Source organism: Acidovorax sp. 59 (genome assembly GCF_002754175.1).
Classification (GTDB): domain Bacteria; phylum Pseudomonadota; class Gammaproteobacteria; order Burkholderiales; family Burkholderiaceae_C; genus Acidovorax; species Acidovorax delafieldii.
In genome coordinates, this window is the sequence record NZ_PEET01000001.1 from 4,708,954 (window position 1) to 4,764,652 (window position 55,699).

At 64.4% G+C, this 55,699-nt stretch carries 56 protein-coding genes (2 of these 56 running past the window's edge); 31 read left to right on the forward strand and 25 right to left on the reverse strand.

From position 1 onward, the window contains the following. From CLU87_RS21535 to CLU87_RS21555, 5 genes are all read right to left on the reverse strand, one after another. Positions 1-222: the beginning of a tyrosine-protein phosphatase gene (locus CLU87_RS21535; protein WP_099731752.1), read on the reverse strand. 531 nt of this gene lie to the left of the window's left edge; 222 of the gene's 753 nt are visible here — the first part of the coding sequence; the start codon lies at positions 220-222; the stop codon falls past the left edge of the window. 128 nt (positions 223-350) lie between these two features. Next, positions 351-1,334: a glycerophosphodiester phosphodiesterase family protein gene (locus CLU87_RS21540; RefSeq protein ID WP_099731753.1), complete on the reverse strand. Its 984-nt coding sequence runs from the start codon at positions 1,332-1,334 to the stop codon at positions 351-353. A 201-nt stretch (positions 1,335-1,535) separates the two neighbouring features. Then, positions 1,536-1,874: a DUF4124 domain-containing protein gene (locus CLU87_RS21545; RefSeq protein WP_099731754.1), complete on the reverse strand. Its 339-nt coding sequence runs from the start codon at positions 1,872-1,874 to the stop codon at positions 1,536-1,538. Positions 1,875-1,906: 32 nt separating this feature from the next. Next, the gene (locus CLU87_RS21550; RefSeq protein ID WP_056057588.1) at positions 1,907-2,125 is read right to left on the reverse strand and encodes a hypothetical protein; all 219 of its coding nucleotides are present in this window, start codon (positions 2,123-2,125) and stop codon (positions 1,907-1,909) included. Continuing rightward, entirely contained in the window at positions 2,125-5,034 is a 2,910-nt protein-coding gene (locus CLU87_RS21555; RefSeq protein WP_099731755.1) for a DNA topoisomerase III, read from the reverse strand. The genes CLU87_RS21550 and CLU87_RS21555 overlap by 1 nt, the downstream gene beginning before the upstream one ends. A 119-nt stretch (positions 5,035-5,153) precedes the next feature. On the opposite strand from CLU87_RS21555, the gene CLU87_RS21560 reads away from it, so the two are divergent. Genes CLU87_RS21560 through CLU87_RS21575 form a run of 4 tightly spaced genes read left to right on the forward strand, consistent with a single transcriptional unit; the run spans position 5,154 to position 8,092 of the window. Continuing rightward, complete coding sequence (locus CLU87_RS21560; protein ID WP_056056636.1) at positions 5,154-5,708, forward strand: SET domain-containing protein; 555 nt, start codon at positions 5,154-5,156, stop codon at positions 5,706-5,708. Then, on the forward strand, positions 5,705-6,559 hold the full coding sequence (locus CLU87_RS21565) for a biotin--[acetyl-CoA-carboxylase] ligase (protein WP_056056634.1): 855 nt from the start codon (positions 5,705-5,707) through the stop codon (positions 6,557-6,559). The genes CLU87_RS21560 and CLU87_RS21565 overlap by 4 nt, the downstream gene beginning before the upstream one ends. 46 nt (positions 6,560-6,605) lie before the next feature. Next, a complete protein-coding gene (locus tag CLU87_RS21570; protein WP_099731756.1) occupies positions 6,606-7,337 on the forward strand; it encodes an SPOR domain-containing protein in 732 nt (243 codons plus the stop codon). 11 nt (positions 7,338-7,348) lie between these two features. Then, positions 7,349-8,092, forward strand: coding sequence for a DUF6882 domain-containing protein (locus CLU87_RS21575; protein WP_099731757.1), 744 nt, complete (start codon positions 7,349-7,351; stop codon positions 8,090-8,092). A gap of 31 nt (positions 8,093-8,123) precedes the next feature. Here CLU87_RS21575 and CLU87_RS21580 read toward each other — a convergent pair whose 3' ends face one another. From CLU87_RS21580 to CLU87_RS21590, 3 genes are all read right to left on the reverse strand, one after another. Next, on the reverse strand, positions 8,124-9,128 hold the full coding sequence (locus CLU87_RS21580; RefSeq protein ID WP_099731758.1) for an MBL fold metallo-hydrolase: 1,005 nt from the start codon (positions 9,126-9,128) through the stop codon (positions 8,124-8,126). A 151-nt stretch (positions 9,129-9,279) separates the two neighbouring features. Further along, the gene (locus tag CLU87_RS21585; protein ID WP_015016304.1) at positions 9,280-10,731 is read right to left on the reverse strand and encodes a sensor histidine kinase; all 1,452 of its coding nucleotides are present in this window, start codon (positions 10,729-10,731) and stop codon (positions 9,280-9,282) included. A gap of 80 nt (positions 10,732-10,811) precedes the next feature. Further along, positions 10,812-11,486 carry a response regulator transcription factor gene (locus tag CLU87_RS21590; RefSeq protein ID WP_056056624.1) on the reverse strand — a complete coding sequence of 225 codons (675 nt, stop codon included), beginning with the start codon at positions 11,484-11,486 and terminating at the stop codon, positions 10,812-10,814. Positions 11,487-11,624: 138 nt separating this feature from the next. Between CLU87_RS21590 and CLU87_RS21595 the strand changes: the two genes are divergently transcribed. The 3 genes from CLU87_RS21595 (at position 11,625) to CLU87_RS21605 (ending at position 15,003) form a co-directional block, all read left to right on the forward strand. After that, positions 11,625-12,281, forward strand: a complete 657-nt coding sequence (locus CLU87_RS21595) for a response regulator (protein ID WP_056057585.1) — start codon at positions 11,625-11,627, stop codon at positions 12,279-12,281. Next, positions 12,278-13,690, forward strand: a complete 1,413-nt coding sequence (locus CLU87_RS21600; protein ID WP_056056622.1) for a HAMP domain-containing sensor histidine kinase — start codon at positions 12,278-12,280, stop codon at positions 13,688-13,690. The genes CLU87_RS21595 and CLU87_RS21600 overlap by 4 nt, the downstream gene beginning before the upstream one ends. A gap of 101 nt (positions 13,691-13,791) precedes the next feature. Further along, positions 13,792-15,003, forward strand: coding sequence for a serine hydrolase (locus CLU87_RS21605; protein ID WP_099731759.1), 1,212 nt, complete (start codon positions 13,792-13,794; stop codon positions 15,001-15,003). 24 nt (positions 15,004-15,027) lie between these two features. On the opposite strand, the gene CLU87_RS21610 is transcribed toward CLU87_RS21605, so the two are convergent. Next, positions 15,028-15,963 (reverse strand): N-formylglutamate amidohydrolase, encoded by a 936-nt coding sequence (locus tag CLU87_RS21610; RefSeq protein ID WP_099731760.1) that lies wholly within the window; start codon positions 15,961-15,963, stop codon positions 15,028-15,030. A 164-nt stretch (positions 15,964-16,127) separates the two neighbouring features. Then, positions 16,128-17,093, reverse strand: a complete 966-nt coding sequence (locus CLU87_RS21615) for a tripartite tricarboxylate transporter substrate binding protein BugE (RefSeq protein ID WP_099731761.1) — start codon at positions 17,091-17,093, stop codon at positions 16,128-16,130. A 107-nt stretch (positions 17,094-17,200) separates the two neighbouring features. Here CLU87_RS21615 and CLU87_RS21620 point away from each other — a divergent pair, with 107 nt between their 5' ends. Next, on the forward strand, positions 17,201-18,148 hold the full coding sequence (locus tag CLU87_RS21620; protein ID WP_099731762.1) for a LysR substrate-binding domain-containing protein: 948 nt from the start codon (positions 17,201-17,203) through the stop codon (positions 18,146-18,148). Here CLU87_RS21620 and CLU87_RS21625 read toward each other — a convergent pair. Continuing rightward, entirely contained in the window at positions 18,121-18,642 is a 522-nt protein-coding gene (locus tag CLU87_RS21625) for a MarR family winged helix-turn-helix transcriptional regulator (protein WP_099731763.1), read from the reverse strand. The genes CLU87_RS21620 and CLU87_RS21625 overlap by 28 nt on opposite strands. Before the next feature lie 140 nt (positions 18,643-18,782). Between CLU87_RS21625 and recA the strand changes: the two genes are divergently transcribed. Next, positions 18,783-19,859, forward strand: coding sequence for a recombinase RecA (recA, locus tag CLU87_RS21630; protein ID WP_056057577.1), 1,077 nt, complete (start codon positions 18,783-18,785; stop codon positions 19,857-19,859). An 83-nt stretch (positions 19,860-19,942) separates the two neighbouring features. Continuing rightward, positions 19,943-20,401: a recombination regulator RecX gene (recX, locus tag CLU87_RS21635; protein ID WP_099731764.1), complete on the forward strand. Its 459-nt coding sequence runs from the start codon at positions 19,943-19,945 to the stop codon at positions 20,399-20,401. A 55-nt stretch (positions 20,402-20,456) separates the two neighbouring features. Here the strand turns inward: recX and argC are convergent, their stop codons facing one another. Next, positions 20,457-21,389, reverse strand: coding sequence for an N-acetyl-gamma-glutamyl-phosphate reductase (gene argC / locus CLU87_RS21640; RefSeq protein WP_099732300.1), 933 nt, complete (start codon positions 21,387-21,389; stop codon positions 20,457-20,459). Positions 21,390-21,594: 205 nt separating this feature from the next. On the opposite strand from argC, the gene sucC reads away from it, so the two are divergent. The 10 genes from sucC to CLU87_RS21690 all read left to right on the forward strand — a co-directional run bounded on the left by sucC (position 21,595) and on the right by CLU87_RS21690 (position 34,641). Then, positions 21,595-22,755, forward strand: a complete 1,161-nt coding sequence (gene sucC, locus CLU87_RS21645; protein ID WP_099731765.1) for an ADP-forming succinate--CoA ligase subunit beta — start codon at positions 21,595-21,597, stop codon at positions 22,753-22,755. Positions 22,756-22,770: 15 nt separating this feature from the next. Continuing rightward, the gene (gene sucD / locus CLU87_RS21650; protein ID WP_056056609.1) at positions 22,771-23,667 is read left to right on the forward strand and encodes a succinate--CoA ligase subunit alpha; all 897 of its coding nucleotides are present in this window, start codon (positions 22,771-22,773) and stop codon (positions 23,665-23,667) included. A gap of 144 nt (positions 23,668-23,811) precedes the next feature. Next, complete coding sequence (locus CLU87_RS21655; protein WP_056056608.1) at positions 23,812-24,498, forward strand: TerC family protein; 687 nt, start codon at positions 23,812-23,814, stop codon at positions 24,496-24,498. Positions 24,499-24,762: 264 nt separating this feature from the next. Then, entirely contained in the window at positions 24,763-27,396 is a 2,634-nt protein-coding gene (locus CLU87_RS21660; RefSeq protein ID WP_233193836.1) for a CHASE2 domain-containing serine/threonine-protein kinase, read from the forward strand. 17 nt (positions 27,397-27,413) lie between these two features. Next, positions 27,414-28,202 (forward strand): Stp1/IreP family PP2C-type Ser/Thr phosphatase, encoded by a 789-nt coding sequence (locus CLU87_RS21665; RefSeq protein ID WP_099732301.1) that lies wholly within the window; start codon positions 27,414-27,416, stop codon positions 28,200-28,202. Positions 28,203-28,243: 41 nt separating this feature from the next. Next, a complete protein-coding gene (locus CLU87_RS21670; protein WP_056056604.1) occupies positions 28,244-28,894 on the forward strand; it encodes an FHA domain-containing protein in 651 nt (216 codons plus the stop codon). A 73-nt stretch (positions 28,895-28,967) separates the two neighbouring features. Further along, on the forward strand, positions 28,968-31,232 hold the full coding sequence (locus CLU87_RS21675) for a CHASE2 domain-containing protein (RefSeq protein ID WP_099731767.1): 2,265 nt from the start codon (positions 28,968-28,970) through the stop codon (positions 31,230-31,232). Positions 31,233-31,242: 10 nt separating this feature from the next. Beyond that, positions 31,243-32,031, forward strand: coding sequence for an MBL fold metallo-hydrolase (locus CLU87_RS21680; protein WP_099731768.1), 789 nt, complete (start codon positions 31,243-31,245; stop codon positions 32,029-32,031). 324 nt (positions 32,032-32,355) lie between these two features. After that, complete coding sequence (locus tag CLU87_RS21685; RefSeq protein WP_099731769.1) at positions 32,356-32,847, forward strand: pilin; 492 nt, start codon at positions 32,356-32,358, stop codon at positions 32,845-32,847. Positions 32,848-32,928: 81 nt separating this feature from the next. Then, complete coding sequence (locus tag CLU87_RS21690) at positions 32,929-34,641, forward strand: PglL family O-oligosaccharyltransferase (RefSeq protein ID WP_099731770.1); 1,713 nt, start codon at positions 32,929-32,931, stop codon at positions 34,639-34,641. A 72-nt stretch (positions 34,642-34,713) separates the two neighbouring features. Here CLU87_RS21690 and moaC read toward each other — a convergent pair whose 3' ends face one another. After that, positions 34,714-35,199: a cyclic pyranopterin monophosphate synthase MoaC gene (gene moaC, locus CLU87_RS21695; protein ID WP_099732302.1), complete on the reverse strand. Its 486-nt coding sequence runs from the start codon at positions 35,197-35,199 to the stop codon at positions 34,714-34,716. 222 nt (positions 35,200-35,421) lie between these two features. On the opposite strand from moaC, the gene CLU87_RS21700 reads away from it, so the two are divergent. Then, positions 35,422-36,885 (forward strand): M48 family metalloprotease, encoded by a 1,464-nt coding sequence (locus tag CLU87_RS21700; protein WP_099731771.1) that lies wholly within the window; start codon positions 35,422-35,424, stop codon positions 36,883-36,885. On the opposite strand, the gene CLU87_RS21705 is transcribed toward CLU87_RS21700, so the two are convergent. The 3 genes from CLU87_RS21705 to CLU87_RS21715 all read right to left on the reverse strand — a co-directional run bounded on the left by CLU87_RS21705 (position 36,853) and on the right by CLU87_RS21715 (position 38,581). Further along, positions 36,853-37,206 carry a phage holin family protein gene (locus CLU87_RS21705; RefSeq protein WP_056056593.1) on the reverse strand — a complete coding sequence of 118 codons (354 nt, stop codon included), beginning with the start codon at positions 37,204-37,206 and terminating at the stop codon, positions 36,853-36,855. The genes CLU87_RS21700 and CLU87_RS21705 overlap by 33 nt on opposite strands. Positions 37,207-37,280: 74 nt before the next feature. Then, positions 37,281-37,739, reverse strand: a complete 459-nt coding sequence (locus CLU87_RS21710; RefSeq protein ID WP_056056591.1) for a hypothetical protein — start codon at positions 37,737-37,739, stop codon at positions 37,281-37,283. An 86-nt stretch (positions 37,740-37,825) separates the two neighbouring features. After that, entirely contained in the window at positions 37,826-38,581 is a 756-nt protein-coding gene (locus tag CLU87_RS21715) for a TerC family protein (protein ID WP_099731772.1), read from the reverse strand. A gap of 524 nt (positions 38,582-39,105) precedes the next feature. Here CLU87_RS21715 and CLU87_RS21720 point away from each other — a divergent pair. Both CLU87_RS21720 and CLU87_RS21725 read left to right on the forward strand, forming a co-directional pair. After that, positions 39,106-39,546 carry a DUF3717 domain-containing protein gene (locus tag CLU87_RS21720; RefSeq protein WP_099731773.1) on the forward strand — a complete coding sequence of 147 codons (441 nt, stop codon included), beginning with the start codon at positions 39,106-39,108 and terminating at the stop codon, positions 39,544-39,546. A gap of 52 nt (positions 39,547-39,598) precedes the next feature. Further along, the gene (locus tag CLU87_RS21725; RefSeq protein ID WP_056056585.1) at positions 39,599-39,904 is read left to right on the forward strand and encodes a hypothetical protein; all 306 of its coding nucleotides are present in this window, start codon (positions 39,599-39,601) and stop codon (positions 39,902-39,904) included. An 84-nt stretch (positions 39,905-39,988) separates the two neighbouring features. On the opposite strand, the gene CLU87_RS21730 is transcribed toward CLU87_RS21725, so the two are convergent. The 3 genes from CLU87_RS21730 to purB form a co-directional block, all read right to left on the reverse strand. Beyond that, positions 39,989-40,549 (reverse strand): YaeQ family protein, encoded by a 561-nt coding sequence (locus CLU87_RS21730; RefSeq protein ID WP_099731774.1) that lies wholly within the window; start codon positions 40,547-40,549, stop codon positions 39,989-39,991. A gap of 88 nt (positions 40,550-40,637) precedes the next feature. Next, positions 40,638-41,753 (reverse strand): acyltransferase, encoded by a 1,116-nt coding sequence (locus CLU87_RS21735; protein ID WP_099731775.1) that lies wholly within the window; start codon positions 41,751-41,753, stop codon positions 40,638-40,640. After that, on the reverse strand, positions 41,716-43,095 hold the full coding sequence (purB, locus tag CLU87_RS21740) for an adenylosuccinate lyase (RefSeq protein WP_056056582.1): 1,380 nt from the start codon (positions 43,093-43,095) through the stop codon (positions 41,716-41,718). Before purB ends, CLU87_RS21735 begins: the two co-directional genes overlap by 38 nt. 132 nt (positions 43,096-43,227) lie before the next feature. Between purB and CLU87_RS21745 the strand changes: the two genes are divergently transcribed. From CLU87_RS21745 to CLU87_RS21780, 8 genes are all read left to right on the forward strand, one after another. Beyond that, on the forward strand, positions 43,228-43,842 hold the full coding sequence (locus tag CLU87_RS21745) for a glutathione S-transferase N-terminal domain-containing protein (protein ID WP_056742845.1): 615 nt from the start codon (positions 43,228-43,230) through the stop codon (positions 43,840-43,842). Positions 43,843-43,947: 105 nt separating this feature from the next. Beyond that, on the forward strand, positions 43,948-44,664 hold the full coding sequence (locus tag CLU87_RS21750; RefSeq protein WP_099731776.1) for a TetR/AcrR family transcriptional regulator: 717 nt from the start codon (positions 43,948-43,950) through the stop codon (positions 44,662-44,664). A gap of 224 nt (positions 44,665-44,888) precedes the next feature. Continuing rightward, the gene (locus tag CLU87_RS21755; RefSeq protein WP_099731777.1) at positions 44,889-45,473 is read left to right on the forward strand and encodes a TRAP transporter small permease; all 585 of its coding nucleotides are present in this window, start codon (positions 44,889-44,891) and stop codon (positions 45,471-45,473) included. Between the two features lie 27 nt (positions 45,474-45,500). Further along, positions 45,501-46,781, forward strand: coding sequence for a TRAP transporter large permease (locus CLU87_RS21760; RefSeq protein WP_099731778.1), 1,281 nt, complete (start codon positions 45,501-45,503; stop codon positions 46,779-46,781). 55 nt (positions 46,782-46,836) lie between these two features. Continuing rightward, complete coding sequence (locus CLU87_RS21765; protein ID WP_099731779.1) at positions 46,837-47,841, forward strand: TRAP transporter substrate-binding protein; 1,005 nt, start codon at positions 46,837-46,839, stop codon at positions 47,839-47,841. Positions 47,842-47,922: 81 nt separating this feature from the next. Further along, on the forward strand, positions 47,923-48,831 hold the full coding sequence (locus CLU87_RS21770) for a shikimate dehydrogenase (RefSeq protein WP_233193837.1): 909 nt from the start codon (positions 47,923-47,925) through the stop codon (positions 48,829-48,831). A 37-nt stretch (positions 48,832-48,868) separates the two neighbouring features. Then, complete coding sequence (locus CLU87_RS21775; protein WP_099731780.1) at positions 48,869-49,768, forward strand: VOC family protein; 900 nt, start codon at positions 48,869-48,871, stop codon at positions 49,766-49,768. Positions 49,769-49,784: 16 nt separating this feature from the next. Further along, the gene (locus CLU87_RS21780; protein ID WP_056742851.1) at positions 49,785-50,690 is read left to right on the forward strand and encodes a sugar phosphate isomerase/epimerase; all 906 of its coding nucleotides are present in this window, start codon (positions 49,785-49,787) and stop codon (positions 50,688-50,690) included. Between the two features lie 181 nt (positions 50,691-50,871). Here the strand turns inward: CLU87_RS21780 and CLU87_RS21785 are convergent, their stop codons facing one another. The 6 genes from CLU87_RS21785 to CLU87_RS21810 form a co-directional block, all read right to left on the reverse strand. Next, positions 50,872-51,327 (reverse strand): nuclear transport factor 2 family protein, encoded by a 456-nt coding sequence (locus CLU87_RS21785; RefSeq protein ID WP_099731781.1) that lies wholly within the window; start codon positions 51,325-51,327, stop codon positions 50,872-50,874. 8 nt (positions 51,328-51,335) lie between these two features. Beyond that, positions 51,336-52,118, reverse strand: coding sequence for an SDR family oxidoreductase (locus CLU87_RS21790; protein WP_099731782.1), 783 nt, complete (start codon positions 52,116-52,118; stop codon positions 51,336-51,338). Further along, positions 52,115-52,657, reverse strand: coding sequence for a DUF3833 domain-containing protein (locus CLU87_RS21795; RefSeq protein WP_099731783.1), 543 nt, complete (start codon positions 52,655-52,657; stop codon positions 52,115-52,117). The genes CLU87_RS21790 and CLU87_RS21795 overlap by 4 nt, the downstream gene beginning before the upstream one ends. 25 nt (positions 52,658-52,682) lie before the next feature. After that, positions 52,683-53,981, reverse strand: coding sequence for an MFS transporter (locus tag CLU87_RS21800; protein WP_099731784.1), 1,299 nt, complete (start codon positions 53,979-53,981; stop codon positions 52,683-52,685). Beyond that, positions 53,978-54,511, reverse strand: a complete 534-nt coding sequence (locus tag CLU87_RS21805) for a chalcone isomerase family protein (RefSeq protein ID WP_099732304.1) — start codon at positions 54,509-54,511, stop codon at positions 53,978-53,980. Before CLU87_RS21805 ends, CLU87_RS21800 begins: the two co-directional genes overlap by 4 nt. Positions 54,512-54,572: 61 nt before the next feature. After that, positions 54,573-55,699, reverse strand: the 3' portion of a protein-coding gene (locus CLU87_RS21810; protein ID WP_099732305.1) for a cyclopropane-fatty-acyl-phospholipid synthase family protein. It continues 97 nt past the right edge of the window; only the last 1,127 of its 1,224 coding nucleotides appear in the window; its start codon lies beyond the right edge, outside the window; it ends in the stop codon at positions 54,573-54,575.

The window sequence follows — 55,699 nt, forward strand, 5'->3', positions numbered from 1 at the left end:
ATACGCGGCGCTTTCGGCCTGGCCGCGAAAGTCCACCGCGCGGGCCACGCCCAGGTCTGCCAGCAGGGCCTGGTCCTCGGGCGTCAGGCCCGCCAGGTGGTCAGAGCGGAAGATGCGGCGCCATTTCACCGGGCGGCCGCCGTGGCCGGTGTAGCCGCCGAGGTCGCGGAAGTTGGTGGCGCCGCGCAGGGGCAGGGATCGGGAAGGGGCAGAAGAGGACATGGTCGAAAGGCTCAAGCACAGGACGTTGCCGCAAGACTAGCCCAGTTGCGCCTGCCCGGTTGTCGCATGGGGGCTATTCAGCGCACTGGCACCCCGTGTGTGGTGCTGCCCCCTTCGCTCCGCCGGGCTTACTTGCCCTGCACGTAGGCGTTGCGGGCGGTCACGGCCAGGTCGGGGTAGTTGGCAAACATGCCGTCCATGCCCATGTCCAGGTACTTGCGGAACTCTACGGCGGCGGGGGCGGCATCGGCCTGCGCAAAGGTCCAGCCGTGCACCTTCAGGCCTGCGGCGTGGGCCTGGTCGATGAAGGACTTTGTGACCGGGTAGGTGGTGTTGTTGATGAGCACGCCCACCCCCTCGGTGAAGGTAGCGACATCCTTGAGCGTGAGCGCCTGCACGCCGGTGGCGCCCGTGACCCCCATGCGTGCGGTGCCGTCCGCTGCGGTGGTGGCCACCCCCAGCAGGATCAGCGGCATCTTGTTGTTCTGCGCGACTTGCTTGGTGCGCAGGCTGCGCAGCGTGGCATCGCTGAACGACTGGATGAAGACCTTGCTGTTGGCGTTGTAGCCGTTGGCGGCCAGGGTCTTCAAGATGCCGTCTTCCATGGCGGGATCGGCCTGCTTGGCCTCTGGGTAGATGCCCACTTCGCGGCCTGCGGTGCTGCTTTGTTTTTTGGCCAGGTCCACCACTTCCTGGAAGGTGGGCACGGCGAACGCGTTGGCCGAGCTGGGCGTGAAGCCTGGATAGCTTGCCTTGCCCGTGCCGGTGGGCATCACGGTCAGCGTCTTGATTTCGGCGAGGGTGAAGTCCGACACCTTGTAGCCGCCGTTGCGCTGCGCGAACAGCGTGGCCACGTTGGTGGTGCGGTTCAGGGTGTCGTCGTGGATGGCGACCAGCGCGCCGTCTTTGGTGATCTGCAGGTCGGGCTCGATGAAGTCAGCCCCCATGCGGATGGCCAGCTCGTAGCCGCCCAGCGTGTGCTCCGGCAGATAGCCGCTGGCGCCACGGTGCGCGATGACCTGGGGTTGTGCAGGCGCATCGTCACTACCGCCACACCCGGCAAGCACCAGGGCAGACAGGCAGACAGCGGCGAAGGAGGACAAGGCTTTCATGGCAACAGTTCCGTTTCTGAAAAGAGGCCGACTCTAGGGCGGCGCCATTGCAGCGGCGTGACATGGTGGCGCGGATGTGCGCGGGGCAGAAACGCAGGAGACACTGGGGCGACGGCGAACCCTGCGATGCAAGAACCCATGCCGGATGCAAGCGTGGGTTCAGGCGCCTGGTGATGCCTTTGTCCGATGGGCAGCGAACCGTCAGGGCGGGAGCGAAGTCACCGCGCCATCCACCGGCAGCTCTTGCGTGCCCTTGGGACAGGGCTGGTCGGTGTAGGTAGTGCGGCCGTCTTTCACACACTTGCGCGGTTGCGGCGCGGCGGGCGTGGAGGCGCCGCTGCGTGCGGGCTGCGCCTGGGCGGGCCGCTTGTCAGGCGGCAGGGTGTCGGGGCCCGGGCGGGTGATCTTTTTCCACATCTGCTCGGACCACGGCCCTGCCTGCGGCAGCCAGGCATCGCGCGTCCACCACGCAGCGGCGGCGGCAGCAACCACCACGACCGCGATGGCGGTGAGGACGGTGCGTTCAGTGCGGCTGCGCATAAGGATGCGGTGAGAGCGCCTGCGAAGGCTTGTCAGCGAGTGCGCTCCCGCGTCACGTTCACGTCGATATCGCCAAACACGGTCACGCCGCTCGCGCCCTGGGGCTGCTGCTGGCTGGCCGGGTCGCTGGAGCGTGCGGAGCCTGTGGTGGTGCAACCCCCCAGCGCAGCGGCAACCGCGAGTGCCACCAGCGCGGTGCGGCAGACGCTGCCCGCCATCGACGCGATAGGCACCATGTTCAGCGGCTTCATCATTCGCCGCCCAGGTGGTTGCCCAGAATGCCCGCCAGCTCAAACATGCCCGCGCTGTCCTTGCCGAACACGGCGCGCAGCTTGTCGTCAGCGACGATGGTGCGCTTGTCCTTGGGGTCTTGCAGTTTGTGGGCCTTGATGTATTCCCACATCTTCTTCACGGCCTCGGGGCGCGCCACCGGCTCGTTGCCAATCACGGCGGCCAGGGCGGCGCTGGGGGCCTTGCCTGCAGCGGCCTTGCGCGGGGCTTTGGCAGCCGTCGTTTTGGCTGCGGCCTTCTTTGCAGGGGCTTTTTTGGCGGCAGCGCTAGTGGGTTTCGCCTTGGTTGCTATTGTTTTTGAAGCGGCGCCCGGACGGGGTGGGAACTTGCTGGGCGCGAATTCAAAGTTGACCTTGCCCGCCTCCTTGTCCCACGCCAGGTGGGCCTTGAAGTTGCGGCGCGTGCGCATGCTCACGAACTTGTCGAGCAGGTCGGTCTTGCCGGTCTCCAGAAGCTTGTGCATCTGCTCGCGCTCCACGGGCTGCTGCAGGATGATCTTGCCGCTCTTGAAGGTGCAGCTGGGCGTCGGCTGCGCCGCGGTAGGCACGGCCTTGCTGCACACATAGTTGCTGCCGTGTTCGTGCACTTCCGATCCGCAGATGGGGCAGGGGCCCAGGGCGGCGTCTTCAAACTCCACGATCTCGCCGGACTCTTCGCCCTTCTTGTCGTCACCAAAGTCGAATTCGAGCTTGTAGTTGTGCGCCTCGTCGTCGTACTTGATGACGATCTCGGACGTGAAGGGCCAGCCCGCCTTGGAGCGGAAGCCCTCCAGCGGGCCGATCTTCTTGTCCCGCAGCAGGGCGTTGGCCTCTGCGGTTTCAAAGGTGCGCCCTGCGGGCGATTTGCCAAAGCTGAAGCCGCAGCCCTCAGCGCCTGCCTTGCCCACGCAGGCAAAGCGGCGGTAGTTTTCCTTCACCACGCCGCCGCAGTTGGGGCAGGGCGATTCAAGCGTGGCGTAGTCGCCGGGGATGGTGTCGCGGTCGTATTCCTTGGCCTTCTTGACCATGCGCTCGGTCATGGCGGCGATCTCGGCCATGAAGGCTTCACGGCTCAGTTGGCCCTTTTCCATTTGCGAGAGCTTGTACTCCCACTCGCCGGTCAGGTCGGCACGGCAGAGTTCTTCCACTTCCAGACCGCGCAGCAGCGTCATGAGCTGGAAGGCCTTGGCCGTGGGGATGATTTCACGGCCTTCGCGCAGCATGTACTTTTCGGTCAGCAGGCCTTCGATGATGGCCGCGCGCGTGGCAGGCGTGCCCAGGCCTTTTTCCTGCATGGCTTCGCGCAGTTCGTCGTCGTCGATCTGCTTGCCCGCGCTTTCCATGGCGCCCAGCAGCGTGGCTTCAGAGTAGCGGGCGGGGGGCTTGGTCTTGAGGCCCTTGGGGTCGGCAGCCAGGGTGTTGACGCTTTCGCCGGGCTTCACCGGCACCAGGTTCTGGCCCTTGTCGCCGTCCTTGCCACCTTCCACTTCGTCGGCCGCTTCCTTGCCATAGATGGCCAGCCAGCCCGGCTTGACCAGCACCTTGCCTTCGGTCTTGAAGCTGTGCGGGGCCACGGTGCTGATGCGCGTGGTCACCGTGTATTCAGCGCTGGGGAAGAACACCGCCATGAAGCGGCGCACGACCAGGTCGTACAGCTTTTGCTCGGCTTCGCTCAGGCCGCTCGGTGCCTGCAGCGTGGGGATGATGGCAAAGTGATCGCTGACCTTGCTGTTGTCGAAGATGCGCTTGGACGGGCGCACGTAGTTGTTGTTCAGCGCCGTGAGCGCGTGGGGCGCCAGATGCCGCATGCCGCTGTCGGCCAGCATTTCAAAGGTCTGCTTGGCCACCGGCAAATAGTCTTCCGGCAGCGCGCGCGAGTCGGTACGTGGGTAGGTCAGGGCCTTGTGGCGCTCGTAAAGGCTCTGCGCCAGCGCCAGCGTGGTCTTTGCCGAGAAGCCGAACTTGCCGTTGGCCTCGCGCTGCAGGCTGGTCAAGTCAAACAGCAGGGGTGAGGCTTGCGTGGTGGGCTTGCTCTCTTCGGTGACGGTGGCCTGCTTGCCGCGCACGGCGTTGGCAATGGCCGTGGCCTCGGCGGCGGACCACACACGGTCCGCGCGCATTTCCACATCCTCGCCCTTCTTCCACTTGGGGTCGAACCACTTTGCGGGGTACTCGCCGGCCTCCGCGCCAAAGGTGGCGTGGATTTCCCAATAGTCGCGGCTGATGAACTTGCGGATCTTTTCCTCGCGCTCCACCACCAGCGACAGCGTGGGCGTCTGCACCCGGCCCACGGTGGTCAGGAAGAACCCACCATCGCGCGAGTTGAACGCCGTCATGGCCCGCGTGCCATTGATGCCCACCAGCCAGTCGGCCTCGGAGCGGCTGCGGGCCGCGCTGGCCAGGCCCGCCATCTGCTGCTCGGTGCGCAGCGCATCAAAGCCGTCGCGGATGGCCTGGGGCGTCATGGACTGCAGCCACAGGCGCTTGACCGGTTTGCCCAGGGGCTTGGCGCCACCGGCGTACTGTTCGATCAGGCGGAAGATCAGCTCCCCCTCGCGGCCCGCGTCGCAGGCGTTGATGAGCTGTGTCACGTCCTTGCGCTTGGCCTGCTTGACCACCGCGTTCAGGCGGCTCTTGGTCTTGTCCACGGGCTTCAGGTCAAAGTACGGCGGGATCACAGGCAGGTGCGCAAAGCTCCACTTGCCGCGCTTCACGTCGAACTGCTCGGGGGCCTGGATCTCCACCAGGTGGCCCACGGCGCTGGTGACTACATAGCGGTCGTTCTCGAAGTGGTCTTCGTGCTTCTCGAACTTGCCCGCCACGGGGGTCAGCGCGCGCACGATGTCTTGCGCCACCGAGGGTTTCTCTGCAATTACCAGGGTCTTGGTCATTTTTTGGTTTCTCGCCAGTCTGGCTGTCCGGCATCCGGCCGGTCGCTTCTACAATTCGTTGCCTCACGCGTACACGCGCACGCGCATGTGTGCATATTCAAGTTAACAGAGTTTTTGCCATGCCCCGCACCGCACCGCCCGCAACCCCGACCCCCGCGCAGGGCCGTCGCATCCAGACCCGGCGTTCGGGCGTGCACGGCAAGGGCGTTTTTGCCGTGCAGGATATTGCAGAGGGCGAAGTCCTTGTCGAATACACGGGTGAAGTGATCGGCTGGCAGGAGGCGCAGGACCGGCACCCGCACGACCCCTTGCAGCCCAACCACACGTTCTACTTCCATGTGGATGAAGACCACGTGATCGATGCAAAGTTCGGTGGCAATTCGTCGCGCTGGATCAACCACAGCTGCAACCCCAACTGTTATGCCGACGAGCGGGACGGCCGCATTTTCATCACCGCGCTGCGCAACATCAAGGCGGGCGAAGAGCTGAACTACGACTACGGCCTGATCATTGAAGAGCGCTACACCCCGAAGCTCAAGGCCGAATACCCCTGCTGGTGTGGCAGCCCCAACTGCCGGGGCACGCTGCTGGCGCCCAAGCGCGGCTGGGCACCTCCCGTGCCGCTGCCGCCGTCCAAACCTTCCGCCAAGGCCGCCAAAAAGGCCCGGCGATGAATGCCCCCATCCGCTGGCCTGCCGAGGCCGTCTGGGAAGCGGTGTCACCGCTGTTACCGGGCTTTACCGTCGAGGTGCTGCCCACCATCGACTCCACCAACACCGAATTGATGCGCCGTGCGCGCAACGGCCAGTGCGAGCCCACCTTGCTGGTGGCCGAGCAGCAGACTGCCGGGCGCGGGCGGCTGGGGCGGGTGTGGCAAAGCGATGTGGGGGCTTCTCTCATGATGTCCTTGGGACTGCCGCTGGCCCCCCAGGACTGGTCCGGCCTGTCGCTCGCCGTGGGGGTGAGCGTGGCCGAAAGCCTGCAGCCCGTGCTGCCTGCGCTGGGGGCGGGGCAGCCTGCGCGTGTGGGGCTCAAGTGGCCCAACGACCTGTGGCTGGGCGGCGCTGCGGGCGACCGCAAGCTGGGTGGCATCCTGGTGGAGACGGCCAGTTTTGTGGCACCCCAGGCTGTGGCTTCGCAGGCCAGCACCAGCACCGCGCGCTATGTGGTGGTGGGCATTGGCATCAACGTGCTGCCGCGCAGCCCCGAGGGCATGAGCATGCCCCCCGGCAGCCTGCAGGAGGTGGAGCCGGGCCTGGACGCACCCACCGCCCTGCTGCGGATCGTGCCGCCGCTGGTGGCCATGCTGCAGTCGTTTGCGGGCTATGGGTTTGCGCCCATGCAGCCCCGCTTTGCGGCACGTGATGTGTTGCAGGGCCGCGCGGTGACGCTGAGCGACGGCCACACCGGCACCGCGCATGGCGTGGGCGATGATGGCGCGCTGCTGGTGCACACAGCCGGTGGCATGCAGGCCATCACCAGTTCTGAAATCAGCGTCCGGCCGGCGGCGGTGCCACCGGTGTGAGACAGTTTCCTCTTCCGATGCGAGTGTTCTTGAAAGGCCGCGCCCCATGCTCCGTCTTGCCGTGATCGTGCTGCTGCTGGCCAACGCGGGCTACTACGCGTGGTCGCAGGGGCTGCTGCGCCAGTTTGGCTATGCGCCGCAAGAGCAGTCCGAGCCCCAGCGCATGAATCAGCAGATCCGGCCCGAGACGCTGCAGATCCTGAAGGTCAACCCCAGCAAGACCTCCTCTGCTGCGCCCCCCGCCCCCACCCCTGCTTCCCCATCCCAGGCCACCGCCGCCAACTATTCCCCCACCCCCGCCTCCACACCGGCTGCCCCGGCCCCCGCAGAATCTGCCGAGTGCCTGCAGGCCGGCGTCTTCGACGAGCGCCAGGCCGAAGTGCTGCGCACGGCGGCTGCTGGCTTGCCCTCAGGCAGCTGGATGCTGGAGCCCACGCCCGTGCCGGGCCGCTGGATGGTCTACATGGGGCGCTTTGACGATGTGGAAACACTGGACCGCAAGCGTGCCGAGCTGCGCGCCCGCAAGGTGGACCACGACCGCGCCGGGGGCACGCTCGAACTGGGCTTGTCGCTGGGCCGCTTTGCATCGAAAGAGGCGGCCGAGCGCGAGCTGGCCAACCTCGGCAACAAAGGTGTGCGCACGGCGCGCGTGATCCAGGAGCGCGCCGAATCCCCCGGCTTCACGCTGCGCCTGTCCGCCGTGAACGACGCGCTGCGGGCACAGCTGGATGTGCTGCGCACGGCCATGGCGGGCAAGACGCTGCGCACCTGCGGCTGAGCACCTTCACCATGAACGAAGAGCCGACATCCATCCAGTGCGGCGAGCACGGAGAGGCCGCGCCCACCTACGTGTGCGGCCACCTGTGCCGCCACCCGGTGCAACGCTGGTTTTGCGATGCGCCGTCGCCAGACACCCCTTACCCGGACGCCTGGTGTGCGAGCTGCCATACCGAGCTGCTTAAGACAGGCGGCGAGTGGAACGAACACAACGCTGACTGCCTGGACCTCCAGATCCTGTGCCACCACTGCTACCAGGACGCCATGGCACGCAGCGTGGAGGCCCTGGACGGTGATGCCGAAGCCGCCTGGATCGATGCGGTGACACAGGGCCACCATGCGCTGCGGGACAAGCAGCGCGCACTGGAGCAGGACCACGGCATTTCGCACTTTGAACGCTGGGACTACGACCAGGCGGCAGGCACCTTGACCTTTTCAGACGGCGGTGTGCCCCGTCTGGTGGCCGACATCGAGTTCATCGGCTCCGTGTCGGAGGCCAGCGGCACCTGGCTGTGGGCCTGGGCCAATTTCCACAACGAGGCCCCGGTGGTGTCGCGCATCGCTGCGGTGCGGGAGTGGGGCGAAGCCCAAGGCTTCCTGCACCTCACGGTGCCGCTGTGGAAGGGCGATGCCACCGATGGCTGGGAGCTGTCGGGCGTGGCCGCGCAGGTGCTGGGCGCCCAGGGCGTGTACCGCGTGCCCACGGGCCGGGGCTTTTTGTACATGGCCCTGATGTCGGTGCAGCGCGTGGCGTGAGCACGGTTGCTGCGCCAACCCCGGTGCAGCGCTATGGCAGCGGTATGGCGCGCGTCTCGCCCTGCCGCATGAGCCAGACGCGGTCCAGCGGCAGGCCACGTTGCGCGAGCGCGGCGGCCAGGTCGCGCGGCGGGTGGTCGAAGGCCTCCTGCGTCAGCATGAACGTGCCCCAGTGCACACCCATGGCCTGCCTGGCCTCTACATCCAGCATGAGTTGCACGGCGTCCTCGGGGTTCACGTGCATGGGCTTCATGAAGTCGCGGGGCAGATAGGCGCCGATGGGCAGGGCCAGAAAGTCCACCGGCCCCAGGCGCTGGCGGATGGCCTTGAAGTCGTCGCTGTAGCCCGTGTCGCCCGGGAACAGAAAGCGCCAGGGCGCAGCCGCCTGCGGGCGCGCCCATTCCAGCAGGTACCCACCCCACAGCGAGGCATTCGTATCCCACGGGGTGCGGCGGCTCCAATGCTGCGACGGCGTGAACACCACGCGCACGCCGGGGGCGATGTCGGCGTGCTCCCACCAGTTCAACGCGGTGACGGGGCCCATGCCCCGCTGTGTGAACCAGTCGGCCAGCCCCAGCGGCACCACAAAGCGGGGCGACTGGCCCGCGTCGCGCAGGCGGCGCAAGGTGCCGTAGCAAAGGTGGTCGTAGTGGTTGTGCGAGATCAGCACCACATCGATGGGCGGCAGGTCCTCGGGCGCCAGGGGCGCAGGCACACGGCGCGGGGCACCGAAGCGGCCCAGGGGGCCCGCAAAATCGCACAGCGTGGGGTCGATCAGCACGTTGAGGCCCGCCACCTGCAGCAGCATGGAGACATGGCCCAGCCAGGTGATCACGGGGGCCTGCTGGCGCTGTGCCAGGCGCGCGGGGTCCACGGGCTGCGTCCACTGCCGGGCAAAGGCCCCGTAGCCGCCCGCAGGCTCGCTGCGCGGCTTGAAATCGCCGCGCAGCGAGCGCCAGACCATTTCGTACCAGGGGAAGTTGCCGATCACCACGGCAGGGTGCGTGTTGGCAAAGCGGCGGGGCGGTGAGGTCATGGCGGGGGCTGCGTCCGTGCAAAAAGATCGGGCTAGGCTACGAGGCCGCATGATGCCGGATGCCCGGTGCTGTGGCGGGTTGCCGGCGCATCAACCCTGCGGCGTGGTGGCCTTGTCCTCTGCCACGCCAGCGGCAGGGCCCGTCACGGTGTCAGCTGCCCGCCACCACGTCCCGCGCCGCAAAACGCACGCTGAAGCGTGCGCCGGGCGGAGTCTGGCCAGGGCGTGCGTCTTCGAGCGTGACCTCGGCGTCGTGCTTGCTGGCAATCTCCAGCACGATGGGCAGGCCCAGGCCGGAGCCGTCGGCCTCGCTGCCCAGGGCGCGGTAGAACGGCTGGAACACCAGCTCGCGCTCGGCCTCGGGCACGCCGGGGCCGGAGTCCTCGACCTGCAGCAGCAGCACATGGCCGAAGGTGTCGGCCAGCACGCGGGCAGTGACCACGCCGGGTTTGTCGGGCGTGGAGGGCGTGTAGTTGATGGCGTTGTCCACCAGGTTGCGCACCAGCTCCTTGAGCAGCGTGGGGTTGCCGTCGATCAGCACGCCCGGCGATCCGGGCTCGGCGCCGTCGTAGCCCAGGTCGATGTGCTTGTCGAGCGCACGGGGCACCGAGTCGCGCACCACCTCGATCACCAGGCGCGCCAGGTCGCAGGGCTGGCGGGCAATGCCCACGCCGCTGCCCTCGGCCCGCGCCAGCGCCAGCAGCTGGTTGACGGTGTGTGTGGCGCGGATGCTGGAGCGCCCGATCTGCTGCAGCGAGCGCTTGAGCTCTTCGGTGCTGGTGCCTTCGCGCTGGGCCAGGTCGGCCTGCATGCGCAGGCCCGCCAGCGGGGTCTTGAGCTGGTGCGCGGCATCGGCCAGAAAGCGCTTTTGCGTGGCCAGCGAATCGTTCAGCCGCGTGAGCAGGTCGTTGACGGACGACACCAGTGGCGCCACTTCGAGCGGCACGGTGCGGTCGTCCAGCGGCGAGAGGTCGTCGGGGTTGCGCGCGCGGATGCGCTGCTCCAGCTGGTTGAGCGGCTGGATGCCCCGCGCCAGCGCCAGCCAGACCAGCAGCACCGCCAGCGGCAGGATGACGAACTGCGGCAGCATCACGCCCTTGATGATTTCGGTGGCCAGCACGCTGCGCTTTTCGCGCGTCTCGGCCACCTGGACCAGCGCCACCGGCGTGTCCTTGAGCGGCAGCCGCACCCAGATATAGGCCACGCGGATGTCAATGCCGCGCATCTCGGCATCGCGCAACCGCACCTCGCCCGACAGGGGCACCTCGTCGCTCGGGGGCTCGGGCAGCTCGCGCTCGCCCGAGAGGAACTCGCCGCCCGGGCCGATGACCTGGTAGTACACGATGTCGGAGTCGTCGGCCCGCAGGATCTCGCTGGCGGGCTGGGGCAGGTTGAACTGGGCCTTGTCGCCCACCACGCTCACCAGTTGGGCGAGGGCGTGGGCGTTGTACTCGAGCGCCCGATCAAACGGCTTGTTGGCCAGGCCCTGCGCCACGAGCCAGGTCAGCGCCAGGCTCACAGGCCACAGCAGCAGCAGCGGCGTGAGCATCCAGTCCAGGATTTCGCCGAACAGGGAGCGCTGCTCGCGCTGGAAGATCTTCACAGCGGCCGCCGTGGCATTTTTGAAGCCAAAACACCCGATAGCGCTAGATTCATATGCACAAGCTGCTATCGTTTTGATAGTTAATTGGGGATCTTCTCAAGGCAGTAGCCCAGGCCGCGCACGGTGGCGATGCGGATGGGCCCGCCTTCGATCTTCTTGCGCAGGCGGTGGATGTAGACCTCGATGGCGTTGTTGCTCACCTCCTCGCCCCACTCGCACAGGCGCTCCACCAGCTGCTCCTTGCTCACCAGGCGGCCGGCGCGCTGCAGCAGCACCTCCAGCAGGCCCAGCTCGCGGGCCGACAGCTCGATCATCTTGCCGTCGATGGTGGCCACGCGGCCGGCCTGGTCGTACACCAGCGGGCCGTGCTTGATGGCGCTGCTGGTACCGCCCATGCCCCGGCGCGTGAGGGCCCGCACGCGGGCTTCGAGCTCTTGCAGGCTGAAGGGCTTGGCCATGTAGTCGTCGGCGCCAAAGTCCAGGCCCTTCACGCGCTCTTCCACGCTGTCTGCGGCGGTGAGGATGAGCACCGGCAGGGCGGAGCCCCGGCCGCGCAGCTTTTTCAGCACCTCCAGCCCATGCATCTTGGGCAGGCCCAGGTCCAGGATGAGCAGGTCGAACTCGTTGTTGGTCATCAGCGCCGCGTCGGCCTCGCTGCCGCTGGCGACATGGTCCACCACGGCGCCCGAGGCACGCAGCGTGCGCAGCAGGCCATCGGCCAGCACCTGGTCGTCTTCGGCAATGAGGATGCGCATGCGGACTGTCTCCTTGGGTGGTGCGGCCCGTGGGCGGGCCTGTGTCGTCATTGTCTGCCTGTGCGAGGATTTTAGGCGCCAGCTCCCTGTCCGGCGCCTTTGGCTGGCTGCAAGCTGGGGACACGGAAAATGGCGGCCATGCACATCCTGCTCATCGAAGACGACCTGGACCTGGGCCAGGCCCTGCTGCAAGCCCTGCAGCAGGGCGGCTTCACTGTGCAATGGCTGCGCAGCGTGGCCGCCACGCCGCCCCTGCCCGACGCCAACGAGGTCGCCGCCGTGCTGCTGGACCTGACCCTGCCCGACGGCCAGGGCATGGCGTTGCTGCGTCGCTGGCGCCGCGCGGGCCTCAGCCTGCCGGTGATCGTGATCACGGCCCGCACCGCCTTGCAGGACCGGCTTGACGGCCTGGATGGCGGGGCCGACGACTACGTGCTCAAGCCTTTCGACGTGCCCGAGCTGCTGTCGCGCCTGCACGCCGTGCTGCGGCGCAGTGCGCGCCAGGCCAGCGAGGAGTGGACGCTGGGCGCACTGCGCTTGGCGCCCCGGCGGCACGAGGCCTGGCTGGGCAAAGAGCCCCTGGCGCTGTCGCCGCGCGAGTTCCGGCTGCTGGTGGAGCTGGCGCGCGAACCCGGCAAAGTGGTGGCCAAGAACGTGCTTGCCCAGCGTCTCGAACCCCTGGGCGACGCGCTGGACGCCGCCACGCTGGAGGTGCATGTCTCCAACCTGCGCAAGAAGATCGGCGCAGAGCGCGTGGTCACGGTGCGTGGCGTGGGCTACCGGCTGCAGCCATGACACCACCTACCGAGACCCCCGCGCCCCCACGCGGCTGGTGGGGCCCGAGCCTCATGCGCCGCACCCTGCTGGCACTGCTCGCGGCCATGGCGCTGGTGTGGCTGGTGCTGCTGGGCCAGGCGGCCATCACCCACTACCGCGCCATGGACACCAACCCCGGCGTGCGCCAGCTCGCGCAGGGGCTGGCGGGGGCGCTGGCCACGCTGGACCAGCCCGCCGAGGCCCGGGCGCTGGTGCACGGCATGGCCCACACCCTCAACGCCATGCGCGCGGACGTGGACCTGCTGCAGGGCACCTCGGTGCTGCTGCAGCTGCAGGACCGCACAGGCCAGCTTCTGCATAGCAGCACGGCCGGTGTGCACGCGGTGGTGCTGGCAGGCGACGCAGGCCATGCCGCGATGGACGTGGCCGGCGCACCCCATTGGGTGGCGTGGGAAAGCACGGGCCCGTGGCGCGTGGTGGTGGCCGAGCCCCGCCTGGCCGATGCGCGGCTGCTGGGCTTCATGGGCGAAGACCTGGCGGCCTCGGTGCTGCTGGCGCTGCCGCTGGTGGGCCTGCCGCTGTGGCTGGCCGTGCGCACCGGGCTGCGCCCGCTGGCGCGGCTGGATGCCCAGATCGCCGCGCGCTCGGCCAACGACCTGCGGCCGCTGCAGCACCTTCCGCCCCAGCGCGAGCTGCACGGCCTGGCCCAGTCGTTCGACCAGCTGCTGGCCCGCCTGCGGGCCCACCTAGCGCGCGAAAAGGCCCTGGTGCACGACGCGGCCCACGAACTGCGCACGCCCATGGCCGTCATCGCCACCCAGGCCCATGTGCTGGCGCAAGCCCCCGAAGGCCCCGCACGCGCGCAGGCCAGCGAGGCGCTGACGCGCGCCGTGCAGCGCGCCGCGCACCTGAGCGAACAGCTGCTCACGCTGGCGGCACTGGAGGAGGCCCCCGCGCAGCACCCCACCGCGCCCCAGGACCTGATGGCGCTGCTGCAGGACTGCCTGGCCGAGCGCGCGGGCTGGGCTGAGGGCCTGGGCGTGGAGCTGTCGCTCGACGGGCCGGACACCCTGAAGCTGCCGTTGGACCGCCAGCTGCTCTGGTCCGCCCTGGGCAATGTGCTGGACAACGCGCTCAAGCACGGCTGCGGCCCGGGCGCGGGGCGCGAGGTGCAGTTGCGGGTGCGGCAGGAGGGCGGCGACGTGGTGGTCTGGATTGCCGACGACGGCCCGGGCATAGCGGCCGGTGAGCAGGACCGGGTGTTCGAGCGTTTCTGGCGCTCGCCACGCGCGCGCAGCAGCGGATCGGGCCTGGGGCTCACCATTGCGCAGCAGGCCATCGGCCACCTGGGCGGGCAGGTCCGCCTGGGGCCGGGGCTGTACGGACGGGGCGTAGGCTTCACGCTGCGCTGGCCGGTGGCGGGCTGACAACCCGTACCCGGCAGCCGTCATTCCCCACACAGATCTTTGGGTTCGCCCAAGGTTGGCGTTTCAACAATCCCGGCATCTTCTTCACTTCACGAGATGCCATGAACCCTACCCGCCTTGTTACCCCGTCCACGGCGCGCAGCGCCCTCCTCCTCTCGCGCCGCCACTGGCTGGCCGCCGCAGGCCTGTCCACGCTGGGCAGTGTGCTCACCGCCTGCGGCGGTGGCGACGACGACGGTCCCCGCGAAGCCCACAAGCGGGTGCAGACCCTGGCCCAAGCGCTGGTGAAGCAGGGTGTGGTGGGCGCTGCCGCCGGGTGGGCGGACCCGCGCCAGGTCCGCACAGCCGTCGCGGGGCTGCGCCGCCTGGGTGGCAATGCGCCCCTGGCCATCGGCGACCTGATGGCCATCGGCTCCAACACCAAGGCCATGACGGCCTGCGCGGCCGCGAGCGTGGTGGACCAGGGCCTGCTGCGCTGGGACAGCACGCTGGCCCAGACCTTGCCCGAGCTGGCGCAGAGCGCCCTGCCCGCCTATCAGCAGATCACGCTGCGCGACCTGCTGGACCATCGCGCCGGGGTGATGGGTTTTTCAGCCATCGAAGACGTGGACCTGTTCGTGAATGCAGTGGGCCCTGAGGTGCTGGCGCGCTTGCAGCAACCTGCGGAGGCAGAGGCGTTCTTCCTGCAGTGGCTGCTGCGCCAGCCGCCCGTTCGCGGCACGGGCGCAGACCCGGGCTTTGCCTACTCCAACGCAGGCTATGCGCTGGCGGCCCGCATGCTGCGCGCGGCCACGGGCCTGGGGTGGGCGGATCTGCTGCGCCAGCGCGTGGCCCAGCCCCTGGGCCTTTCGCTCTTTGTGGGAGAACCGATGCGTGCCGGTAGCCAGCAGCCCGCCGGGCATGAAATCCTGGACGGGCGGCTGCAGCCCCTGCCCCTGGCCGAGGCGCCGGAACGTGTGTGGCTGGAGGTCTTGGACCCGGCAGGCGCCGTGAGCCTGACGGTGGAGGAGGACGCGCGGTGGCTGCAGTGGCACCTGCAGGCATTGCGCGGCGACGCCACCCCCTTGCCCCGCAGCTATGTGAAGGGCCTGCAGGACCTGGGGCATGCCCCCGCAGGCCGCTATGGCCTGGGTTGGCTGGTGCATGCGGTGCACGGCACGGGCTGGTTGCTGCACAACGGGCAGGACGCGGGCTTTCAGGCGCTGTCGGTGGTCGCACTCGATGGTTCGCGCGCGGGCCTGGCCCACAGCAATATCGCCACGGCGGACAGCATGGGCCTGCTCTACGAAGGGGTCTCCACGCTGGTGGCCTGAGCCCGCCGGGCCTGCGTCGGGTGCTCAGCGCGGATCGTGTGCCAGCAGCCTCTGCACCAGGGTCTTGAGGTCCGCCTGCAGCCGCGCCATGCCCTCAGGCATCTGGGCGAGCGTCTGCTCGTCCATGTAGAGCTTGCGGTTGATCTCGACCTGGATGCTGTGGCGGTGCTGCGCGGGGTTGCCGTAGCGGCGCACCAGCTCCACGCCCTTGTAGGGGTGGTTGTATTCGACGCTATAGCCGCATGCGCGCAGGTGCTCGCAGATCAGTGCCGACAGCGCCGGGCTGGCGGTGGTGCCATCGCGGTCGCCCACCACAAAGTCGGCATGCTCCAGCCCCGGAAACTCGGTGGCAAAGCGCCCGGCCACGGCGGGCATGGAGTGGCAGTTGAGGTGGATGCTGTAGCCGTGGCGCGCATGGGCGGCATCGATGGCCTGGGCCACGGCGGCGTGGTACGGGCGCCAGCAGCGGTCGATGCGCGCACGCACCTCGGCCGCAGTGAGCTGGCGCTGGTAGATGGGTTCGCCCTGGTCGGTGAACTTCCAGATCAGCCCCTTGCCCAGGCGCACCTTGCTGAGCACCTTGGGATCGGTGGAGATGGGGTCGGGCCAGTCGCCGTCCAGCAGGCTGGTGTCCAGCTCGGTCGTATCGCGGTTGGCGTCCAGGTAGATGCGGGGGAAGTGGGCCTCGACCCAGGCCACGCCGAGCGCGGGGGCAAAGTCGTAGATCTTTTCGACGTGGGTGTCTTCGGCCCGGCGCAGCGTGGCCAGGTCTAGGGCGGAACCAAAGTCGTCGGGGTACCGGGTGCCGCTGTGGGGGGAGTCGAGGACCAGTGGTGTGCTGCCGGGCACCGCAGTGACGGTGGCGGTGCTGGAGGGTTGTGTGGCAAGCCCCGGCGAGCCGGTGACGCCGGGCTGGGCCTGCTGGAAGCGGTGGTGGATCAGTTTCAAGGCTGCATGCATAGGCAGAGTGTGCGCAAAGGAGGGCGGCTGGCCTAGCCGCCCAGACCGGGATGTGACTATGGTTATCCCTGAGACCTTGAGCAGGCCCGGGAAGCAGGCTTGCCTGCGTCGTCTCACCATCCCAGCTGTGGCCGTCCCCGGGGCGAGGGCCCGGGGAAATCAGGTCAGTCGAGCACCACCTTGGCGTAGGCCGCCACGCGCTTCATCTTGTCGATCTCGCTGGCGATCTGGGCCGTGAATTCCTTGGGTGTGGTGCCCGAGGGGTAGAGGCCCTGGCCTGCCAGTCGCTCGCGCACGGCAGGCTCCTTCAGGGCCTGGGCGACGGCTTGCTGGATGCGGTCTGCCGCCGCCGGGGGCGTGCCCGCAGGGGCCACCAGGCCAAACCATGAAGGCTCGTTGGCCTGCTTGTAGCCCAGTTCGGCGTAGGTGGGCACATCGGGCAACACATCCAGCCGCTCGGGCCACGACACCGCCAGCGCCTTGAGCTTGCCCGATTTGACGTGCGGGAGCGACGAAGCCACCTGGTCAAAGTACACCGCCACCTGGCCCGCCAGCACGTCGTTGATGGCCGGGCCTGCACCACGGTAGGGGATGTGCACCATGGAGGTGCCGGTGCTGCTCTTGAACAGCTCGCCCCACATGTGGCCGATGGTGCCGTTGCCGGGGGTGGCGTAGGACACCTTGCCGGGGTTGGCCTTGAGGTACTTTACCAGCTCCGCAAAGTCCTTGACGGGCACCACGGCCGGGTTGATCACGATGACGCCCGGGGCCTTGACGATCTCGGTCACGCCGATGAAGTCCTTGGTCGGGTGGTAGGGCAACTTGGTGTACACGGCGGGGTTCACGCCATGGGTGGACAGCGTGGCCACGCCCAGGGTGAGGCCGTCTGCCGGCGCGCGGGCGACTTCGGCCATGCCGATGGAGCCGCCTGCGCCGCCCCGGTTTTCCAGCACCACGGGCTGCTTGAGGATGCGCGCCAGCGACTCTTGCAGACTGCGGGCCGTGATGTCCGTGGCGCCCCCGGGCGGGAACGGAACGATGATGCGCAGGGGCTTGCCCTCTTGCGCCAAAGACATTCCGGGAGCGAAAGATACGGCGGCCAGTGCTGAGAGCAGGTGACGGCGTTGCATGGGCGTTTCTCCTATGGGTTGCATTGAGGTTAAAGGATTCAATGCGCTCTACCAAGCAATGGATATGCCTGATAACATTCTTATTTGGAATGATTTGATTACTTACTATGTCATCTCTTCGCCGCCTCTCGCCACCCGTTCACCTGCTGCGGGCTTTTTCCACGGTGACGCGGTTCTGCGGGGTGTCCCGCGCGGCCGAGGCCCTGCACCTCACCCAAAGCGCGGTCAGCAAACAGGTCAAGGAACTGGAGACCTGGGTGGGCGTGCCGCTGTTCGAACGCAGCCGCAAGCGCCTGGCGCTCACCCCCGCCGGCGAGCGCTACGAAAAGGCGGTGCGTGGCGTGCTGGCGCAGCTGGAGGCCGCCACGCTGGAGCTGATCACCAGCGATGACGGTGGGGGGGCGCTGCACCTGTCCAGCCTGCCCACGTTTGCGGCCAAATGGCTCATCCCACGCCTGCCGCAGTTCCAGCAACAGCACCCGCAAATCACGCTGCACTTTGTGCCCTATGTGCACAGCTACGACTTCACCCGCCCCGAGCTGGACTGCGCCATCCTGTTCGGCGACGGCCACTGGCCCGGCGCGCACGCCCACCACATCACGGGCAACGAGGTGGCGCTGATCGCTCCCCGCACCAAGGTGGCCGACTGGCCCATCCACACCCCGCGCGATGTGGCCCGCTACACGCTGCTGCGCCACGTGACCGTGCCCGAGGCGTGGTTGCGCTGGAGCGAGACGCACGGGGCGGAGGGCCTCATCGACCCGCTGGCCGGGCCGCAGTTCGACCAGTTCCAGACCATGATCCGCGCCGTGATGGCGGGCATGGGCCTGGCGCTGGTGCCGCGCTGCCTGGTGCAGGATGAAATCACGGCAGGCCTGGTGCGCGAGCCCCTGCCCGACGCCGACCTGCGCGGCGGTTACCGGAGTGATGTGGGCTACTGGTTCTGCTACCCCGAAGGCCGCACGCAGCTGCACGCGCTGCAGTGCTTCAGGGAATGGCTGCTGGCGTGCGCAGAGCCGATGGGGGCTCAGGCACCCGTATCGCCGCCCGCATAGGCCTCCAGCCCAATGGCCACCACGGTGGCCACGTCATGTCCCACCTCGTCGCGGAACTCCGCCTCGGCCTGCGCCACGGCATCCCGGAACGCCTGCAGCCACGCCAGGCCGGTGGGCGTGAAGCACACGCGGCGCACCCGCGCATCCAGCGGGTCGGCCTCGCGCGTGACCAGCCCCCAGGCCTCGCATTGGTCCACCAGGTTGGCCATGGCCTGCTTGGTCATGCCCGCGCGCTGGGCCAGATCGGTCAGTCGGTCGCCCTGCAAGGCCAGGTGCCGGGTGATGTGCACGTGTGCAGCCGTCACCTGGTCGCGTGCTGCCAGGTTGGACAGCGCCAGTGGCACCTCCACATTGCGCGCCATGAGCTGCAGCACCCGCGCGTCGAAGCGGCGCAGGGCGCTGCCCATCAGGCGGCCCAGGTGGGTCTGGCGCCAGCGGTCGTCAGGCCCCTGGGCGGGCGTGGCAACGGGGGCGGCTGGAGAAAAATCGGGCATCCGATATTGTCAGGCAAACTGACTAAAAATCGCTTTATCTAGATTTCATTGCTCGCATAAACTACTGTTCAAGCATCCAGCCTGTGATTAACCGCAGAGCGGTGCAAGCATCCAACCTGTTGTTTTTCAAGGAGTTTCTCATGGACGTCGCAGTCAAAGGCACCAACCCCGCATTGCCCGTGAACACGGAAAAGGCCAAGGCCCTGGCCGCCGCGCTCGCCCAGATCGAGAAGCAATTCGGCAAGGGCACGATCATGCGCCTGGGTGAAGGCGAGGTGATCGAGGATATCCAGGTCGTCTCCACCGGCTCGCTGGGCCTGGACATTGCGCTGGGCGTGGGCGGCCTGCCCCGTGGCCGTGTGGTCGAAATCTATGGCCCGGAATCGTCGGGCAAGACCACGCTCACGCTGCAGGTGATTGCCGAGATGCAAAAGCAAGGCGGCACCTGCGCGTTTGTCGACGCAGAGCACGCCCTGGATGTGCAGTACGCCCAGAAGCTGGGTGTGCAGCTGTCCGACCTGCTGATCAGCCAGCCCGATACCGGCGAGCAGGCGCTGGAAATCGTGGACAGCCTGGTGCGCTCCGGCGCCGTGGACCTGATCGTGGTGGACTCGGTGGCTGCGCTCACGCCCAAGGCCGAAATCGAAGGCGAGATGGGCGACGCCCTGCCCGGTCTGCAAGCCCGCCTGATGAGCCAGGCGCTGCGCAAGCTCACCGCCACGATCAAGAAGACCAACTGCATGGTCATCTTCATCAACCAGATCCGTATGAAGATCGGCGTGATGTTCGGCTCGCCCGAAACGACGACCGGCGGCAATGCGCTCAAGTTCTACGCGTCGGTGCGCCTCGACATCCGTCGCACCGGCACGATCAAGAAGGGCGACGAAGCCATCGGCAACGAGACCAAGGTCAAGGTGGTCAAGAACAAGGTGAGCCCGCCCTTCAAGACGGCCGAGTTCGACATCCTGTTCGGTGAAGGCATCAGCCGCGAGGGCGAGATCATCGACATGGGCGTGACGGCCAAGATCGTGGAAAAGAGCGGTGCCTGGTACGCCTACAACGGTGAAAAGATCGGCCAGGGCCGTGACAACGCCCGCGAGTTTTTGCGCGAAAACCCCGACCTGGCCCGCGAGATCGAGAACAAGGTGCGCGAAGGCCTGGGCATTGCGCTGCTGCCTGGCGCACTGCAGGCCCCAGCAGCGGCTGCGGACGAGTGATTTCGGTTTTTGAAGGCAAATAGCCTGCAGGCGCTCATATCATATGCGTCTGTAGCTATTGAAAATATAGCATTTGGTCAGTCATGGGATTCACTGCGCTCTCGCTCAAGGGCCGTGCGCTGCGGCTGCTGAGCCAGCGGGAGCATTCGCGCGCCGAGCTGCAGCGCAAGCTCGCGCCGCATGTGCAGGAGGGCGAAGACCTGGAGGCTGTGCTGGACGACCTGCAGGCCAAGGACTTCATCAGCGAGGCCAGGGTGGTGGAGTCGGTGCTGAACCGGCGCGCCGGCCGCCTCGGTGCTTCGCGCATCCGGCAGGAGCTGCAGTCCAAGGGGCTGGGCGCAGAGGCTGTGCAGCAAGCAGTGGCCCAGCTGCAGGGCAGCGAACTGGAGCGTGCCCGCGAGGTGTGGCGCCGCAAGTTTGGCGAGCCCGCCGCAGATCCGCAAACCCGCGCCAAGCAGATGCGGTTTTTGCTGGTGCGGGGGTTCTCAGGCGATGTGGCGCGGCGCGCGGTGCTGGGCGCCGATGCGTCTGACGAGGGCTGACCGCAACGCCAACAAGCGGGGCATCGGCCCCGCTTCCTGACGCGCTCTGAGGTGTTTACACGCCCAGCATCAATTGCAGGTTCTGCACTGCAGCGCCACTGGCGCCTTTGCCCAGGTTGTCCAGGCGCGCGATGACCACGGCCTGCCGGTATTGCTCGTTGGCAAACACGCGCAGCTCAAGCTTGTTGGTGTCGGTCAGCGTGTCGGCGGCCAGCTTCAAATCGTCGGTGGGGGGCAGCACGCTGACCCATTGTTCTGGCGTGTTGGTGCGGCTGTAGTGGCCGGCCAGCACGTCGTGCAGGTCGCTGGCCTTGGGGGCTCCGGGCAGCAGGTCCAGGTGCAGCGGCAACTGCACCAGCATGCCTTGGCGGAAGTTGCCCACCGCAGGGATGAACACCGGGCGGCGTGTGAGCCCGGTGTAGCGCAAGATTTCGGGGATGTGCTTGTGCGACAGGCCCAGCGCATAGGCCTCATACGGCGCTGCGGTGCCCGCCTCGTAGGCCTCGATCATGGTGCGGCCGCCGCCGGAGTAGCCCGAGACCGAAGGCAGGCTCAAAGGGTAGTCCGCCGGGATCAGGCCTGCATCGACCAGCGGGTGCAGCATGGCAATCGCGCCCGTGGCGTAGCAGCCGGGGTTGGAGACGCGGGCGGCGTCGCGCACCGCTTGTGTCTGCGCTGCCGCGAGTTCCGGAAACCCGTACACCCAACCATCGGCCGTGCGGTGCGCCGTGCTGGCATCGATCACCTTGACCTTGCGGCCCGAGCTGCGCTCGATCTCGTCCACCATCGCCACGGTGTCGCGCGCAGCGTCGTCGTGCAGGCACAGCACCACCAGATCCACCCCCGCGATCAGGTCGCGCTTGGCGGCCGGGTCCTTGCGCAGCTCAGGCGCAATGCTGACCAGTTCGATCTGCGGCATGGCCTGCAGGCGCTCGCGGATCTGCAGGCCCGTGGTACCGGCTTCGCCATCAATAAAGACTTTGGACATGGGGGGTGCTCCTGCAAAAAAGGTGGCAGCGTCTGCCGGATAGAAGGGGGGCGGGAAGGCCGCCAGGCCCACCCAGGGTGTAAGTCAGGCACAAGGATGGTGCGTTGCAGCATGATACAGTCGCGGGTTGCCATGTCCCAAGCCCGCGGCCAGACATCTGTTCATGGTAAACGGGTAACTACCACCCTTCCCTGAGAGAGACCTCATGAAGATTCACGAATACCAAGGCAAGGAAATCTTGCGCAATTTTGGTGTGCCCGTTCCGCGTGGCATTCCCGCATTCACGGTGCAAGAAGCCGTGGAAGCAGCCCAGAAGCTCGGCGGCCCCGTGTGGGTGGTCAAGGCCCAGATCCACGCCGGTGGCCGTGGCAAGGGCGGCGGCGTGAAGGTTGCCAAGACCATCGACGACGTGAAAGCACGCGCCAGCGAAATCCTGGGCATGCAGCTGGTCACCCACCAGACCGGCGCTGAGGGCCAGAAGGTCCGCCGCCTGTACATCGAAGACGGCGCTGACATCAAGAACGAACTGTACGTCTCGCTGGTCACCGACCGCGCCACGCAGAAGGTCGCCCTGATCGCTTCGAGCGAAGGCGGCATGGACATCGAGGAAGTAGCCCACTCCACACCCGAGAAGATCGTCACCGAGATGATCGACCCACTGACCGGCATCACCGAAGCGCAGAGCCGCAAGGTGGCAGCCGCCATCGGCCTGACCGGCGCTTCCATCGACCAAGCCGTAGACATCTTCGCCAAGATCTACAAGTGCTACATGGACACCGACGCGTCGCTGGTGGAAATCAACCCCCTGAACTGCGACTCAAAGGGCAACCTGATGGCCCTGGACGCCAAGTTCAACTTTGACGCCAACGCCCTGTTCCGTCACCCAGAAATCGTGGCCTTCCGCGATCTGGACGAAGAAGATCCGGCCGAAGTGGAAGCCTCCAAGTTCGACCTGGCCTACATCAGCCTCGATGGCAACATCGGCTGCCTGGTGAACGGCGCCGGCCTAGCCATGGCCACCATGGACACCATCAAGCTGTTCGGCGGCGAGCCAGCCAACTTCCTGGACGTGGGCGGCGGTGCCACCCCCGAGAAGGTGACTGAAGCCTTCAAGATCATGCTGAAGAACCCCAAGGTCGAAGGCATTCTGGTCAACATCTTCGGCGGCATCATGAAGTGCGACACCATCGCCACCGGCGTGATCACCGCTTGCAAGGCCGTGAACCTGAACGTGCCGCTGGTCGTGCGCATGAAGGGCACGAACGAAGAGCTCGGCAAGAAGATGCTGGCCGAGTCTGGCCTGCCCATCATTGCCGCAGACACCATGGCCGAAGCTGCGACCAAGATCGTTGCTGCCGTCAAGTAAGCCCGGAGAACACACATGTCGATCTACATCAACAAAGACACCAAGGTCATCACCCAGGGCATCACGGGCAAGACTGGCCAGTTCCACACCGAAAAGTGCCAGGAATACGCGAACGGCAAGAACTGCTTCGTGGCGGGCGTGAACCCCAAGAAGGCGGGCGAGTCGATCTTCAACATCCCGATCTACGCCTCCGTCAAGGAAGCCGCCCAGCAGACCGGTGCCACCGTGTCGGTGATCTATGTGCCGCCCGCAGGCGCTGCGGACGCGATCTGGGAAGCTGTCGAAGCCGACCTGGACATGGCCATCTGCATCACCGAAGGCATTCCGGTCAAGGATATGCTGATGGTGCGCAACAAGATGAAGGCCAAGGAAGCCGCTGGCGGCAAGAAGACGCTGCTGCTGGGCCCCAACTGCCCTGGCCTGATCACGCCTGACGAAATCAAGATCGGCATCATGCCCGGTCACATCCACCGTAAGGGCCGTATCGGTGTGGTGTCCCGCTCGGGCACGCTGACGTACGAAGCCGTGGCCATGTTGACCGAAGTCGGTCTGGGTCAATCGAGCGCCGTGGGCATTGGTGGCGACCCCATCAACGGCCTCAAGCACATCGACGTGATGAAGGCTTTCAACGACGATCCAGACACCGACGCCGTGATCATGATTGGCGAAATCGGCGGTCCGGACGAAGCCGAAGCCGCCCAGTGGTGCAAGGCCAACATGAAGAAGCCTATCGTGGGCTTCATCGCTGGCGTGACCGCCCCTCCCGGCAAGCGCATGGGCCACGCTGGCGCGCTGATCTCTGGCGGCGCCGATACGGCCGATGCCAAGCTGGCCATCATGGAAGAGTCGGGTTTCATCATCACCCGCAACCCTTCGGAACTGGGCAAGTTGCTCAAGGCCCAGCTGAAGTAAGCGGGCTGTCGCTGTCCCGTCCGTAAGCACAATTACGGACGCGGTGCGCGGCACAGACCGCTAGACTGGCGGCTCCTACAAAAAGAGAAGCGCTCGGAACCCAGGTTCCGGGCGCTTCTTGCATTCATAACAGTGGAGTCAGTCATGGAGTTTCTGCAAAGCGCCGATTTTTGGATCGGCCTGGTGAAGATCGTCTGGATCAACATCATTCTTTCGGGCGATAACGCGGTGGTCATCGCGCTGGCAGCCCGGTCCCTTCCCCCCCATCAGCAAAAGAAAGCCGTGTTCTGGGGCTCTGGCGCTGCCGTGGTCTTGCGGATTCTGCTGACCGTTGTGGCTGCCAAGCTGCTAGAGCTGTCGTTCCTGCAGATCGTGGGCGGTTGTCTGCTGCTGTGGATCGGCTTTCAGCTGCTCAGCGACGACGAGGAGGACGAGGGCGAGTCCAAAACCTATGGCAGCCTGATGGCCGCCGTCCGCACCATCCTCATCGCCGACTTGGTGATGAGCCTGGACAACGTGATCGCTGTGGCGGCTGCGGCCCAGGGCAACGTGGTGCTGCTGGTGTTGGGCTTGGCCATCAGTATCCCGCTGGTGATTTTCGGCAGCACCCTCATGATCAAGCTCATGGAGCGTTTCCCTGTCATCGTGGTGCTCGGCGCCGCGCTGATCGGCTGGGTGGGTGGAGAAACCATCGCCAGCGATGCCATCTTGCATGACTACGCAGTGGCGCACCCTGCGCTGCACTATGTAGCAGCCGCACTGGGCGCCGCGCTGGTGGTGGGCGTGGGCAAGTTCTGGCGCAAGGGATCCAACAGCGCATCCGCGACCTGAGGGTTGCAGCCCAAGGGGCTTGCACGGAGGTGCAACCCCTCTTTAAGGCCAGCGACTGACAAAAATGGCATGGCGCTGGCGTCCCATCCCGGGGTTGCGTGACAAGAACGACACGCAACGCCACCCCCGCTGCCCATTCGCTCCGAATCTCCTCTTAACAACGGTCCTGAGGCCCTTGAACTGCATGGGCGCAGTTATTGCTTCAAATCCACCCAATACTGAGTGGAATAACAGCAAGTGGGACGAAAAACCTCGGCGCGGCGGATGGATGGATGGCGTACCGATGGCTTTTGGGGCGGATTGGTGGCACTGGCCGTAGCGGGCCTGTGCGCGGTCACGGGCGCATCGTTGTCGCTCGAACACAAGCTCTACGACGCCGCCATCCGCACCTCGTCCCCTGCCCCGTTGGCCGACGTGGTGATTGTCGCCATCGATGATGCCAGCTTGGCCGCTCTGGGGCCGTGGCCCTGGTCGCGTGACATCCACGCGCGCCTGGTTGATGGCCTGTCAGCGGCTGGTGCCCAAACCGTTGTTTACACCCCCCCACTCACACAGCCCCAGAACGACAGGGGCTTGGGTTACCTGAGAAAAATCCGCGAAACCCTTGCCGCTGCGCCTGAGGGAACCGCACTGACGGCCGAGCTCGGCCGTGTGGTGGGTGAGGCAGAAGCTGTACTCGACGGCGATGCGCGTCTGGCAGCCTCCATACAGCGGGCGGGCAACGTGCTCCTGGCTTCGCGTTATGAAAGTGGCGGGGCTGCTGCGCCCCTGCCGTCGTACGTGCGTCGCAGCACGTTGCCCGACCCGGGTGCTGCTGCAACCCCGATGCAGTCGGCGCAGCACCCCATCCCGTCGTTGGGCGCGGTGGCGGCTGGGGTGGGGCACTTGTATGCAGAGGCTGACCTGGATGGGCGTGTACGCCAGGTTCCACTGCTTCTTCGCTACGACAGCGTGGGGGTGCCGTCCTTGGCGTTGCTGGCGGCGCAACACAGCCTGCATCTGGGGTTGGGTGATATCCGCGTGGTCGATGCGCCTGCGGGGCTGCGGCTCGGAGGGCTGAACGTTGCCACCAATGCAGGCGCCGTGTTGCGTCCCCGCTGGCAAGTGGCTGGCGATGGAGCGGGCACCTTCCCTATTCTGTCGGCTGCCAGCGTGCTCGATGGAACCGTCGCCGCTGGTAGCTTGCAGGGCAAGATCGTATTGGTGGGCGAAATGACGGAGAAGATGGGCGCCCCAGCGGCGCAGCTGGGGGAGCATGCTGCCTATCCGGTGGAGGTGTTGGCGCAAACCTTGTCATCCATTCGCCTCGGGCTGGGCGTGACAGAGCCAGGCTGGGCTACTCCGGCCGCTTGGCTGGTGTTGGCGCTGGGGGGGGTGTATCTGGTGCTGTTGGCGCCGCGTTTGGCGCGCCCCGTCGGGATGGGGGGCGGTGCGGCGCTCGCGCTCACCGTTGTCATCGCCGAATGGACCCTTTTGCGCTATGGGGGGTTGTGGGTTCCGTTGTTGCTGCCAGTGCTGGCTGTATTGGCTGGTACTACCGTGGTGGTGCTTTTGCACCGTGGTCGACTGAGTGACGCCTCCGGACGTTCCGCAGAAGCCGCCGAGACGGACCGCATGATGGGCTTGGCTCTGCAGGGCCAGGGACAACTGGATATGGCCTTTGAGCGCCTGCGCAAGGTACCTGCCAGCGACGCGCTTCTGGACAATCTCTACCATCTGGCGGAGGATTTCGAGCGCAAGCGCCACTTCGGCAAGGCGCAGACGGTCTACGAACATATCCTGCGCCATGACCGGCACTACAAGGACGCCCGCATCCGCTACAAGCGTGCCAAGGCTCAGGCACAAGGTGGCGCGCAAGCTCCGCAGGGCACCACAGACTCTTTGCCGGGTGCCGGCGCTGCAGCGCCCCGCCTGCCAGGCGATGCGAGTGTCGGCGTGCCCATGTTGGGGCGCTACCAGATTGATCGCGAAATTGGCAAAGGCGCCATGGGAGTGGTGTATCTGGGACGCGACCCGAAGATCGGCCGCGTCGTAGCCATCAAGACTCTGGCCTTGGGGCAGGAGTTCGAAGGTGACGCCCTGATCGATGCGCGCGCACGGTTTTTCCGAGAGGCCGAAACTGCAGGCCGATTACAGCATCCGAACATCGTCACCATTTTTGATGCCGGTGAGGAGCATGACTTGGCCTATATCGCCATGGAGTTCCTCAAGGGTCAGGACCTGACCCATGTCTGTGGCCAGGACCGGCTGCTGCCGGTCCCCACCGTGCTCTCCATTGCAGCCAGGGTGGCCGATGCGCTGGACTATGCCCATGCCCACAATGTGGTGCACCGCGATATCAAGCCCGCCAACATCATGTTTGACAGCGGGACAGACGCGGTCAAAGTGACGGACTTCGGTATTGCCCGCATCACGGATTCGAGCAAGACCCGTACGGGGCTGGTTCTGGGAACACCCAGCTTCATGTCTCCGGAGCAACTGGCGGGAAAGAAAGTAGATGGGCGCTCCGACCTTTATTCGCTGGGCATCACCCTCTTCCAGTTGTTGACGGGCACGCTGCCGCTGCGGGGCGCGTCCATGACCGAGCTGATGCACAAGATCGCGAGCGTGGAGGCGCCCGATGTGCGCCAGCTGCGTCCCGAACTCTCAGCCGCAGTGGCCAGGGTGGTGGCGCTGTCGTTGCAAAAGCGGCCAGAGACGCGTTATCAGACCGGGCGGCAGTTCGCGGCGGATCTGCGGCAGGCCATGGCCGGCGATGCCCGATTCAGCCCTGAACCAGTCGTCTATGATGCGGACCGCGATGCAACAGGGCAAGAAATGGCGGATTTTCAGGAAACCGTGATGGAGCCCCCCGCTGTGCGGGGTGCGGCAGCCCCGCCGATTTCGGGCGCCCCATGACGCACGCCTTCACATCCATGACCTACGAATTCACTGCGCGGACCGACAAGGGCCGCGTGCGTTCCAACAACGAAGACGCGGTAGCCGTTGACCGCGATGCGCAGGTCGCGATATTGGCCGATGGCATGGGCGGCTACAACGCGGGTGAAGTGGCCAGTGGCATGGCCACCACCTTCATCCGTACCGAAATGGTCCGCTGGTTGGCCCAAGCCGGCGCGAGTCCCCAGTCTACGGACGTGCGCCGGGCGCTGGAAATCTGCGTGGAGAACGCCAATCACGCCATTCTGGGGGCATCTCTTTCCAATCCGCAGTACGCGGGCATGGGTACGACGCTGGTGGTTGCCGTGTTCCACGGCAGCCGCCTGATCCTGGGGCATATTGGCGATTCGCGCTGTTACCGTCTGCGTGACGGTGCTTTGCAGCAAATCACGCGCGACCATTCCTGGTTGCAGGAACAGGTCGATGCGGGGCTGCTGACGGCGCAGCAGGCGGCCATGTCTTCCAATCGCAATCTGGTGACTCGGGCCTTGGGTGTGGAGCCCAATGTACTGATGGAAGTCAACGAGTTTCAGGTGGCGCCGAATGATCTGTTTTTACTCTGTTCCGATGGGCTCACCGACATGGTGTCCGATTCGGATCTGGCGGAGCTCGTGCGGGCGCCCATGCCTTTGGAGGAAAAAGCGACACTGCTCATTGACACCGCCAACGCCAACGGCGGTCGTGATAACGTGAGCGTGCTGCTGGTGCAGGCTGCCGCTGGGGGCAAGAAGCGTGGCCTCATGTCCCGATTGCTAGGGGCCTCTTGAACGGCCCGAACTACAACAATTCATCACATCAGGAGTGGATCATGCCGAGAATGATCGTTTCAATCGACGGCGTTGTCATCAAGGAAGTGCAGCTGACCAAGGAGCGGACCACGCTGGGCCGGCGCCCCTACAACGACATCGTGATCGACAACCTTGCGGTGAGCGGTGAGCATGCCGTGCTCCACATGGTGGGACAGGATGTGGAGATTGAAGACCTGGGCAGCACCAACGGCACTTATGTGAACGCCAAGGCCGTCAAGCGCCAGGAGTTGCGCAATGGCGATACAGTGGAAGTGGGCAAGTACAAGATTCGGTTCCTCCAGGACGCCGAAGGTCAGAACTTTGAGAAGACCATGATCTTCAAGCCCGGAATGGTGCCGCCTGCGGTCGCCGCTGCTAGGCCCGCTCCGGCCGCGCCCGCGCCAGCCCCGATTTCGGCCGTGATTCGTGTCATGTCCGGTGCTGCTGCGGGGCGTGAAGTGTCGCTGCAGAAAGTGGTGACCACCATTGGTAAGCCGGGTGTGGCTGTGGCTTCCATCACCAAGCGACACCAGGGTTTTGTCTTGGCCCATGTCGAAGGACCGGACATGCCGCTGCTCAACGGCGCTGCCATTGGTGCATCACCGGTTCCTCTGAAGCACGGTGATCGCCTGGAACTGGCTGGCACCGAGATGCAGTTCGAGCAAAGCTGACACTATGCAAATGGCTCGCATTTTCGCTGCGGGCCCTTGCTGACTGGACACTCTCATTCCTGCGCGTGGACCTATGTTGCAGTCCCTGTCGCAGCTGTTCTTCCGACGCTGGCAACGCATTGCGGTCACGCTGATACCGCTGGTTTTTGCGTTGCTGCATGTGGCCGACGTGCTCCACTTGCAGGTGTTGGAGAGACTGGACAACATCATCTACGACACCCGCCTGCGGGTGACCATGCTTCGAACGCTGGACGAGCGCATCGTCATTGTCGACATCGACGAGAAAAGTCTGGGGCGTGTGGGCCAATGGCCCTGGCGCAGGGACAAAATGGCCGCGCTGGTGCGCGAACTGTTTGAACGCCAGCAAGTGTCGGTCATAGGGTTTGACGTTCTGTTTGCCGAGGCCGACGAGAGTTCAGGTCTCTCTACGTTGCAAGAGCTGGCCCAAGGCCCTTTGCGCAGTCAGCCAGCCTTCCAGGAGCAACTGAAAAGACTGGCACCGTCGCTGGACTATGACGCGCTTTTTGCGCAGTCCTTGCGTGGGCAGCCCGTGGTGCTGGGTTATTACCTGTCGGGCGAAGACCGCGATGGCATCATGAAAGGCATGCTGCCAGAACCCGCCCTGCCCGTGGAGCGCTTGCGGGGCTTGCCTCTGGGGGCTACTACGTGGCGTGGGTACAGCAGCAATATTGAGTCCCTGACCCAGGCGGCACCTGCTGCAGGCTTCTTCAACTCGATCACGGACGAGGACGGAGTTGTTCGTTCCCTCCCCCTGTTGGCTGAGTACCAGGGGCAATATTACGAATCGCTGGCGTTGGCAATGTTCCGCACCGCCATCGGTCTGCCAGAGATTCACCCGGGCTTTGTGAATCCCAAGCCGTCCGGGACGCATGATGTGCTCCAAAGCATCGTGCTGCGCCAAGGCGGTCGCACGCTGGCGCTCCCCGTGGACCATCAGTTGGCCACGCTCATCCCCTACCGTGGGCCGGGCGATGCCAAGGGTGGTTCCTTTCGGTACATCTCGGCGTCGGACGTTCTGGATGGCTTGCTGCCGGCTGGTCAACTCAAGGATCAATTGGTGCTGGTAGGTTCGACAGCACCTGGTTTGCTGGATTTGCGTGTGACGCCGGTGGGTAGGGCGTACCCAGGCGTGGAGACCCATGCCAACGTGTTGTCGGCATTCCTGGATGGCAAGAGCATCGTTCGGCCTGACTATGCCGCTGGGTTTGATGTGCTGCAGCTGCTGTGCGCGGGTTTGCTATTGGCAGTTGCCTTGCCGCTCTTGTCAGCATCGTCTGCGGTCTTGCTCAGTGGTGGTGTGCTTTGTGCGCTGGTAGGACTCAATCTGTGGATGTACATCGCGCAGGGGCTGGCGTTGCCGCTCGCCACTGCGGTGGTGATGGCTATGCTGGCCTTTGCCCTCAACATGGCGTATGGCTACTTTGTGGAGAGCCGCTCCAAGCGCGAGCTCGCAGCGCTGTTCAGCGCCTATGTGCCGCCAGAGCTGGTGGCCGAGATGGTCAAGCAGCCTGAGCACTACAGCATGCAGGCCACCAACCGGGAGCTGACGGTGATGTTCTGCGACATGCGCGGTTTCACCGCGATGTCTGAACGGATGGAGCCGCTGCAATTGCAAGGCTTGTTGAATGAGGTGTTCAGCAAGCTCACCCACATCATCCGAAGCCACCGGGGAACGATTGACAAGTACATGGGCGACTGCGTTATGGCTTTTTGGGGGGCTCCAGTGGCCACGCCTGATCATGCGCAACTTGCAGTGACGGCGGCCTTGGAAATGTCACAGGCCATTGGGCAAATCAACGCCAATCATCGCCAGCGCGGTTTGCCCGAGATCGGGGTGGGCATTGGACTCAACACCGGGGTCATGTGCGTAGGTGACATGGGCTCGGACATCCGGCGCAGCTATACGGTCATCGGCGATGCGGTCAACCTTGGCTCCCGCCTGGAGGGACTGTCCAAGCACTACGGTACTTCGATCGTGGTGAGCGAATCTGCCATGCAGCTCGCCCCTCAGTTTGTATGGCAGGCCATGGATCGCGTGCGCGTCAAGGGCAAGGCGCAGGCCGTGCCGATTTACCAGCCGCTGGTGCCCCGTGATCAGCTACCCGCCGAACTCGCCGAAGAACTGGTGGTATGGGAGGGTTTTCTGCGAGCCTATGCGGCGCAGGAATGGGCACAATGCGACAAGCTGATGGCTCAGTTGCGAGGCCTCAGACCTCCTTGCACTCTCTACGAGTTGTATGCTGCACGGGTCGAAGGCTTGCGTGTGTTGCCTTTCAATCCTGACTGGGACAGCGCCACCAATTTCGACACCAAGTAGAAGGCTCTACATGAAGGTTCGCGTGCTGGGGTGTTCCGGCGCTATCGCCAAGGACTGTCGTACGACATCGTTCTTGATTGGTGACAGCATCTTGCTTGATGCGGGAACTGGTGTGGGCGACCTCACGCTGGAAGAGATGGCCAAGATTGACCATGTGCTGCTGACCCATTCCCACCTGGATCACATCGCCGCACTGCCTCTGATGCTCGACGCCGTGTCATCGCTGCGCACTGGCCCGGTACAGGTACACGCGTTGGCTGCCACCATTGGGGCGCTTCAGGCGCATGTATTCAACAACGTTATCTGGCCAGATTTCAGCGCGATACCTTCTGCTGCGTCCCCATTTCTACGGTATCACGCTTTTGTATTGGGCGAAGTATTGAGCATCGCAGGTGTCCAGATCGAGGTGCTACCAGCCAACCATACCGTCCCGGCCGTGGGGTTTGCAGTGCAAGGCGATACCGGCTGGTGGGTTTTCAGTGGTGATACCGAGCGCAATCTGCCATTCTGGAATCGCATCAACGCATTGAAGGTAGTTTGTTTAGTGATCGAAACAGCCTTCAGCAATCGTGAACGTGATCTGGCCCGGCGGAGCCTGCACCTCTCCCCAGAGGCCTTGGCGCACGAATTGGCTCATATCCCGGTAGATGATTGTTATCCCATCTACATCACCCACACCAAGCCGTCGGAGACCTCGCTCATCATGGAGGAGATCAAGCGGCTGGACTGCACCGCAAGCGCCCTTCAAAGCGCGCACGACATTCGTTGGTTGAGTGCTGGACAAACGATGCAGATGTGAGCAGTGCGCGCTCGGTTGTGACAATACTGAGTGACAAGAATGTAATTTCGAAAAAGGCATGAGGCCCTATGCCGAGCAGGTATTGGTGTCACTAGATGATCGAATTGGCGTGCTTCGCAAACAATGTTTGATGCAATGTCTCCTTGGCGAGCTTCACCAGAAATTCGCTTGAATTCTGATGTCGTCGTAGCCACTAAAGGGTTCTTTTTCTGTCCTTGGTGCGGCTTCATTCCGGTTTTAGACGGGCTCCGGTCAACCTTCAAAAGGCAGGCACGGCACTTGCATGAACGAACATGCATTTGCAACTTTTCCTAGGAGTTCTTCATGAAGCGTTCTATCCAAAAGGGTTTTACCCTTATCGAATTGATGATCGTAGTTGCGATCATCGGTATCTTGGCTGCTGTAGCTTTGCCTGCATACAAAGACTACACCATCAAAGCTCGTATGTCTGAAGTGGTGTTGGCCGCGTCCCAGTGTCGCACGACCATCAGTGAGACCATTCAGAGCATGCGCACTGATGCAGTCCTGTCAGGGACCAATGCGTTCGGCTGCGATGCTGACAACCCAACGAAGATGGTGGCATCGATCGCTACAACCGCTGCAACGGGTTTGATTACTGTGACTCCGCATGCATCAAATCTGGGTCAGACGCCAAACTTTGCTGCCGGTGACACCATCACCCTCCAGCCATTCATGAGCGGTAATACCGCTTACAACTTGACCGCTGCAGGCGGAGGGCAAGGCACCCAAGTGTACGAGTGGATTTGCAAGGGAGCCGGTGCAGCGCTCAAATATGCACCTGGTTCTTGCAAGTAACCAACTTGGCGCAGCCAGCGCTAGGTTCAACAGGAGGGGGCATGGCCCCCTCTTTGTATTTTGCGACTTCTATTTTCCTGCATGACACCCAACCCTCTTATTTTCAAAAGTAGTGGGCATCTGACGCTGGCCGCGATGGCTTTGGCTGTGAGCTGGTGGCTCCCGAATCATCACTGGCCATGGGCAGATTTCTATTCCGACGCCTGGGCCAGCATAGTGCTGGGTATCGTGGCGGCTACAGTGCTATGGAGGTATCGAGGCGAGGGGCTTTTGGATTGGCATCTGCTGCCGTTGGTAGCCTTTGGGTGTCTTGGTGCCGTTGTTGTTCAGTACGCAGCAGGTCTCATAGAAACACCGGGGGTTGCCTGGACCAATGCTTTGTATCTTTTGGCGCTCTCCATTGCTTTGCTGGTAGGCAGCGCTTGGGAGCGCTCAAGGCCGGGTCAATGTGCTCAGTTCTTGTTTGTGGCGGCGCTCATTGGTGCCATGGGGTCATTGATTATTCAGCTGCAGCAGTGGCTGAGTGTCGATGTGGGCGAGGCTTTTTGGCTGTTCCTCCCGGCACCTGCTGGAAGGTTCCATGCCAACGTCGGACAGCCGAACCAGCTCGCCAGCTTGATGTGTCTGGGCGTTCTGGCTTGCGCTTGGCTTCACGAGCAGCAGCGCATGCCAGGCATGGCGGCGTGGATCTTGGCCGTGCTACTAGCCGTTGGTTTGGCGCTGACCGAGTCACGCACCAGCTGGGTGGTAGTTTCTTGCTCGCTGGTTGCAATATTGTTTTGGCGTAAACGACTCGGCGTGGAGTGGAGAGTCGTCGTATCGGCACTTTGCTGGACTGCCGTATTTGTGCTCTGCGTTTTTGCTCTGCCCCATGTCAATATTTTGCTTGGACGTCCGCCGCAGGAAGTGCGTGGGCTAACGGGGGGGGAGATACGGCTTGATATTTGGGCGGGTGTATTGGATTCGTTAAAGCACCAGCCTTGGTTCGGATATGGCTGGATGCAGACCAGCTTGACGCAGTTTCCCGCTGATCCTTACTTGGTACCTACATTTGGAAGCTTGAGGCACGCCCACAATCTGTTTCTGGATTTGCTGGCTTTTATGGGTATTCCTATCGGTCTGGCGATATGCGCGGTCCTGGTGTTTTGGTTTGTGCGCGCCTCGTTGAGGCTGCGAACGCGGGAGCAACTGTGGATGCTTCTCTTCGTGGTGGCGCTGGGCATCCATGCGATGTTAGAGTTTCCGTTGTATTACGCTTACTTTTTGTTGCCATTAGGGTTGATAGTCGGGGCACTCAACATTTCCTTGGCATTCAAGGGACACTTTCGAAGCTCCCGCTGGCCTGTGTTCTTGCTACTTGGTGCAGCATTCCTAGGGATTGTTATCACGGTACGTGACTACCTTCCTATTGAGAAAAACTTCTTCGCTCTTCGCTTTGAGCATCAAAGGCTGGCCAGGCCTAATGAGAATTCGTTGCCTTCACCCATGGTTCTCAGCCACTTAGGGGATTTGCTATGGTTAGGCAGAGTTGATCCTGTAAGCGAGCACAGTGATGCCGATATCGCAAGAGCGACTCGAGTGTCGAAGCTAATGCCAAGCCTCGTAGGGCAATATAAACTGGCTGCGATGTATGCTCTGGCAGGGAAGCCTCGAGAAGCTGAATATTGGCTGATCGTTATGTTGAGATCAAATGGAGTCAAACCCCGTGGGGCGGAGGAATTGCGAACGCAGTGGCAGGAACTCGCGATCACTTATCCGTCGATGACACAGATTACGTGGCCTAGAACAAAGTAGTGTTATATCTAGAGTGAGGATCCTCTGTTTGGACTTTCTATGTTCAATATTCCTTCCGGCGATCTAAGAGACTCACTTCACAAAACTCCCTGATTTCCCTCCGTGCTTCTCTGTCACCGACACGTCGTGAATAGACATGCCCCGATCTACTGCCTTACACATGTCGTAAATAGTAAGTAGTGCAATCTGAACAGCGATGAGTGCTTCCATTTCGACGCCAGTAGGACCAACTGTTTCAACGGAAGCCGTGCAAAAAATCCCTGTGGCGCCCGGTTGGTAAACGCATGCGGAGCCAAATTCTATGGAAACGCGCGTCAGCGCCAATGGATGGCAAAGTGGGATGAGATCGCTCGTCTTTTTGGCTGCCATGATGCCGGCGATGCGAGCAATGCCTAGCACATCGCCTTTCTTGGCTGTTCCCGATTCAATCAGCGCCAAGGTCTCGGCCTTCATCTGGATACGGCCAGTAGCTAACGCAATGCGGTGGGTTGGTGTTTTTGCTCCCACATCGACCATGTGGGCTTGGCCTTTGGCGTCGAAATGAGTGAGGCCCGAAATTTGAGCAGTATCCAAGGTCTTGAATGTCATGATGTAAGGGGGGAGCCGCGATTGACAGCGTCGGAATGCGAAACATTTTCCACGTCGAAGCATCATACGGCCGTGCTCGTCCCGGTCGGTGTGATTGCGAAATGAAAGGCTAAGGGACCCCAAGTGCTAGAGCTTGCTACTAAAGTTTGCTTCTTTTGGGCGAGTCGAGCGGTAGCCGTGTTTGCCATTTTGATGACATCAGTGTCAGCTCTCGCGCAGAGCGGGCTCCCCACCCTCGGCGATACCAGCGACCTTACTACCAGCGCCGAGCGCCGTCTCGGTGATCGCATCATTCGTGAGCTGTACCGCGACCCGGACTACGTCGATGACCCAGTGGTGGCCGACTATGTGCAAGGCATATGGCACCCCCTCCTGGCAGCAGCCAAGGCTCGGGGAGAACTCAGTGCCGAACTGGACGAACGCTTTGCCTGGGAAATCCTGCTGGGACGCGATCGCACGGTGAATGCTTTCGCTTTGCCCGGTGGGTACCTGGGGGTGCATCTGGGGTTGATCGGTGTGGTGGCCACGCGCGATGAACTGGCCTCGGTACTGGCGCACGAGCTGAGCCATGTGACCCAGCGTCACATCTCGCGACTGATCACGCAGCAGAGCAAGCAGACGCCCTTGCTGCTGGGGGCCATGGTGTTGGGCGCACTTGCGGCCAGCAAGAACCCAGGCGCCACGCAGGCCCTGGTCGTGGGAGGCCAAGCCTTGGCCATTCAGAATCAGCTCAATTTCTCGCGGGACATGGAGCGTGAGGCGGACCGCATTGGCTACGGGCTGATGGCCCCCGCGGGTTTTGCGCCCCAAGGGTTTGTGAGCATGTTTGAAAAGCTGCAGCAAGCTAATCGACTCAATGACAATGGGTCGTGGCCTTATTTGCGCAGCCACCCGCTGACCACGGAGCGTATGGCAGACATGCAGTCGCGCATCCCTCCGGGTGCAGCATCTGCGCCGGGCGCCGCAATGCAGGCTTCCAGCGAACATGCCATGGTGGCTGCGAGGGCGCGTGTGCTGTCTAACCCCGGAGTGGATACCTTGCGCCAGTGGATCGCTGAGCCCAAGGGCTCGGGGTTTCAGTCGCAGCTACTGCCGCGACGGGCCGGCGCGCTGTATGCGGCGGCGTTGGCAAGCAGCCAGTTGCGTGATGCGGCAAATGCGCGTCTGATCGCGCGCCAACTGGACGACTTGGTGCGGCAGGACGCCGCTGCGCATCGTCTCGCACGCCTGTTGGTGGCAGAGACCGAATTGGCAGCTGGCGATGCATCTGCGGCCCTGCCGTCCATTCCAGATGGCAACAACGCACGCAGGCCAGAACTTGTGTTGCGTACCCAAGCCCTGCTGCGCGCCAACCGACCCGCTGACGCCACGCAAGCCTTGCAAACCTGGGTGGCAACCCACCCCAAGGATGCGACTGTATGGCAACTACTGGCGTCCACCTGGCAAGCACAAGGCCAGGCGCTCCGGGCGATTCGTGCGGAGGCCGAAGCGCAGGCTGCGCGCTATGACTATGCCGCCGCTGTAGACCGGTTCAAGGCCGGCCAGGATATGGCTCGCCGAGGCGGTGCGGCAGTGGACCACATTGAGGCCTCCATCATCGACACGCGTCTGCGCTCGATGGAGTCACTTCTTCGCGAACAGGCCACCGAGCGCTGATTCGATGACCAAGCCCAGCACCGAGTAGATCAGCGAACCCAGCAGTGCAGCCCCAAAACCGGCGACGTGGAAGCCGTCCAGCACGCTGGCCGCTGCCCAGAACATGAGTGCGTTGATGACGAAGAGAAACAGCCCGACCGTAACGATGGTGACGGGTAACGTGAGTACGACCAGCACCGGTCGCAGCACCACATTGAACAGGCCGATCACGAAGGCCGCGATCAGCGCCGAGGTGAAGCTTTTCACCTCCACACCGCTGTAGATGTAAGCCACAAACAGCAGCGATGCAGCGCTGAGCAGCCATTTCAGAAGAAGTCGCATGGCCGGAGAATAGCACTGGCCTGCTGTGCTGCAATCATTGGATGTGGCTTGCCTGGCCACACACACCTACCGGCCTATTCGAGCGCCAGCACCCACAACACACCAAAGCCGGTGAGCACGCTGCCTAGCGTGCCCGACAGTGACGACCAGCGCCCGTCCACGCGGCCAGTGGGCTGCACAGGCTCGGACTTGGGCCGGCGCGCGTCCACCACGGGTGCGGTCACCATGCCGCCGGCATCTGCCTGAAGTTGAGCCGTGAGCTCGGCCAACGGGCCCTTGGCCACCACGGTGGTTACAGCCCCCGAGGGGGTATGAAGTGTCGGAACAATTTGTGCGAACAGCTTATCCGCCCACTTCGTACGCCAGTTCTCGCGGGTGCTGTGGCTCACCCATTTGCTGACACGGTGGGTCATGCGTGGCGCACACGCTACCAGCACCCAATGGGTGTGTGCGCTGGCTGGGCGCCCACACAGGGGTGCCAGCACTTGCTGTGCGTACGCTGCGTCGTCCACATACACGATGACTCTGTCCATACCCACCTCCAGGTGTGATGCTGACCACAGGGGAGCGGTATGGCCCCCTGCGCCGCGTCAGATGCAATGCAATTCGCGTGAAGCGGTCAGTGCCCAACCGGTGCCGAGCCAGCACTGGCACGGCGAGCCAGGATGATCTTGCCAGCCAGCAAAACCAGCAGCGCACCGGCCACACTGGCCCCGTACTTCACGACATCGGTGACTTCGCCGCTCACGCTATCGACGGGCATCTTGAGCATCCACTGCCACTTGTCAGGGTTGGCGAGGGCTGGGTCGGTGACCAGCATGCCGCCGGCAATCCAGCCCAGCAGCATGCCACCCAGCGTGATGATGAGGGGAAACCGCTCCATGAGCTTGATGACCAGCTGACTCCCCCAGACGATGATCGGGATAGAGATCAGCAGACCCAGCACCACCAGCAGGAACGAATGGTCGCCCGCATTCTGGGCCGCGCCGGCAATAGCGATCACGTTGTCCACGCTCATGACCAGGTCGGCCACGATGATGGTCTTGATGGCAGCCAGCAGCTTGTCGCTGCCTTGCACGTCGCCATGGCCCTCTTCATCGGGAGCCAGCAGCTTCACACCGATCCACACCAGAAGCAGCGCGCCCACGAACTTGAGGAAGGGCAGCGCCAGCAAGGTCATCGCAAAGGCGATCAGGATCACGCGCAGCACGATGGCGCCCGCAGTGCCCCAGATGATGCCCTTGGTGCGTTGTGCAGGGGGCAGTTTGCGGCAGGCCAGGGCAATGACCACGGCGTTGTCACCACCCAGCAGGATGTCGATGATGATGATCTGGCCGAGTGCGAGCCAGAATTCGGGCGAAGCCAAAAAGTCCATAAATTCCTCAATGTCAGTGGCGCGAAACGAGGATCCTGGCGCCACTGTAGCGCCGAGTCCCCCGCAGGGATAGGGGGCTTACGGTGACCTGGTCAAGGAAGGCTTGCCCCAGACAGGGGAGACATGGCAAGCGAAGGGACGGCCTTGATCAGCCCACGGTGGGCCCATCAAAGGTCTTGCTCAGTTCTACACAAGCTGGTTGTGCGTGAACCCGGATTGCCGGAAGCAAAGCTTCGTATTGACGACAAATCCGATGCCTTGTGCCGCTCAAGCCCGGATGGCGGTGGGCTGGCTGGCAAGGCGGGAGCTACTCCCCTTCGAGACCGCGATTGGAACATTACCGGCGAGGCAGCGCAAGGGCCGGGGTGTTGTGGTTACTGCGTACACGCCGGGGTGGGGCTGGGCGTGCTGCCTCGCTCGGGGAAATACGGCGGATACCACCACTGCCAGCATCCCTTGTGGCGGGCCGCTATCATCCAGCCCCTCTTGTGCCCCTGCGCTTGCGCGTCCCTTGCCCCGCTTTCATGGCTGCCATCCACATCACCGACATCGAAGCTGCCATCAATCACTGGCGGCACCGTGCGCCCGCATCACCCGATGGGTTGGGTCTGGCGCCTGAGGTCCAGGCCCTGGGGGAGGTCTATGCGCTGATGGTCTACGGGCACACCACAGAGATCGACGAGGACAGCCTGCCTTCCGCAGCCATGGCGGCATGGCAGGCCTGGTACGACACGACGCCCGACACACCTTGCATCGCGATTTGCTCCACCAGCCAAGGCGACGACCTGTGCAAGGGCTGCGGGCGCACCTTCGACGAGGTGCAATTCTGGCCCTCGTACACTCCGGCGGAAAAGCGGGGGGTGTGGCGCCGTATCACGCTGGAGCACTCGGCCTGGCGTTTCAACCGATACGCCGAGCGCGCCGCAGAGGGCGTGACCGCGCCAGGGGCGCCAACGGCGGGGTAGGTTGATGGGCGATGGGCTGTACGCTCGCCCGGCAAACCGCTAAGGTGGCGCCATGCTGCGCCTGACCCAAGCCCCGAACATTGCGATCGCCACCCTGTGGGCGGATCTGCTGTGCGAAGCGGGCATGACGGCCTCTGTGCAGCGCCAGTACCTGGGCGCTGCCGCCGGACACCTGCCACCCGATCAGTGCCTGCCCGAGATCTGGCTGGACCACGAAGAGCACGCTGCGCGTGCACAAGCCTTGCTGCAAGAGTTACACAACCTGCCGCAGCGCCACTGGGCCTGTCTCTGTGGCGAGTTGGTGGAAGGCGGGTTTGAGCAGTGTTGGAATTGCGGAGCGTTCATGCCGCGCGACTGACGGCATTGGGTGGTTTGCTATATATTTGATAGCCATTAAGGCATATTCCTCTAGCGCTACCAGGAACTTTGCCCCAAAACGCCCTCACTTCCAGCGTACGGGCTCCACATGCACGCTGCCTTGTGTGCTGCTGAGGGTGATGGATCCTTCCTGCACTGTGGCCTGCAGCTGCATGCTGCGCTCGGCCAGCTTTGCCAGCGCTTGCGACGCCTCGGTCGGAATGCGCCAGACCTGCAGCTTATCCAGCCGCGAAAGCTTGGTTTCAATGCCCTTCCACCAGATCTCGGCCGCGTGGTTGAAGCAGTAGACGATCACCGAGTCAGCCTTGCTGCAGGCTTTCGTCAGGGGCTTGTCTTCCGGCTGCCCTACTTCGATCCACACGCGTTTGCGGCCAGTAAAGTCCGTCAGCGATGCATCTGGGTCATCCGGGTCCGACAGCCCTGCGCCGAACGCGAGTGTGGCGTCGCCATTGCACAGGTCATTGAGCTGGTGCGCCTCAATGGCCAGGGCTGCCAGCCGCACCATCATGCGCTCGTCGGTTTCGCTGGGGTGGCGTGCCAGGGTGAGCGCATGGTCGGCGTAGTAGCCGTGGTCGATGTCGGCGATCGCAAGGTTTGCTTTGAAGATGGTGGATTTGATTGCCATGTAAGCTGTAGAGGGGATAGGTAGTGTATGGAGACCAAGGCGATGAATCGCGTCGCTGGTTTCCGTGCATAGTCGCTCCGCCAAGTGGCTAGGGTGCAGTAGGCTTACGTGGCTTCCACCGGAGAGCAGGTTTTTCTACCCAATGCCAAGACATAACTGCAAGGCTGAGCGCCCCTAGCACGCTCAGCGTGAAAGCGTTAGAAAAACTGAGCTGATTAGCAAAGCTCCAGATAACTAACTGCTGTACAGGGAAACCATAAATGTAGAGCCCGTATGAGAAATCGCCAAAGCGCCCCGCACTCGCGAACCCTGGTGTACTGCAACTGCCCCAGATGACAGCGAGTGCCCCCAACGCCCACAAAGGCGCCTGCCCGCCAAGAATCGGTGTGCCCCACTGCAGCAATACTCCGCAAGCTACGAGGAAAATTAATGCGGAGGTCCACGGACGAGGTCGCCAAAAGCGTTCCCCCCGTGCGAGGGCAGCACCTAAGGAAAAAACAATCGCATATTGCAGTGCAAATGACCACTGGGGAAACGCAGGTCCACGATAACGCCACTGTAGCCAGGCGGTAAGTAAAAAGAAAACTCCCAACGGTGCCCAGCGCCAGCGCATTACTCCCATTGCTCCTAGAACGGCTAGCCCCGCATAGCAGCCCACCTCCAGGGGAATTGTCCACAGAGGCCCATTGACCGAGCCCGGATGAGGATTGCTAACAAAAACGCCTGGCAGGCTGGTGTGGGTGCTGAGAATTAGGTTACCCAGGTGCTGGCGCGTCTCGTGATGGTCCAAATACGCAGCGAACGGTAGCTCGGTGAGCAATGGACCTAGCACTAGCACGGCGAGCAGTACAACCACCGTCAGGCCCGGCCAGATTCGCAGGGCACGGCGCATCGCAAAGCGCCCTACATGGGGATCAGCGCCCCAGGACTTGCTGACTAGGTATCCGCTGATCGCGAAGAACATCACCACCCCAGCCGCGCCTGGCTCGTTGCCAAAAAACAGTGGGGTTGATTGCCCCATGAGCGCAAACTGGTGACTCCAAATTACCAGTAGCGCTGCCATCATTCGCAGAGCGTCAAAGTTGTTGGTGCGATGGTGCTTTCTTTGTGGCAGCGGGGGCTCCAGGAGATGCGAGGAGCTCGGGCCTGGTGAATGCACAACGAGGTTAAACCCGGCGCGCCAGCTCGGCCGCCTTGCCCACATAGCTGCCGGGCGTCATCGCCAGCAGTCGGTCCTTTTCGGCCTGAGGAATCTCCAGCGACTGGATCAACCCGTGCAGCGCTTCGGCCGTCACGGTCTTGCCCCGGGTCACTTCCTTGAGCTTTTCGTAGGCGCCCTGCACTCCAAAGCGGCGCATCACCGTCTGGATGGGTTCAGCTAGCACTTCCCAGGACGCGTCCAGGTCTTCGGCCAGGGCTTCTTCGTTGATTTCGAGTTTGTTCAGGCCCGTGAGCAACGAGGCATAGGCCAGCGTGGCGTAGCCCAGGGCCACGCCCATGTTGCGCAGCACGGTGCTGTCGGTCAGGTCACGCTGCCAGCGGCTGATGGGCAGCTTTTCGGACAGGTGCTTGAGCAGCGCGTTGGCCAGGCCCAGGTTGCCTTCGGCGTTCTCGAAGTCGATGGGGTTGACTTTGTGCGGCATGGTGGACGAGCCGATTTCGCCCGCCTTGAGGCGCTGCTTGAAGTAGCCTAGGCTCACGTAACCCCAGATGTCGCGCGAGAGGTCGATCAGGATGGTGTTGGCACGGGCGACGGCATCGAACAGCTCGGCCATGTAGTCATGGGGCTCGATCTGGATGCTGTACGGCTGGAAAGTCAGGCCCAGGCCCAGAGGCTCGGGTGTCTCGATGACCTTCTTGCTGAAGGCTTCCCAGTCAAAGTCGGGCCAGGCAGACAGGTGGGCGTTGTAGTTGCCCACTGCACCGTTCATCTTGCCCATGATCTTGACGCTGGCGATGCGGTCGCAGGCGGTTTGCAGGCGCATCACCACGTTGGCCATTTCCTTGCCCACGGTGGTGGGGCTTGCCGTCTGGCCGTGGGTGCGGCTGAGCATGGGCACTTCGGCAAAGGCGTGTGCCATTTCGCGCAGCTTGAGCACGATGCGGTCCAGCCCTGGCAGCACCACCTGGTCGCGACCCGAGCGCAGCTGCAGGGCGTGGCTGGTGTTGTTGATGTCTTCGCTGGTGCAGGCAAAGTGCACGAACTCGGAGGCTTTTTCCAGCTCGGGGCGTGCCTCGAACTTGCTCTTGATCCAGTATTCGACCGCCTTCACGTCGTGGTTGGTGGTCTTCTCGATCTCCTTGATGGCTGCAGCATCGGCCTCGGAGAAGTTCTTGACCAGGCCCAGCAAGTAAGCGCGCGCTCCGGTGGTGAGGGGCTTGAACTCTGCAAACCCTGCATCCGACAAGGCAATGAACCACGCCACTTCCACTTGCACGCGGCGGTGCATGTAGCCGTGCTCGCTCATGATCGGGCGAAGGGCGGCAAGTTTGGGGGCGTAACGGCCGTCAAGCGGCGACAGGGCGGTGATGGTGGACAGGCTCATGGCGCACGATTGTAGGCGGGGCCGGTCGGCGGGGTTTGTGGGGGCGGCGCATCAGTCAGCCTCATGCCGGGTCGCTGTCGATAGAATCAAACCCGAATTGTTCAGCATTCCCCGCGCACTGGAAGACACACCATGAAATTGATCGGAGCCACCGCCAGCCCCTACGTGCGCAAAGTACGTATCGTGATGGCTGAGAAAAAGCTCGACTACCAGTTCGTGCAAGAAAACGTCTGGGCAGACGACACCCATATCTCTGCATCCAACCCCCTGGGCAAGGTACCCTGTCTGGTGATGGAAGGCGGCGAGGCTGTGTTTGACTCGCGCGTCATCGTCGAATACCTCGACACCCTGTCGCCCGTGGGCAAGCTCATCCCTTCCCAGGGCCGCGAGCGCGCTGAAGTCAAAACCTGGGAGGCCCTGGCCGACGGCGTGATGGATGCCGGCATCCTGGCCCGCCTGGAAGCCACCTGGGTTCACCGCAAGGACAGCGAACGCAGCCAGGCCTGGATCGACCGCCAACTGCTCAAGGTGAACGATGGCCTCAAGTCCATGAGCCAGGGGCTGGGCGACAAGCCCTATTGCAGCGGCATCCACCTGAGCCTGTCGGACATCGCCGTGGGTTGCGCTCTGGGTTGGCTGGAGTTCCGCTTTCCCGAGATCGCCTGGCGCAGCGAGTACCCCAACCTGGGCAAGCTGCTCGACAAGCTGATGCAGCGCCCGAGTTTCGCGGACACCAAGCCCGCCTGACCCCGCCGCTCGGCTGCTGAAAGGCTCCGGCAAGCCCGTCCTCCCGCAGAGTGCCGCGGGTCTTTGTGCAGTCCGGTCCCCTGCTTGCCGTATGCTCCCGGGCGTATGAACGAAATGGTTCAAAACCCACCCCCCACCGTTGGTACCAGGGCGACCCGCCAGCGCGCCGCACGCGAGGCCGCTGCCACGCCGGGCGCCGACCGGGTGCGCGTGAACGACCCAGACCGCACCATGGCCAACATCCTGCAGGTGGCCACGGCAGAGTTTGCCGACAAGGGCCTGGCTGGGGCCCGCATCGACGAGATCGCGGCACTGACCAGCACCAGCAAGCGCATGATCTACTACTACTTTGGTAGCAAGGAAGGTCTGTATGTGGCGGTGCTGGAAGACGCCTACCGCCGCATCCGGCGCATTGAGTCCGAGCTGCACCTCGAAGACCTGGCGCCCGAGCAGGCGCTGCGCACGCTGGTCGGTTTCACGGTGGACTACCAGCTTGCCAATCCCGACTTCATCCGCCTGGTCATGAACGAGAACATGCACCGGGGCGAGTACATCACCCAATCCGCCACGATCCAGGAACTGAATATTCCGGTCATCCATGCCGTGCGCGACGTGTACCAGCGTGGCGTGGCAGCGGGGGTTTTTCGTCCGGATGTGGACCCTGTCGATCTGCACATGTCGATTTCGGCGCTGTGCTTTTTCAACGTGGCCAACCGCCACACCTTTGGCGCGATCTTCAAGCGCTCGCTGGATACGCCTGCCGCCACGGCGCAACGCCGTGAATCGATCATTGAAATGATCGTGCGCTTTCTGCGGCCCTGAATCGAATCCCCCCGGCGCGCTGCGCGCCTGGCACCCCGCTGTTCTTCAGGGCCATGAGCCGGAGGACGCTCTTCGCCGGGCGTGGTTGACCCATCCATCGCGGCCCCACGCCGCGCCACCCAGCACTACCCTATCGCTGTTCGCGAGCAGGGTTTGCACCTAGATCAAATACTAACCAGTTCGTACAAAATTAAATCCACGAACTGATAACGACTGGAGACACCATGCTTGCACTGGCCGACCGCTGGCTCGGGCGATACACCCGCGCACTCGACATGCTTTCCGGCCTGTGTCTGGCCATCATGGTGGTGCTGGTGTTCGGCAACGTGGTGCTGCGCTACACGGTGAACTCGGGCATCACGGTGTCCGAAGAGCTGTCGCGATGGCTGTTTGTGTGGCTGACCTTCATGGGGGCCGTGGTGGCTTTGCGAGAGCATGGACACCTGGGCACCGATGTCTTGGTGTCCCGCCTGCCCGCTGCGGGCAAGAAGGTCTGCCTGGTTCTCGCACAGATCTCGATGCTGTATGTCTCCTGGCTGCTGCTCAAAGGCAGCTGGGCCCAGATGCTGATCAATGCCGACACCGAGGCGCCGGTGACCGGGGCGTCCGTGGGCATCTTCTATGCCAGCGGTGTGCTCATGGGCGCATCAGCCATTGCCATTCTGGTCCGCGATCTGCTGCGCACGCTCTTTGTGCCACTGGGCGAGCATGAGCTGGTCATGGTGCAGGAAAGCGAAGAACTCGCGGCACTGCAACACCGCACGGAAGACGCCAGTGCCAGCACTCCCGCTGCAGGCCCCCGTCGCTGACCCCTCATTTGCACTGGAACGCGCACCATGACCGTCACCATCTTCCTCGGTTCCCTGCTGCTCGCCATGGCGATCGGCGTCCCCATCGCTTTCGCTCTGCTCCTCTGCGGTGTGGCGCTGATGTGGCATCTCGACCTGTTCGATGCTCAAATCCTCGCGCAGAACGTGATCAATGGCGCGGACAGCTTCCCGCTGCTGGCCGTGCCGTTTTTCATGCTGGCGGGCGAGATCATGAATGTGGGCGGGCTGTCCAAGCGCATCGTGAAGCTGGCGCTCACCGTGGTGGGCCATGTCCCCGGCGGGCTGGGCTACGTGGCCATCATGGCGGCCGTGATCCTGGCGGCAGTGTCGGGCTCGGCCGTGGCGGATGCGGCGGCACTCGCGTCGCTGCTGCTGCCCATGATGGTGGCTGCGGGGCACAACAAGGAGCGTTCGGCGGGCTTGATTGCCTCCGCCGGGATCATCGCGCCAGTGATACCGCCCTCGATCGGCTTTGTGATCTTTGGCGTAGCCGCCAACGTGTCCATCAGCAAGCTGTTCCTTGCGGGCATTGTTCCCGGTGTGCTGCTGGGGCTCTCGCTGGCTGTGACGTGGTGGTGGCTGGTGCGGCGCGAGAACGTGGCGCCGCCGAAGCGCGCAACGCGCGCCGAGCTGCTGCTGGCGTTGCGCGAAGCCGTCTGGGCCCTGGGCCTGCCCATCATCATCCTGGTGGGTCTGCGCATGGGGGTGTTCACACCCACCGAGGCCGCTGTGGTGGCCGCCGTCTACTCGTTGTTTGTCGCGATGGTCGTGTACCGTGAGCTGACCCTGCGTCAGCTGGTGGAGATCTTTCAGACCTCCGCACGCACCAGCGCCGTGGTGATGTTTCTGGTCGCTGCAGCCATGGTGTCGGCCTGGCTCATCACCGTGGCCGACCTCCCGTCTGCTGTCATCGGCATGCTGGAGCCCTTCATGGGCAACCAGACGTTGTTGCTGATCGCGATCATGGTGCTGGTCATGGTGGTGGGCACCGCGATGGATATGACGCCGACCATCCTCATCCTCACGCCCGTGCTGATGCCGGTGGTCAAGGCGGCGGGCATTGACCCGGTGTACTTCGGCGTGCTGTTCATCATCAACAACGCCATTGGCCTCATCACGCCGCCCGTGGGCACCGTGCTCAACGTGGTGGCCGGGGTGGGCCGCATTTCCATGTCGCAAGTCACCCGGGGCGTCATGCCGTTCATGGTGGCGCAGTTGATCGTCATGTTCCTGCTGGTGCTGTTCCCGTCCATCGTTCTCGTGCCCTTGCGCCTGCTGGGGGGCTGACCCTCCCTCCCGCGCCTACCGTTTCTGCCTGCCAAAAAACCAAGGAGACCATCCCATGAAGCTGCTCAAGACCCTGCTCGCCACGGCCCTCGTCGCCGCATCGCTGCTGCCCGCTGCGCACGCGCAGGAGCGCACCATCAAGTTCGCCTTCCAGAACCAGAAGGACCACCCGCAGGCCCAGGGCGCGCAAAAGTTTGCCGACCTGGTGGCGGCCAAGACCAACGGCCGCATTGCCGTCAAGCTCTTCCCCGGCGGCACGCTGGGCGGCGACCTGCAGACCGTGTCGGCGCTGCAAGGTGGCACGGTGGAGATGACGGTGCTCAACGCGGGCATTCTGTCGGCCCAGGCCAAGGAATTCGGCATCTACGACTTCCCCTTCCTGTTCGCTACGCCCCAAGAGGCTGACGCCGTGACGGACGGCCCCTTCGGCAAGAAGCTGCTCGACAAGCTGCAGGCCAAGAACCTGGTGGGCCTGGGTTATTGGGAGCTGGGCTTTCGCAACCTCACCAACAGCAAGCGCCCCATCACCAAGGCTGAAGACATTGCAGGCCTCAAGATCCGCGTGATCCAGTCGCCCATCTACATCGACATGTTCAACGCGCTGGGCGCCAATGCCGTGCCCATGCCCTTCCCCGAGCTGTACACGGCCATGGAGCAGAAGGCCGTGGACGGCCAGGAGAACCCGTTCTCCACCATCCTGTCGTCCAAGTTTGCGGAGGTGCAGAAGTACCTGACCGTGACGCGCCACATGTACAACCCCCAGGCCGTGATCGTGAGCAAGAAGTTCTGGGACAGCCTGAACCCTGCTGACCAAAAGGCGCTGACCGACGCCATGGCCGAGGCCACCACCTTCCAGCGCGGTGTGTCGCGCGTGCAGGCCAATGTGGCGCTGGAAGACCTCAAGAAGGCCGGCATGCAGGTGTCCGAGTTCTCGCCTGCCGAGCTGGACAAGCTGCGCGCCAAGGTGAAACCCGTGGTCGAAAAGCACAGCGAAAAAGTGGGCGCAGAGACGGTGAAAGAGGTCTACGCCACGCTGGCCAAGCTGCGCGGCGGCAAGTAAGCCCCACGCTGCCCTCCCTGCACGGCTGCCAGTGACCCCGCCACGCCCGGCCGTGCATTCACCCCGTATCCCGCCCGCCCCATGAGCATCCAGCTGCTTGATCCCCCGGTCACCACACCCACGTCCGCCATGCCATCCACAAGCCCCCGCAAGGTGCTGATCGGACTGATCGGTGCCGGTATCCAGAAATCGCTGTCGCCCGCGCTGCACGAAGAAGAAGCGCGCCACCACGGCATGCGCCTGCACTACCAGCTCATCGACCTGGACCGCTCTGCTTCCTCGGCGGAGCATCTGCCCACGCTGTTGTCGGCGGCGCGCATCATGGGCTACGCGGGCTGCAACGTGACCTACCCCTGCAAGCAGGCGGTGATTCCGCACCTCGACAGCCTGTCCGAAGAAGCGCGCGCCATGGGCGCCGTGAACACCGTGGTCATCCAGGGCGGAAAACTCGTGGGCCACAACACCGACGGATCGGGCTGGACCTGGGGCTTTACCCGCGCACTGCCTGGCGCCGACCTGCGCCGCGTGGTGCTGCTCGGCGCGGGCGGTGCCGGCGCTGCGATTGCACACGCCGTGCTGCGGCTGGGCGTCGAGCACCTGAGCATCGTCGATGCGCAGCCCGAGCGTGCGGCTCAACTGGCAGCCGACGTGAATGCGCTGTACGGCGTCCGGGCCGAAGCCTCCGACATCCAATCGGCCATGGCGCAGGCCACAGGCCTGATCCACGCCACGCCCACGGGCATGGACAAACTGCCCGGCCTGCCACTCGATGTGGCCCTGCTGCGGCCCCCGATGTGGGTGTCCGAAGTGGTGTATTTCCCGCTCGACACCGCCCTGGTACAGGCCGCACGCGCGCTGGGCTGCCGGGTGTCCGACGGCGGTGGCATGGCTGTGGGCCAGGCCGTGGGCGCGTTCGAACTGTTCACCGGCGAGGCGCCCGATGCGGCGCGCATGGATGCGCATTTCCGCCGCCTGGTCAGCACGCGCTGATGCCACTGCCCGCCGCAACCCTCAAGGAACCGACACCATGAGCACCCCAATGATGGCCGCCCGCGAAACGCTGGGCGAACTGCCCAACCCCCTGGGCCTGCAGGGCGTGGAGTTCATCGAATACGCCACCAGCCGTCCGCAGGCGCTGGGCCAGGCGCTGGAGCGCATGGGCTTTCAGCCCGTGGCGCGCCACCGCTCGCGCGAGGTGCTGCTGTACCGCCAGGGCGACATGAACATCATCGTCAACGCCCACCAGGACAAAGAGCTCACCGGCGTGCACGCCCCGCCCGCGCTCACCGAAGCGCCGGTGCTCGCCGCCATTGCTTTTCGCGTGGGCAATGCGGCCGCGGCCTACCGCCGGGTGCTGGAACTGGGTGCCTGGGCCGTGCACACCGAGGTCGAGGTGATGGAGCTGAACATCCCCGCCATCCACGGGGTGGGTGCCAGCCGCATCTACTTTGTCGACCGCTGGAAGGAGTTCTCCATCTACGACGTGGACTTTGTGCCCATCCCCACCGTCAACCAGCGCCCGCCCGCGTTGCAGGGCCTGCACCTGTTTGGCGTGGTGCAGTACATCGGCCTGGGCCGTGGGGAGGACTGGATCCACTTCTACAGGGAACTGTTTGGCTTCGCCGAGCTGGCACCGGACCAGTCGTTTGGCGTGCTCACCCACGGTCGCATCCTGGCCAGCCCCTGTGGCACGCTGCATTGGCAGCTCATCGAACCGCTGGTCGATGCGCTGGAAGCCGACCCCGAAGAGTTGCTGCAACGTGTGGCCTTTGGCGCGCCCGACGTGCTGGCCACGGTGCAAGCGCTGCGCGAGCGCGGCGTGGACTTCGTCGAGTCCCCCACCGGCGTGCACACGGGCACGCGCGGCGCCCTCACCCGCGCAGATGCCGGCGCTCCCAGCTTCGAACTGGTGCTGGACGCACGCTGAGCCTGGAGACTGCCCCATGCGCACATCCACCATGCAACGCAACGTCGCCGACTTTGGCATGGACACCATCAGCCTGGCCGGCCCGCTGGAGGCCAAGCTCGCCGCCGTCAAGGCCGCCGGATTTGGCCAGATCATGCTGGCCGCGCGCGACATCGTGGGCCACCCCGAGGGCATCGAGGCCGCCGTGCACGCCGTGCGCAGCAGCGGCTTGCGGGTGACGGGCTTCCAGGTGCTGCGCGATTTTGAAGGCTTGTCCGGCCACCTGCACAGCTACAAGGTGGACATCGCCAAGCAGATGATCCTGATGGCGCGTGACCTGGGCGCGCCCGTGCTGCTGGCATGCAGCTCCACGTCTTCGCACGCCACGTCTGACGCCGATGCGATTGCGCGCGACCTGCGCAAGCTGGCCCTGCTGGCGCTGCCCCATGGCATCCGCGTGGCGTTTGAGGGCCTCTCCTGGGGCCGCCACATCAACGAGGTGCACCAGGCCTGGGCCGCCGTGGAACAGGCCGATTGCCCCAACCTCGGGCTGGCCATTGATTCGTACCACCAGTTCGCCACCAGCACGCCGCTCGCGGCGCTGGAGGACGTGGACCCCGCCAAGATCTACCTCGTGCAGCTGTCCGACTTCATGTGGCAGGAAACGCGCACAGTGCAAGAGCGCATCGAGACCGCGCGGCACTTTCGCGTGTTCCCTGGCGAAGGCGTGCACAGCAAGGCGCTGGCCGAACTGGTACGCACGCTGGACGGCATGGGCTACCAGGGCGATTACAGCTTTGAGGTCTTCAACGACGACTACCAGCAGCTGCCTCTGCCCTATGTGGCGCAACGGGCGTGGAACAGTGCGCTGTGGCTGGCCGAAGGCGTGTTGCAACGCGCAGTGCCCTTGCCCGGGCATTCGCGCATCCGGGCAGTGGGGTGAAGAGGGTGAGCGGGCCCCGGGGACCCTGTGCACGAATCGCCGCGCCGTGAGCATCTGCGGTCTCGGGCAGCCTGCGGTGTTGCAACACTTCGCAATAGCGACAGCTGATGCTGCGTTTTGCGCCTAGCAGACCATTCCGATCCACAGCGCCCACTTACCGCTCGATGCGTGCAGCGGATCCCTAGCTGTTGGCGCGCTTTTTGAGCCAGCGCATCAGTGCGCCCACCACGGGCAGCTTTTCGTACAGCTCTTCGGCCGCATCCCAGTAGTCGCGGTGCAGCGTCACCAGACCCTGTTCGTCCAGCACCAGGTGCGAGGCACCACGCACCGTCTGCGTCACGCCCTTGTGAAAGTCCTTGAACGCGAACAGGAAGTCCCAGGTCAAGAAGCACTGCGTGCCCTGCACCACCCGGCCGGTGACCACAAAACGCGGCTGCTCCAGCGCCTCGAACATGTGGGCAAAAATGGCCTGGATGGCAGGCACGCCCTGCACCTCGTTGAAGGGGTCCTTGAAGCGCGCCTGTGGTGCGTAGAAATGGCCAATGGCCGCTATGTCGGCAGGCGAGAGGTTTTCAAAGAACGCGACAACGCGCGTGACGGCTTCTTCGGTGGATGGGGATGTGTTCGGGAGCTGCATCGAAAAAGTCAAAGGCCTGTGAAGCGACGAACGGCGGGGAAGTACCAACGGTACGGCAACAGCCGCAGCAGCTTCATCACGCGTGTGAAACGCTTGGGAAAGTGGATGTCGAAATGCCCCCGCTCCCAGCCCTGCACGATGGCTGCCGCTGCTGCTTCGGGTGAGATGAGGGCTGGCATGGTGAAGTCGTTGCCCGCCGTGAGTGGCGTGGCCACAAAACCAGGGTTGATCACGCTCACGCCCATGCCCAGGTCGTGCAGGTCCAGGTACAGCGCCTCGGCCAGGTTGATGAGGGCCGCCTTGGTGGGCCCATAGGCCAGGCTCTTGGGCAGGCCGCGAAAGCCTGCCACGCTGCTGATAAGGCTCACGTGGCCTGGGCGCCCGGCCTCCGCTGCGGCCAGCATGGCGGGCAACACGGCGGCCAGCACGTGCAGCACGCCGTTGTAGTTGATCTGCTCATGGCGCAGCATCACGGCCAGATCGAAGTCGGTGGCGCGCATGTCGCGGTAGTAGCCCGCGCAGTAGCACACCAGGTCGGGCGCCCCTCCCGCGAGCACCTGCGCTGCGGCGGCCTGCACCTGTGCCGGTTCGGCAGTGTCAAAAGCCAGCGCCATGCTTCCGGGGTGCTGCACGACAAAGGCGTTCAGTGCGTCACCGCTGCGCGCCGACACGATGACCTGCGCACCGCGCGCATGCAGCGCGGCTGCGGTGGCCCGGCCAATGCCACTGCTGGCCCCGATGAGCCAGGCACGGCGGCCCTGCCAGTCGCGCAAGGGAGGGTTGAGGCTCATGGTGCGCGTTTGGTGAAGGACAGCGTGATCTCGCCCAGGCGCACGCCGAACTTGGTCATGGTGGCGCGGTTGAGCATCACCCGGTCGTCGATGAGGTACATCCAGTCGTCCAGGTCCACGTTGTAGACCTTGCCATCCACCGGCAGGGCCAGCGTGTAGTTCCAGCGGAAGGCGTTGCCGCGCGTCTGGCCGTTGGCCGTGCCCACCACATCGTCGGCGGTGCCGGTGTAACGGCCGTCCGCGTGCTTGGTCAGGCGCCAGATGCGGCGCTGTGTGGTGCCGTCGGAGTAGGTGAAGGCTTCATCCAGCACGCCCTCGTTGCCTTTCCAGCTGCAGTCCATCACCACGGTGAAGCGTTTGACGATCTGGCCGCTGCGGTCCTGGAAGATGCCGTAGGCGTCGATCTTGCCGTTGAAATAATGGGCCAGGTCCAGCACCGGTTTCTCGGTGGCGTAGCCATCCAGGTTCTGGCTGGCGCAGCCGGACAGCACCACGGGCGCAGCCACAGCGGCGGAGAGGAGGAGGCGTCTTTGCATCATGGGTTGTGCCTTGGGGGTATGGGTGTCAGGTTCCAGCCATCGCCGCACCGCGTGGGTGCCGCAGAAAAAGGACGTACAGCGCTGCTGCTGCCGCCAGCTTGAGCGCGCAGGGCAGCACGGCGTAGGCCAGGCCCAGTGTCTGCAGGCCGTCATCGCTGCGCGTGCCCGGCGTGTAGCCCAGCCAGCTCAGCAGGGGCAGCGCCAGGCCTGCTGCCAGGGCCAGGTTGAGCTTGGTGGCAAAGTTCCACCAGCCGAAGTACGCGCCCTCGTGCCGGCCGCTGTCGCCCTCGGCCGCGATCACGCCCGCCAGCAGGGCGCTGGGCAGGGCCAGGTCCGTGCCCAGGGCCACGCCTGACAGCGCGCAGACCATGAGGAACGGCAACACATCACCCGCGCCCAGAAACGCCGTCCACACAAACACGGCAATCGCCAGCAGCATGCCCGACAGCCAGGCGCGCGCCAGGCCCCAGCGCGCCACGGCACGCAGCCACAGCGGAATGGACAGCGCCGCACAGACAAAATAGGCCGCGAGGAACAAGGGCTCCTGCGCAGGCGGGGCCTGCAGGCGGTCTTGAATGAAGAACAGCACCAGCGTGGCCGGGATGGCGCTGGCGATGCCGTTGAGCATGAACACGGCCAGCAGGCGGCGAAAGGCAGCCCGTCCCCAGGGCCGCCACAGGCTGGCGCGCTGTGCCGGTCGGTACACGCCTGCCACGGCCTCAGCATGGTCTGCGGGGCGTGGGGCTCTGGTCCACGCCCACCAGCCCAGCAGCAGGGTGAGGGCAAACACACTGAGCATCACCGGCAGGCCCAGCAGCGCGGGCAGCACCGAAGCCAGCACCACGCCCACCAGCGCGGCGCCCTCACGCCAGGCCACGATGCGGCCGCGCTGCAGCTCATCGCCACCCAGCCGTGCGCCCCAGGACTGGTGCGCAATGCCCAGCTGGCTATAGGCCGTGTAGGTGATGAGCAGTGCCACCAGTGCCCACGCAATCAGCGCATCGGCCCCGCGCACCAGCGGAAAGAACAGGCTGGTCAGCCCCAGCGCCAGCACCACAGCCGACACCGCGCCCACCGCCAGCACGGCGCGCACCGAGCGGCCGAACAGGTGGTCGGACAGACGTCCCAGCAGCGGGTCGGACACCGCGTCAAACAGCCGCGCCGCCAGCAGCACCGAGCCCAGCGTGGCCAGTGGCATGCCGAACTCGCGGGCGTAGTGATTGGGCAACAGCACATACAGCGGCAGCGCCACAAAAGCCAGCGGCAGGCCCAACAGCCCATAGGCCAGGCCTTGGCCGGCGCGAATGGGTGTGTGGGTGGTCATTGCTGCCCTTGGCCCGCCGTGCGGGTGGCGGCGATCAGCTCTTGCCGCAGCCCGGGCTCGGAGGTCTGTGGCGACAGCCAGATGCCGAAGAACAGGCGCGAGAACTCGGCGTCGGGCACCTCGCCCACCACACGCCCGCCCATCTTGAACACGGCGCCCGCGCCGGGCTGGTACAGGCCCAGCAACCGGTCGCCCGCCTTCACATCTGGCAAGGCGGCGGCCAGCGCCTGCTGCCAGCGCGTGGCCTGCTGGGGCGTGAAGCTGCCGACGCGGCGCATCTCCTCGATGGAGCGCTTGGCGATGGCGTCGGCCGAAAAATCGCGGTGGTAGGTCAGCTCCAGCGCCAAGGGGTGGGCAGCGTAGTTGTCGGCGTCAAAGCCGGGCTGCACCCACAGCCGCGCGCGGTAGATCTCAAACCCCAGAAAGCGCAGCACGCCCTGCCCCACCAACCGCGCACCCGACAGCGGGGCTGCAGCGGCGGCGCTGGCCTCTGCCACCTGCGCCAGCGCGGTTTGCGGGCCAAAAGCCATCAATGCGCTAGTGAATATTGCGGCGATAGCTATGTTTTTCATAGCAATTCTCGGTCCTTGATCAGTCCTTGACCAGCGTGTACTGCACCAGGTCGATGTTGCTCATCGCAAACGCTGCTTCGCAGTACGCGAGGTAGAACTCCCAGATGTGCATGAAGCGCTGGTCAAAGCCCAGCTGCAGGATCTGGGTGCGCTGCGCCAGAAAACGTTCGCGCCAGCGCTTGAGGGTTTCGGCGTAGTCCTGACCAAACGCGAACTCGTCCGCCACGCGCAGGCCCGCCGCCTCGGCTTCGCGGCGGAACTCGCGCGGGCAGGGCAGGCAGCCGCCTGGGAAGATGTATTGCTGGATGAAGTCGGTGGAACTGATGTAGCGGTCGAACAGGCTGTCGTCGATGACGATGCTCTGGATGCAGGCCTTGCCGCCGGGCTTGAGCAGCCGGTTCACCGACTGGAAGTAGGTGGGCCAGTATTCGCGGCCCACGGCCTCGACCATCTCGATGGAGCATATGGCGTCGTACGGGCCGTCCTGGATGTCGCGGTAGTCCTGCAGGCGCAGGTCGGCACGCTCGGCCACCCCCTGCTGCGCCATGCGCTTTTGCGCAAACGCGAGCTGCTCGGTGGAGAGCGTCACCCCCGTCAGGCGGGCGCCGAATTCGACGGTCGCCATCTCGGCCAGCGCGCCCCAGCCGCAGCCGATCTCCAGCACGCGGGAACCGGGCTCCACCCCCGCCATGCGCAAGGCGCGACGCACCTTGGCGTGCTGCGCGGTGCGCATATCACCGCCCGCATCGCCCTCAAACCAGGCGGACGAGTAGTTCATCGTGTCGTCCAGCCAGAGTTCGTAGAACGCATTGCCCAGGTCGTAGTGGGCGTGGATGTTCTTCTGGCTGTTGGCGCGGGTGTTGCGGTTGAGCAGGTGCTTGATGCGGTACAGCAGCCGGCCCGCCCAGGTGCCGTAGATCACGCCTTCGACCTGCTGGCGGTTGGCGATGAAGAGCTTGAGCAGGTCGGTCAGGTGCGGCGTGGTCCAGTCGCCCGCGATGTAGCTCTCGGCAAAGCCGATGTCGCCCGACTTGAGTGCGGCGCTGCACACATTCCAGTTCTTGAGCGTGATCGCGGCCGAGGGACCGTTCCCGTGGCCGAAGTGCTGCAGGGTGCCGTCGGGCAGTTGCACCGTGAGGTGACCGT

Coding starts and splice junctions, on each gene's coding strand:
- CLU87_RS21540 (WP_099731753.1), bottom strand. CDS start 1,334: ATGAAAGCCTTGTCCTCCTTCGCCGCTGTCTGCCTGTCTGCCCTGGTG.
- CLU87_RS21545 (WP_099731754.1), bottom strand. CDS start 1,874: ATGCGCAGCCGCACTGAACGCACCGTCCTCACCGCCATCGCGGTCGTG.
- CLU87_RS21550 (WP_056057588.1), bottom strand. CDS start 2,125: ATGAAGCCGCTGAACATGGTGCCTATCGCGTCGATGGCGGGCAGCGTC.
- CLU87_RS21555 (WP_099731755.1), bottom strand. CDS start 5,034: ATGACCAAGACCCTGGTAATTGCAGAGAAACCCTCGGTGGCGCAAGAC.
- CLU87_RS21560 (WP_056056636.1), top strand. CDS start 5,154: ATGCCCCGCACCGCACCGCCCGCAACCCCGACCCCCGCGCAGGGCCGT.
- CLU87_RS21565 (WP_056056634.1), top strand. CDS start 5,705: ATGAATGCCCCCATCCGCTGGCCTGCCGAGGCCGTCTGGGAAGCGGTG.
- CLU87_RS21570 (WP_099731756.1), top strand. CDS start 6,606: ATGCTCCGTCTTGCCGTGATCGTGCTGCTGCTGGCCAACGCGGGCTAC.
- CLU87_RS21575 (WP_099731757.1), top strand. CDS start 7,349: ATGAACGAAGAGCCGACATCCATCCAGTGCGGCGAGCACGGAGAGGCC.
- CLU87_RS21580 (WP_099731758.1), bottom strand. CDS start 9,128: ATGACCTCACCGCCCCGCCGCTTTGCCAACACGCACCCTGCCGTGGTG.
- CLU87_RS21590 (WP_056056624.1), bottom strand. CDS start 11,486: ATGCGCATCCTCATTGCCGAAGACGACCAGGTGCTGGCCGATGGCCTG.
- CLU87_RS21595 (WP_056057585.1), top strand. CDS start 11,625: ATGCACATCCTGCTCATCGAAGACGACCTGGACCTGGGCCAGGCCCTG.
- CLU87_RS21600 (WP_056056622.1), top strand. CDS start 12,278: ATGACACCACCTACCGAGACCCCCGCGCCCCCACGCGGCTGGTGGGGC.
- CLU87_RS21605 (WP_099731759.1), top strand. CDS start 13,792: ATGAACCCTACCCGCCTTGTTACCCCGTCCACGGCGCGCAGCGCCCTC.
- CLU87_RS21610 (WP_099731760.1), bottom strand. CDS start 15,963: ATGCATGCAGCCTTGAAACTGATCCACCACCGCTTCCAGCAGGCCCAG.
- CLU87_RS21615 (WP_099731761.1), bottom strand. CDS start 17,093: ATGCAACGCCGTCACCTGCTCTCAGCACTGGCCGCCGTATCTTTCGCT.
- CLU87_RS21620 (WP_099731762.1), top strand. CDS start 17,201: ATGTCATCTCTTCGCCGCCTCTCGCCACCCGTTCACCTGCTGCGGGCT.
- CLU87_RS21625 (WP_099731763.1), bottom strand. CDS start 18,642: ATGCCCGATTTTTCTCCAGCCGCCCCCGTTGCCACGCCCGCCCAGGGG.
- recA (WP_056057577.1), top strand. CDS start 18,783: ATGGACGTCGCAGTCAAAGGCACCAACCCCGCATTGCCCGTGAACACG.
- recX (WP_099731764.1), top strand. CDS start 19,943: ATGGGATTCACTGCGCTCTCGCTCAAGGGCCGTGCGCTGCGGCTGCTG.
- argC (WP_099732300.1), bottom strand. CDS start 21,389: ATGTCCAAAGTCTTTATTGATGGCGAAGCCGGTACCACGGGCCTGCAG.
- sucC (WP_099731765.1), top strand. CDS start 21,595: ATGAAGATTCACGAATACCAAGGCAAGGAAATCTTGCGCAATTTTGGT.
- sucD (WP_056056609.1), top strand. CDS start 22,771: ATGTCGATCTACATCAACAAAGACACCAAGGTCATCACCCAGGGCATC.
- CLU87_RS21655 (WP_056056608.1), top strand. CDS start 23,812: ATGGAGTTTCTGCAAAGCGCCGATTTTTGGATCGGCCTGGTGAAGATC.
- CLU87_RS21660 (WP_233193836.1), top strand. CDS start 24,763: ATGGATGGATGGCGTACCGATGGCTTTTGGGGCGGATTGGTGGCACTG.
- CLU87_RS21665 (WP_099732301.1), top strand. CDS start 27,414: ATGACCTACGAATTCACTGCGCGGACCGACAAGGGCCGCGTGCGTTCC.
- CLU87_RS21670 (WP_056056604.1), top strand. CDS start 28,244: ATGCCGAGAATGATCGTTTCAATCGACGGCGTTGTCATCAAGGAAGTG.
- CLU87_RS21675 (WP_099731767.1), top strand. CDS start 28,968: ATGTTGCAGTCCCTGTCGCAGCTGTTCTTCCGACGCTGGCAACGCATT.
- CLU87_RS21680 (WP_099731768.1), top strand. CDS start 31,243: ATGAAGGTTCGCGTGCTGGGGTGTTCCGGCGCTATCGCCAAGGACTGT.
- CLU87_RS21685 (WP_099731769.1), top strand. CDS start 32,356: ATGAAGCGTTCTATCCAAAAGGGTTTTACCCTTATCGAATTGATGATC.
- CLU87_RS21690 (WP_099731770.1), top strand. CDS start 32,929: ATGACACCCAACCCTCTTATTTTCAAAAGTAGTGGGCATCTGACGCTG.
- CLU87_RS21700 (WP_099731771.1), top strand. CDS start 35,422: ATGACATCAGTGTCAGCTCTCGCGCAGAGCGGGCTCCCCACCCTCGGC.
- CLU87_RS21705 (WP_056056593.1), bottom strand. CDS start 37,206: ATGCGACTTCTTCTGAAATGGCTGCTCAGCGCTGCATCGCTGCTGTTT.
- CLU87_RS21710 (WP_056056591.1), bottom strand. CDS start 37,739: ATGGACAGAGTCATCGTGTATGTGGACGACGCAGCGTACGCACAGCAA.
- CLU87_RS21715 (WP_099731772.1), bottom strand. CDS start 38,581: ATGGACTTTTTGGCTTCGCCCGAATTCTGGCTCGCACTCGGCCAGATC.
- CLU87_RS21720 (WP_099731773.1), top strand. CDS start 39,106: ATGGCTGCCATCCACATCACCGACATCGAAGCTGCCATCAATCACTGG.
- CLU87_RS21725 (WP_056056585.1), top strand. CDS start 39,599: ATGCTGCGCCTGACCCAAGCCCCGAACATTGCGATCGCCACCCTGTGG.
- CLU87_RS21730 (WP_099731774.1), bottom strand. CDS start 40,549: ATGGCAATCAAATCCACCATCTTCAAAGCAAACCTTGCGATCGCCGAC.
- CLU87_RS21735 (WP_099731775.1), bottom strand. CDS start 41,753: ATGTGGGCAAGGCGGCCGAGCTGGCGCGCCGGGTTTAACCTCGTTGTG.
- purB (WP_056056582.1), bottom strand. CDS start 43,095: ATGAGCCTGTCCACCATCACCGCCCTGTCGCCGCTTGACGGCCGTTAC.
- CLU87_RS21745 (WP_056742845.1), top strand. CDS start 43,228: ATGAAATTGATCGGAGCCACCGCCAGCCCCTACGTGCGCAAAGTACGT.
- CLU87_RS21750 (WP_099731776.1), top strand. CDS start 43,948: ATGAACGAAATGGTTCAAAACCCACCCCCCACCGTTGGTACCAGGGCG.
- CLU87_RS21755 (WP_099731777.1), top strand. CDS start 44,889: ATGCTTGCACTGGCCGACCGCTGGCTCGGGCGATACACCCGCGCACTC.
- CLU87_RS21760 (WP_099731778.1), top strand. CDS start 45,501: ATGACCGTCACCATCTTCCTCGGTTCCCTGCTGCTCGCCATGGCGATC.
- CLU87_RS21765 (WP_099731779.1), top strand. CDS start 46,837: ATGAAGCTGCTCAAGACCCTGCTCGCCACGGCCCTCGTCGCCGCATCG.
- CLU87_RS21770 (WP_233193837.1), top strand. CDS start 47,923: ATGAGCATCCAGCTGCTTGATCCCCCGGTCACCACACCCACGTCCGCC.
- CLU87_RS21775 (WP_099731780.1), top strand. CDS start 48,869: ATGAGCACCCCAATGATGGCCGCCCGCGAAACGCTGGGCGAACTGCCC.
- CLU87_RS21780 (WP_056742851.1), top strand. CDS start 49,785: ATGCGCACATCCACCATGCAACGCAACGTCGCCGACTTTGGCATGGAC.
- CLU87_RS21785 (WP_099731781.1), bottom strand. CDS start 51,327: ATGCAGCTCCCGAACACATCCCCATCCACCGAAGAAGCCGTCACGCGC.
- CLU87_RS21790 (WP_099731782.1), bottom strand. CDS start 52,118: ATGAGCCTCAACCCTCCCTTGCGCGACTGGCAGGGCCGCCGTGCCTGG.
- CLU87_RS21795 (WP_099731783.1), bottom strand. CDS start 52,657: ATGATGCAAAGACGCCTCCTCCTCTCCGCCGCTGTGGCTGCGCCCGTG.
- CLU87_RS21800 (WP_099731784.1), bottom strand. CDS start 53,981: ATGACCACCCACACACCCATTCGCGCCGGCCAAGGCCTGGCCTATGGG.
- CLU87_RS21805 (WP_099732304.1), bottom strand. CDS start 54,511: ATGGCTTTTGGCCCGCAAACCGCGCTGGCGCAGGTGGCAGAGGCCAGC.